Raw genomic sequence first — 57,671 nt, 5'->3', positions numbered from 1 at the left:
AGACGCAGTTGCGAAAAAGAGTGGTACGGAGGTTCACATCTGCTCCTCCAATGCTAACTAAATGAAAAACATAAATAAAACCCCGTATATCGGGTTTTATTTTATCTATTGAACGACACTAAATTACAAAAACGAAAATAAATTTACATAGCCATATCGACACACTTCACACAAACGGTTATTATTGCGACATTGAGCACATAAAACAGTAGGAAATTTACGCCATGAACACCGTTAAAACCCATACTATTGAGTCAAACAGTATCGAGTCCGTAACTAAACTGACAAATGCATTATCTCAATCAATTTCACCCGTTTTGTCTGTGGTAAAAATGACGCTTATTACTACAGCGATCGTCGGCACACTAGCGCTTACTTGGCTACCTCACTAAACGCTTTATCTCAGTTAAGCGAAATGCAAACCGCTAAATAGTGAACGGAGAAAGACGCAAACACTCTAGCTCACTCACTTTGGTTTCATTTAACAGTTGTTGCAGCGATTCAATTAATATCTGTAACGAGATAATCAGCTGATAGCAGTGATCCGCCTGTTGCTGACTCAATGCTAATTGCAGTGGTGAATGAGGCTCAAGTCCGGCAAGGTAATACTGCAAACTCTGCTGTAACTGATTCAACCGAGTGGAATATTGCTTCGCATCGCTTCCAATCATACTGTTATTAAACAGCATCACCATTTGTACTAATTCCCTTTGGATCAAATTGTCGATTGCCGAATTAAAATCATGGGCTTGCCACTGTCGATAGCTGTCGACAAATGCATGGTAATGCAGGCAAATTCGATATAGTTGACTGATAAGCTTCTCGGCTTGTATCCGATCTAATTGCGGAAATGCTGGCCAATTTATCGCCCCAATCGCGGTTTCTGCCATCGCCACTTCCCGAACCGGACGACGACTAATAAAACTTAACCAAGGCAATTTTTGTCCGTGAATTTGATCTTGTAAGCAAGCTTGTAAACTACGACGAAAATGACCGAGTTGACGCAGCAGTACGCGTTCAGGGTTACCCGAAAACACACCGTGATTAACGAAAAAGATCACCAACATTCCGATACTAAATAGTAATAACAACAATAACGCATACTGAATATCGTAAGTCGGTGTTAAACGCATGGCACTGTTGGTCATTAACACCAAATTCATCGTGCCCAACAAGCGGTGAAAAATGTGCTGGGGCTGATTAAACACAGACCAAATTACAAAGGTATTGATAAAGTAAAAAGCGCCGAGCTGCCATGCTTCAGTAAGATGTGGCAACACGAACACATACTGCACCAAAGCGACCAAAGCCCAACCAAGCATATAGAACAACAGCGACCGCGTGCTAGCAAAAGGGATAGATAACACCACTGCCCCAAATGTCCCGCCGAAGATCATGATCATAGGCCCGCCCGGCAATGGCACATACAGCCATAACACTATGGAAATCAATAACATTATTGAAACTTTGAAAGCATTAATGGCTTGTTCAGCATCGATATTGATTAATGGACGTTTTGCCGCCACCACATGACGAGCAGGAGTGAGCGCTAATTCTTGTGCCGCGCCAAAAACATTGTGCAGGCAAATTTGCATATTCTGCTGATGCACATCCATTTGGTTAAGAGTGTTTGCCAACATTCTCAGCGCACCGTGTGATTGATGGGCATAATGCTCTGCATCTATTAGACGAACGGGCTTCGCTTGCACGATGTTGCTTACTTCACTGAATGATGCTTCATCGGGTGATAACTGATTTTCCAACAACATAGCGGCGTCAAGCGCTCGCTGACGTAAGCGTTCCATCAACTCACGTATTTCGTCACATTGCGAATGAGTCAGCGCTTGATTGAATGAACGCGTCGCCTCATACAAATGACCACAAATAAGCGCCCACTGGTTTTGCAACTGTAGCAGTTGCTGCCATTGTTTTGCGGTGCTGCCCAGTTCATAACTGTCGGCCATTGCAGCCTGAATCAAATCATCCAAGCGAGACAGGCGTTTTATACTGTTACCCAATGAGTACTCTTTAGGGAGTTGACCTGTTCGTGCAAGATCATCAATCACCGTGCTAATCAGTTGTGCTTGTTGCTGGTAATAGCTATGTAAGGTTCGCAATAACAACACACGACTAGAGGCTGGCCATAGCAAGCTAAACACCAGCGAAAAACACACCACGCCTAGTATGGTTTCTTGAATTCGAAGCACCGAGATAGTGAAAAGTTGTTCACTGGAGAAGCCCCCCATCACCATCACCAATGTCGCGACCATCATACAAATCGACCATGCGTAGCCGTTTTTCAGGTTGGTTTGTTGATAGACGCACACTGCGCAAAAAAGGCAATAAATCGTGAGCAGTTCAACAGGACTCTGGGCAAATAAACCAACCAGAATAAAAGCGACCAAGATGCCGAAGAACGTACCGATAATACGATGGCGTCCTTTTTTCAGTGAATGACCGCTAGACTCTGTGACGGCCATTACCACCACTGAAAACGCCGCCCAATATGGCTTTTCCCATCCCAGCCAAAGCGCACTCACCACGGCTAAAGTGAGTGCTAACGCCACTTTAAGCGGCAGTTGATAGCGATGTATCATTGCATTTGGCTCGCAAATATGGGGAACATCTCGTGCTCAGCCTTTTTATGGATCACGATAGATGCACTTGAACCGACACGTAGCTGAAGATCATTCGGTAAATGATTAAGTCGAATACGCACTGGAATACGTTGTGCCAAGCGAATCCATTGGAAAGTTGGATTCACATTAGGCAGCAATGACACTCCTGTACTGCCATCTTTATGCGCAATGCCGTAGCCAATACTTTCAACATGCGCTGAAAGGGGCTGCTCAGTATAGGACATCAGTGTCACCGTTGCGGTGTCACCGACTTGTACGTCACTGATGTCTGTTTCTTTAAAAAAGCCCTCAATCCAAAAGCTATTCTTATCCACCAATGCGACCATGGGCTGGTTGGCAACAACTTGGCTACCGATACGCAAATTGAGGTTGGTAATATAGCCATCAACAGGAGCCGTAATATGAGTAAAACTTAAATTGAGTTTGGCTTCTTCTACGGCTGCTTTGGCGACCATCACACCCGCTTTTGCTGATTCGACTGCATTTGCTTGTTGCGTCAAGATGATTTGTGAAATTGCGCCAGGTTGACGACGAGCCAATGTGTGTCCTCGATGAGATTCATCTTTTGCTCGCTGCAACAACGTTTGCGCTTGAACCAAACTCGCATTGGCTTTTTCAAGTGCCGCTTGATAGGTGCGCGGATCCAGCTCAAACAGAAGTTGTCCTGCTTTGACTTCACTATTATCGCTAACATGAATCGCGACTAAAGGACCTGTCACTCTTGGGGTCACTTGCACCACTTGAGCACGAACTTGCCCGTCTCTAGTCCAAGGATTGGTTAGATATTGTTGATACTTCCACGCAACAGCAACCATCGCCAGCGCGACAATTAAACCGGTGGTAAACATTCGCTTTGTCATTTTCATTCTCTCAAATCATTAACTCGGGATCACCAAAGTACCGATCAGTACCGTGTAAATAATGGCTATCGATAGCTCTACCAAAGGAGGGCTGGCGACGTAACGATGCCAACGCAGACGATTGAGTAAGCGGGTCGTCAGCGAAGTGCACACGACGCCAAGAAAGCCTGCGACCAAGAGGGGCGGTAAGTAAATATCACCAATTGCGATTTCGCGAGGAATAGAACTGAGCAATGTAACTCCCGTGAGTGTTGGTTTTTAACCGAGAACCAACGCGATGAACTTTTACGTGATATTAGTCACATTAATTTGCAAGATAAATGCACTGTTAGGGATTACAATAACAACTCATAGTTTCGAATAAAGACAACAAAAACACCTTTTAGGTTACTAATTGGAGGCGCAATGGATCGTATCACTAGCATGGAAATCTTCGTTCGTGCAGTCGAACTCGGCTCATTTTCCGCCGTCGCAGAAGAACGTGGAATCAGTGCACAAATGGTCGGCAAACATGTGCGAGGGTTAGAAAGTAATCTTGGTACCAAACTGCTGGCTAAATCGACACGCTTTCAGAGCGTGACTGCGGCGGGTGAACGCTACTATCAGCGTTGCCAAACCATTTTGGCTGAACTGAAAGCCGCTGAGGAAGACATCTACCGCAATATGAATGAACCGAGTGGCAAGCTAAAAATATCCACTGGCGTTAATGTGGGTATCAAAGTGCTCGCCCCCAGCCTTGCTCAGTTTATGCAGCGCTATCCAAAACTCGAGATTGACCTAGTGGTCGACAACCGCCTACCGGATATCAAACAGGATGGGTTTGAGGTTATTTTCCGCGATAAGCTCGATGGTTATGAAAACCTAATCGCCCATAAACTGCGAAGCTTTGCCATGGTTGTTTGTGCTTCCCCAGAATATCTACAACAGCATGGTACGCCGACTCACCCTAATGAGCTCACTCACCACCAATGTTTGCAATCCAGTATTCATTACCTCAATCACAACTGGAGCTTCTTTGATGGCCAACAACGCTTTCAACCTGAGGTGTCGTCTAAATTAACCATTAATAGCGGGCAAGCCATGATGAGTGCTGCGATTGAAGGTGCTGGCATCACGATGCAACCCATCTTTCAAGTCAAAGAGGCACTTAAAGAAGGACGGCTCATTCAGGTATTGAGCGAGTACCAATTACCTGAAGTCAATTTGTATATGATTTATCTTCCATCCCTGCGTGACACAGCAAGGGTTACTTTACTCAAAGAGCACTTGACCCAAGTGCTCAATAGTGACAAATACAATAAAAACAAGGACTCATAAATGAACTATCAAGTGCTGGATGTGCACAGCTGGTCGCGCGCCGAACACTTTAAGTTTTACCAAGGATTCAGTCACCCTTGGTATAACATCTGTAGCAATCTCGACGTCACTGCACTGCGTAACTATTGCAAACAAAATGGCCATCGATTCTTCCATGCTTACCTCTATTTAACCCAGCAAGCTCTCAACCAATGCCAACCGATGGCAACGCGCCTAGTGGGTGATGAAGTGCGTATTTACGACACGATGCAAGTCAGTGTCGCAGTTCTCGCTGATGACGATACGGTGCGTTTTTGTGATCTTCCATATCAAGCAAACTTTGCTCGCTTTTGTCACAGAGCTAGCGAAACCGAGAGCAAGGTTAAAAATACGCCATTTATTCTTGAGCAATTTATTGGCCAAGAGATGCTGCAAAATACGGTTCACTTAACCGTGTTACCTTGGATTGATTTCACCAGTATGAGCCACGCTCGCGATACCAACTTCCCAGACAGCGTGCCTAAAATGGCGTATGGCAAGTTGACTCAAGAAGGTGATAAATGGCGTATGCCACTGTCACTCGAAGTGCATCATGGTTTGATGGATGGTCTGCATGTGGGGCAATTCATACACGCTCTGCAACTTATGTTTAATCAGCCAGAACAACTCGATCAGCAGAGTGGTTAAGAAGCCTCACTCTGACAATATGAGTTAAATAATCACAATAACGATCCAATTGAGTTTTAGACGCGTACATATTGTTACTTCGATTGTTGTTTTGCTGAGATTATCAAAGTTGTTGTGTCCATGTTAGCAATGACTTGGGACTCCTTCGAGCCTAGTCTGATTATTTACCTCAGCGCCCTTACGGTTAATTTCTCCGCTATCTCCTCGCCGGGATAGCGTTTTTTTACGCGTAATATAGTGACCACGCTTTCGGTCCTGCATGCTGAAGCCCTTTGGGTATCACGGGCAATCAATAAAAAAGGGTCGACATTGTCGACCCTTTGGATTGTTGCGAGCTAAAGATTAATTTGCTTCAGCTTTCGCTAGTTTACTTTGGCGATGCTCTTCGCGCTCACGCTTACTAAACAAGCGTTCAACCACCACGAAGAATAGCGGTACAAAGAAGATGCCAAGGAAAGTAGAACCCACCATGCCACCTAGTACACCGGTACCGATAGCGTTTTGTGCACCAGAACCTACGCCCGAGCTGATCGCTAGTGGCACAACACCAAGACCGAACGCGAGTGATGTCATTAGGATCGGACGCAGACGAACACGTACAGCGTGCAGTGTTGCATCACGTAGGCTTGCGCCTTTCTCGTAGTACTCTTTCGCAAACTCAACGATTAGGATGGCGTTCTTAGTCGCTAGACCAACAGTCGTTAGCAGACCTACTTGGAAGAATACGTCGTTTGGCAGACCACGTGCGTTCATCGCGACGATGGCACCGATTACACCTAGAGGCACAACCAGAATTACCGCGATAGGCACTGACCAGCTCTCGTATAGCGCCGCCAATACTAGGAATACAACTAGGATTGATAGAGCGTAAAGCGCTGGAGCTTGGTTACCTGATAGGCGTTCTTCATAAGATAGACCGTTCCATTCGATACCAAAGCCTGTTGGCAATTTCGCCGCCATATTTTCAATGTCGGTCATCGCCGCACCCGTACTGTAACCCGGAACTGGCGCACCTTGGATGTTCACCGCTGGTAGACCGTTGAAACGCTCTAGACGTGGTGGACCGTATTCCCATGAACCGGTTGCGAATGCAGAGAATGGCACCATCTCACCCATGCTGTTACGTACGAACCATTTATCAAGGTCTTCTGGTTGCATGCGGTATTGATCTTCACCTTGCACCATTACTTTCTTGATACGACCACGGTCGATAAAGTCGTTAACGTAAGAGCCACCCCACGCAGAAGCCAACACAGAGTTTACTTCAGCAATGTTCAGGTTAAGCGCACGCAGTTTAGAATGGTCGATGTACAATTGGTAAATTGGCGCATCTTCTTGACCATTTGGACGTACACCGACAAGGTTCGGATCTTGCGCTGCCATACCTAGCATTTGGTTACGAGCTGCGATTAGCGCTTCGTGACCATGACCACTACGGTCTTGTAGGTAGAAGTCAAAACCACCTGCTGTACCCAGTTCCATTACCGCTGGCGGTACAAACGCAAATACCATCGCTTCTTTGATCTGCATAAACGCAGCCATTGTGCGACCCGCTACAGATTGAACGTCAGTACCTGGCGCAGTACGCTCATCCCATGGTTTAAGGTTGATGAACGCCATACCCATGTTTTGACCCATACCAGCGAAGCTGAAGCCCGCTACGGTAAACACAGATTCTACAGAGTCTGCTTCTTGGGTATTTAGGTAAGTTTCCATCTTATCAAGCACTTTTAGTGTGCTCTCTTGCGATGCGTTCGCAGGTAGAATTGCTTGAGCAAACATTACGCCTTGGTCTTCATCTGGAAGGAAGGCAGTTGGCATGCGCAAGAATAGGTAACCCGTACCGATAGTGATAGCAATGAACACCAAGAACATACGACCAGTACGTTTGATGATGCTCGCTACACCTGATTCGTAGCGGTTAGTACAGCTATCGAACCAACGGTTAAATGCACCAAAGAAACCTTTGTCTGTGTACGCGTGACCTTTCTCAACTTGCTTAAGCATAGTTGCACAAAGTGCTGGAGTCAGAATCATCGCAACCAGTACCGATAGCGCCATCGCAGATACGATGGTGATCGAGAACTGACGGTAGATAACACCGGTCGAACCTGACATAAATGCCATCGGAACGAATACCGCTGATAGCGTTAGACCGATACCAATCAGTGCACCAGTGATCTGGTCCATCGACTTGCGCGTCGCTTCAAGCGGCGTACAACCCTCTTCTGACATGATACGTTCAACGTTCTCTACTACAACGATGGCATCGTCCACCAGAAGACCGATGGCGAGTACCATCGCAAACATCGTCAGCATGTTTACTGAGAAGCCAGCTGCCGCCAAGATACCGAACGTACCTAGTAGCACAACCGGAACCGCGATCATCGGAATCAGCGTTGCACGGAAGTTCTGCAAGAATAGGTACATGATAACGAATACCAGTACGATCGCTTCTAGCAGTGTCTTCACTACACCTTCAATCGAGCTACTAACGAATGGCGTGGTATCAAATGGCACCACCATCTTCAGACCTTGTGGGAAGAACTCTTCCAACTCAGCCATACGCTCCAAAACCGCATCTTTAGTGTCTAGGGCGTTCGCGCCACTTGCTAACTGAATTGCGATACCTGATGCAGGCTTACCATTGTAAAGACCCGTAATCATGTAGCTTTCAGCGCCTTTTCAACTTTGCGACATCGCTTAGCGGTACTTTGCCCGTGGTATCAGACTTCAGCACAATATTGCTGAACTCTTCAGGTGTTTGCAGTAACGATGACGATGAAATCGTTGCGTTTAGCTGTTGACCTTGAACAGAAGGTACCGCACCCAATTGACCCGCAGAAACCTGAGCGTTTTGCTCACGAATTGCATTCATTACGTCATTGGTGGTTAGGTTGTACTGGTTCAGTTTCAGTGGGTCTAGCCAAATACGCATTGCGTATTGCGCACCAAACAATTGAATATCACCCACACCAGCCACACGGCTAATCGGGTCTTGAATATTCGATGCTACGTAGTCCCCGATATCCGCTTCGTCCATCGAACCATCTTCGGAGACGAAACCTAATACCATCAAGAAACCACTACCCGCTTTGTTAACACTTACACCTTGCGCTTGCACCACTTGTGGCAGCAAAGGCATCGCTAACTGCAGTTTGTTCTGAACTTGAACTTGAGCAATATCGATATCTGCTTCAGCGTTAAACGTTAGCGTAATCGTTGCGTTACCAAAACTGTCACTTTGACCAGCAATATAGCGCAGGTGGTCAAGACCAGTCATACGCTGCTCAATAACCTGAGTTACTGAATCTTCTACTGTTTTAGCCGAAGCACCAGGGTAGTTTGCGTTAATTACAACAGTTGGCGGCGCAATCGTTGGGTATTGCGACACCGGCAGAGCGAAAATCGACAACGCACCTGCAAGCATGATGATGATTGCAATCACCCATGCAAAGATCGGTCGATCAATAAAATAACGAGCCATTATGAATCCCTATTAGCTTGCTTTTTCATCACTGATTAGTGACGGAGCAACCGCAGCTCCCGGACGGATTTTCTGCAATCCTTCCACCACGATCTTATCGCCATCTTTCAAGCCAGAAGTAATTAGCCATTGGTTATCAATCGCTTCCGCTGTCGTTACGATGCGAGATTCAACTTTGTTGTTCGCATCCACAACCATAGCGATAGCTTGACCACGAGGGTTACGAGTAATTGATTTTTGTGGCACTAGAATCGCCGCTGGATCGGTACCAACAGTGATGATTGTGCGAACAAACATACCCGGTAGCAAAGTGCCTTCTGGGTTCGGGAATTCCGCACGCAGTGTGACTGCACCCGTAGTTTCGTTAACGGTTACTTCCGCAAATTTCATTGAACCTTGGTGCTGGTATACGCTGCCATCTTCTAGGATCAGACGTACTTGAGCTGATTCAGGTTGTTGTAGCTGACCGCTTGCAATGCGTTGCTTCAGACGCAGCATTTGTGTGCTTGATTGCGCGATATCAACATTGATTGGGTCAAGTTGAGAGATCTTCGCTAGCGCTTGACCTTGGTTAGCGGTAACTAGAGCACCTGGCGTCACGCTAGATTTACCAATTTGACCAGAAATAGGCGCTTGTACTTTTGTGTAAGCTAGGTTGATTTCAGCGTTGTTGATCGCTGCTTTCGCCACTGCCACACTCGCTTTCGCTTCAAGGTATGCCGCTTCTGCTTGATCGAAATCTTGTTGACTGATTGCTTTCGTTTTCAATAGCTCTTTAAAACGCTTAGCAGTCGCACCGGTTGATGCTAGCGCTGCTTCTGCGCGTTTTAGTTCCGCTTTGGTACTGATCAGAGCCGCTGCATAAGTTGCATCATCAATTTGGTACAGAGATTGACCTTGCTCTACATAGCCACCCTCAACAAAGCTACGTGCAAGTACGATTCCGTTAACCTGTGGACGAACTTCAGCTTCCATGTACGCGCGACTGCGACCTGGCAATTCCATCGTAATTGCTTGTGGCTGGCTTTTCAGTTCGATGATATTCACCGGAACTGCCGGTGGTGTTTGGTCTTGAGATGCTGCATGTGACGACATATCACAACCAGACAGCCACAGCGCAAGCGAAATTGCAGAAGCAATCCTAAGTTTATTGTTCATTTAATCTCCATTGAAAACTTTCAACTTAATTGCAGATTTTTGCTCCAGATGGTCGGCAATAAAACGCCAAAAGCCTTTACGAAAAATCAACATAATTTATAAAATAAATATATTATCTTTCGCTAGAGCTCTTTACTATCCAGATGGTAAATATGGTAAGCAAATATGCCACAATTTTGGGATCAATGTAGAGAAAATAACGGATAGGAGCATAAAAATGTTCCGATACGTAACCAAACTTTACAATAAATTCAATTAATCAATTCGATAAAAACATTTAAACAACTGATAGCCGTTTAATTACTTATTTTATTTAACATTTAAAACCATATTTGTTTTCGTCTCCTGTAAAACGCAGAGGCGATACATACACACCAATAAACATCTAAGTTATTGATAAATAAAAATTAGATTAAAGCAGCCTTCTGTTAGCTCTTAACGCAGTTGACACGTTCAAACACATTAAGCAAATAAATCGGACTCGATTACACGCGCGAAAAGTTACTAACGTGTAATTTGCCAATAAGTTTTCATTTGATTTTTTTAGTAGTCGTGCACAAAGAAATGTAAATATTTGTCAATTTTACCTTACAAAACCCTGTAACTAAAATAGCAAATACTTGGATTAAACCTCGGTATATTTATTCACTTTATAAATGCCGATTTGATTAATATAAAGTTAAAAGCCAAATACCTATTTCCTTTATTCAAAAAAGCGGCCGTAGCCGCTTATCTTTGTGATATAGATCCCTATCAACCCACTACATTAACTCCTTAACGCTCGCTCAATCTCACTAATGCTGGTTGGGTCATCAATAGTGGATGGCACGGTGTACGCCTCACCATCGGCAATCTGACGAATGGTGCGACGCAATATTTTACCCGAGCGGGTTTTTGGTAAACGCTCGACCACCAGCGCATGCTTAAAACACGCCACGGCACCGATGGAATCACGAACTTTACTCACTAGCTCACCTTCCAGTGTTAATGAGTCAATGCTTATGCCATCTTTAAGCACCACAAAACCCAGTGGCAACTGACCTTTTAGTTCATCATGAATGCCCACCACTGCACATTCGGCAATGGCTGGGTGCCCACCGACAATTTCTTCCATTTCACCAGTTGAAAGGCGGTGACCAGCGACATTAATCACATCATCAATGCGCCCCATGATAAACAAGTACCCCTCCTCGTCGAGATAACCACCATCGCCTGACACATAATACCCAGGGAATTGGCTTAAATAGCCGCTCTCAAAACGGTCATGGTTGCGCCAGACCGTAGGTAAGCAACTCGGTGGTAAAGGACGTTTTAAAGCAATATAACCTTGTTGATTAGCCGCGGTTGGCTCGCCTAATTCGTCCAGAATCTCAACCTGATAACCCGGAATAGGCTTGGTAGATGAGCCAGCTTTGACCGCCATCATTTCCAATCCGGTTGGGTTACCACAAATTGCCCAGCCCGTTTCAGTTTGCCACCAATGATCAATGACGGGTTTGCAGGTATGTTCTTGCACCCACTCTAAAGTTGGCGGATCTAAGCGTTCACCGGCCATAAAGATGGTTCTGAGCTTTGAAAGATCAAACTGCTTAAGGAACTCCCCTTGTGGGTCTTCTTTCTTAATCGCACGAAATGCCGTAGGTGCCGAGAATAACGCGTCAACGCCATACTCCTCACACACTCGCCAAAATGCACCCGGATCGGGAGTACGTACTGGCTTGCCCTCATAAAGCACCGTAGTACAGCCATGAATGAGCGGTGCGTAGACAATATAAGAATGCCCAACCACCCAACCCACATCGGATGCCGCCCAAAACACCCCGTCTTGTGGCATATCGTAAATGGTATTCATTGAGTACTTCATCGCGACGGCATGACCACCGTTATCACGCACAACGCCTTTTGGCTTTCCGGTCGTACCGGAAGTGTAAAGAATATAAAGTGGATCGGTTGCCAATACAGGGACACACGCATGTGGAAGCGCAAACTGGTAGGCCTGTTGCCAATCAACATCGCGCTCTTGGTTCAGTTCGGCTTCGCATTGAGGACGCTGAAAAACAAACACTTTCTCTGGCTTCCAACGACTGTCCATTATCGCTTTATCCACCATCGGCTTGTATGGAATCACTTTGTTCACTTCAATGCCGCACGATGCCGTCATCACCACTTTCGGCTCGGCATCTTCAATTCGAACGGCAAGCTCATTGGGAGCAAAACCACCAAACACCACCGAATGAATCGCACCTAAACGTGCGCAGGCCAACATTGCCATTGCTGCTTCGGGAATCATTGGCATATAAATCACCACACGGTCGCCTTTGGTAACCCCTTCTCCTGCCAGCATACCTGCAATGGTGGCTACTTGCTCGCGCATCTGTTGATAGCTGTAACGTTGCTTTATGCCTGTCACCGGTGAATCATAAATCAGTGCGGTTTGTTCACCTCGTCCTTGTTCACAGTGATAATCGAGGGCTAACCAGCAAGTATTAAGCACACCATCCGGGAACCAACGCTCAATGCCATTTTCATCATTGGCTAATATTGTTTTGGGAAATTCAAACCAATCAATTTGCTTTGCTTGTTGGTGCCAAAACTGTTCAGGCTGCTCTTGTGCCCATTGGTATTGCTCTTGATATGCAGACATATTGCTTCCTCCAGTATGTCTTGGCATCACGCACGACCACTCATACGCTGCGAAATACCTGAATTTTTATCGTACTTCTTTTGTTCTTAGCGCTGCTTAAGAAAACACATCGAAGGGAACTCGAACGAATCCTTCCATTAAGACTCGTGCACTGCGGCTCATCGACACTTTATTAATTGACCACTCACTGCCATTCACTCTTGCTTCGGCGCCTACTTTCAACGTTCCTGAAGGGTGCCCAAAGATCACGCTCTGCTTTTCTCCGCCACCTGCAGCTAAGTTGACTAACGTTCCGGGTACACTGGCTGCAGAAGCAATCGCCACCGCAGCGGTTCCCATCATCGCGTGGTGCAACTTGCCCATTGATAGCGCTCGCACATGGAGATCAATTTCATCAGCGGTTATGGTTTTGCCACTCGATGAAACCCAAGTTTTCGCTCCCGATACAAAAGCAACTTTTGGCGTATGTTGGCGACTTTTCGCCTCATCAATCTCCTTGATTAAGCCCATTTTGAGCGCACCATAAGCTCGAATGGTCTCAAATCTCACCAGTGCTTCTTCATCGTTATTAATGTCATCCTGTAGCTCAGTACCTTGATAACCCAGAGACTCAGCATCAATAAAAATAGTCGGGATGCCAGCGGTAATTAAAGTGGCGTTAAATGTGCCAACGCCCGGAACTTCGAGATCATCAATTAAATTCCCAGTCGGAAATAGACGACTGTCTATCGCGGCTGGATCGATAAAATCCACTTGAATTTCAGCGGCAGGAAACGTCACGCCATCGAGTGCAAAATCACCGGTTTCTTGCACTCGCCCATCTACCATCGGCACATGTACCACAATGGTTTTATTGATATTGGCTTGCCAAACTCTTACCTCAGCAACACCGTTGCGCGGCAATCGCTCAGCACTGACTAAACCCGCTTGAATCGCAAATGGACCAACTGCGGCGGAAAGATTGCCGCAGTTGCCACTCCAGTCAACAAAGGGATTGTCGATGGATACTTGTCCGAACAGATAGTCCACGTCATGGTCTGGCTTGCTACTGGCGGAAACAATCACCGTTTTACTGGTACTTGAGGTCGCGCCGCCCATACCATCAATTTGTTTGGCGTAAGGATCTGGGCTTCCAATAACACGCATTAGCAACTTATCACGCGCATCACCGGCCACTTGCGCCTCTGGCGGTAGATCATTAAGGCTAAAGAACACACCTTTACTGGTGCCACCTCGAATATAGGTCGCTGGGATACGTAATTGAGGTCTCACTCGATTCATAGTCACCTTCCTACTGAGCAAGAAAATCTTGGGCAAAACGCTGCAACACACCACCCGCTTGGTACACGCTGACTTCATCTGCGGTATCAAGACGGCACGTGACTGGTACATCTAACTTCTCACCGTTCGCACGAGTGATCACTAAAGCCAAATCGGTACCAGGTGCAATCTCCCCGATAACGTCATACAGTTCGGTGCCATCTAATTGCAGCGTGTTGCGATCGATTCCAGACTTAAATTGCAGCGGCAATACCCCCATGCCAACTAAGTTGGTACGGTGAATACGTTCAAACCCTTCGGCCACAATCGCTTCAACTCCGGCCAGGCGCACACCTTTTGCTGCCCAGTCACGGGATGAACCTTGACCATAATCAGCACCCGCCACCACAATTAGCGGCTGCTTGCGATTCATATAAGTTTCAATCGCTTCCCACATGCGGGTGACTTTACCCTCAGGCTCGACACGGGCAAGCGAACCTTGTACGACTTGACCATTTTCTAGCACCATTTCATTAAACAGTTTCGGATTGGCAAAGGTGGCACGTTGCGCGGTTAGATGGTCGCCGCGGTGAGTGGCGTAGGAGTTAAAGTCTTCTTCCGGTAGTCCCATTTTCGCTAGGTATTCACCGGCGGCGCTACTTGGCAAAATCGCATTAGAAGGCGAAAGGTGATCAGTCGTAATGTTATCGCCCAGTATCGCCAGTGGTCGCATACCTGCAAGTGAACGCTCACCTGCCAACGCTCCCTGCCAATAAGGCGGGCGACGTATGTAAGTACTCATTTCACGCCAATCATAGAGTGGGCTTTGACTGCGCTCAGAGTCATCGAGTTTAAACATCTGAATATAGACTTGGTTAAACTGCTCCGGTTTGACGTATTTGCCCACCACCGCATCGATTTCCTCATCACTAGGCCAGAGGTCATTCAGATAAATCGGCTCACCTTGCGCGTTAGTGCCCAGCGCATCACGCTCAATATCAAACCGAATCGTACCCGCTAGCGCATAAGCGACCACCAGCGGCGGTGATGCAAGAAATGCCTGTTTGGCATAAGGGTGAATACGGCCATCAAAGTTACGGTTACCCGATAACACCGCTGTTGAGTAGAGATCACGTTCAATAATCTCTTGCTGAATTTCAGGGTCCAACGCACCACTCATGCCGTTGCAGGTAGTACAGGCATAAGCAACAATCCCAAAGCCAAGTTTTTCCATTTCACTTAGCAAACCCGCTTCTTCAAGATATAGCTTGGCCACTTTAGAGCCCGGAGCAAACGAGGACTTAACCCAAGGCTTGCGCACTAAACCAAGTTGGTTGGCTTTTTTCGCTACCAAACCTGCTGCCACCACGTTGCGCGGGTTACTGGTGTTAGTGCATGAAGTAATCGCCGCAATAATCACAGCCCCATCCGGTAGCTTTCCATCTTCTTGATGCTCTTGCTGGCGAACGGCAATCCCGCGCTGCGCAAGTTCAGAAGTTGGTAAACGGCGATGTGGGTTTGAAGGGCCTGCCATATTGCGCGTCACGCTAGAGAGATCAAACTCAAGCACACGTTCATATTCAGCGCTATCTAACTGATCTGCCCAAAGACCGGTCTGCTTGGCGTAGTTTTCGACAAGTGCCACTTGCTCTTCGTCTCGACCAGTCAGTTTTAAGTAGTTGATGGTCTGCTCATCAATGTAGAACATACCGGCAGTCGCACCATATTCTGGCGTCATATTGGAGATGGTTGCGCGATCGCCAATAGTGAGGTCTCGAGCTCCTTCACCAAAGAACTCAAGGTAGCTTGAAACCACACGCTCATTGCGCAGAAACTCGGTGATCGCCAATACAATATCGGTCGCGGTAATCCCCGGTTGACGTTTACCGGTTAGCTTCACGCCGACGATATCTGGTAAACGCATCATCGATGGTCGGCCGAGCATCACGGTTTCAGCTTCAAGCCCGCCAACGCCAATCGCAATTACACCCAACGCATCAACGTGTGGCGTATGGCTGTCGGTACCCACACACGTATCTGGATAAGCGATACCTTGTTTGGCTTGCACCACGGGTGACATTTTCTCAAGATTGATTTGGTGCATAATGCCGTTGCCTGCGGGGATCACGCTGACGTTTTCAAAGGCGGTTTTACACCATTCAATAAAATGAAAGCGGTCCTCGTTGCGGCGATCTTCAATCGCGCGATTTTTCTCAAATGCGTCTGGGTCAAATCCGCCGTGCTCAACCGCCAAAGAGTGATCCACAATCAACTGTGTTTCAACCACAGGATTCACTTTTGCAGGATCGCCACTTTGTTCCGCAATCGCATCACGCAGACCCGCCAAATCCACCAAAGCTGTTTGGCCAAGAATGTCATGGCAAACGACACGCGCCGGATACCAAGGGAAATCGAGATCGCGTTTGCGCTCAATAAGTTGCTTAAGACTCGCTTCCAACATAGAAGGGTCGCAGCGACGTACTAACTGCTCGGCCAGTACACGCGATGTGTAAGGTAGCTTACTGTAGGCGTTAGGGGAGATAGCATCCACAGCTTCACGAGCATCAAAATAATCTAGCGAAGTGCCTGCAAGTGGTTTTCGGTATTGAGTATTTATTGTCATGGGCTTACTTCCAAGTAATTTCACTCTTCCCCACATAGCTCTGTGGGGAAGAGTCACTCCAATCTTTAAAATCGTGCTGGTCACACAAACTAATCGGTATGGTTAGCGTTGCTCGATTGGCATCCATTCTTGATATTCTGGGCCGGTGTAATCGGCACTTGGGCGAATGATGCGGTTGTTCTCACGCTGTTCATAAACATGCGCAGCCCAACCGGTAAGTCGGCTCATAACAAAAATAGGGGTGAACAATTTGGTTGGAATATCCATAAAATGGTAAGCCGAAGCATGGAAGAAGTCCGCATTGCAGAACAGGCCTTTCTCACGTTTCATCACAGCTTCTACTCGCTCTGACACCGCGTATAAATGCGTATCACCTACCGCTTCTGACAGCGCTTTTGACCAACACTTGATAAGGGCATTACGCGGATCGCTTTCACGATAGATAGCATGACCAAAGCCCATGATTTTGTCTTTATTTTCTAGCATGCGCAGAATGTTTTGCTCTGCTTCATCTGGCGTTTGCCAGTTCTCTATCATCTCCATTGCCGCTTCATTAGCACCGCCATGTAAAGGTCCACGCAATGTACCAATCGCACCAGTAATGCAAGAATGCAGATCAGACAGCGTTGAGGCACAAACACGTGCAGCAAACGTCGAAGCATTAAACTCATGCTCGGCATAGAGGATCAATGAACAGTGCATCACTTGTTTATGCAGTGCACTCGGTTCTTTATCGGTCAACAGTTTTAGGAAGTAGCCGCCAATCGAGTCTTGCGATTGATCTTCTGTATCGATACGCACGCAATCATGACTATAACGATACCAATAACAAATAATGGCCGGAAATAGCGCTAACATACGCTCTGTCGCATGCAACTGCTGTGAAAAGTCTTGTTCTTGTTCAAGGTTACCCAACATAGAGCAACCTGTGCGCATCACATCCATCGGATGAGCATCCGCAGGAATCAGCTCCAATGCTTCTTTCAATGCTTGGGGTAAACCACGCAGATTGATGAGGTGAGTTTTGTAGGTATCTAACTCTTGTTGATCCGGCAAGTGACCGCGTAACAAAAGATGAGCCACCTCTTCAAACTGAGCGTTATTTGCAAGGTCAGTAATATCGTAACCACGATAAGTTAGACCCGTCCCCGATTTGCCGACAGTGCACAATGCAGTGCTACCTGCGCTTTGACCACGTAGGCCCGCGCCACCTATTTCTTTCGTAGGCATGTTGAACTCCTTTTCTGACTGATTCAGTGCTGTTCTATGCAGCGATTTTTAGAATCGGTCGGTTTCACGTTATTGGATTATTCTGTATTTGTTCATCACTCTGATGATGACCTAAGCCCACTTGGATCTGCAGGCTTTAAGGCGCCTCTTTTATAGACGCAACGTCAAGTTGAACCGGTGACGTTATTTGCCCTCAGAAAACAGCTGATCAAGCTTATCTTCATAGGTGTGGTAATTGAGATGGGCGTACAGTTCTTTACGCGTTTGCATTGAGCTAATCAACGCTTCCTGATTGCCCTCTTGCAGCAAATGCTGATAGACGTTTTCTGCGGCTTTGTTCATGGCACGAAAAGCGCTAAGTGGATACAGAACCATATCAACATTCGATTGAGCTAATTCTTCACAACCGTAAAGGGGCGTTTGACCAAATTCAGTGATATTGGCAAGAATTGGAACATGTTTACCCGTCGCATCGCGCAGTGCATTAGAAAATTGCTGATACTGACCAAGTTCACTCATTGCTTCAGGGAAAATCATATCCGCACCTGCTTCAACACAAGCAATCGCACGTTCAATCGCACTTTCCATACCCTCAACGGCCAATGCATCGGTGCGCGCCATAATCACAAAGTTTTCATCGCGGCGTGCATCTACTGCCGCTTTTACTCGGTCAACCATCTCTTGCTGAGTCACAATGGCTTTATTGGGACGATGACCGCAACGTTTCTGAGCTACTTGATCCTCGATGTGCACCGCTGCCGCGCCTGCTTTTTCCATCGCTCTAATGGTACGTGCGATGTTAAATGCGCCGCCAAAACCAGTATCAATGTCGACAAGCAGAGGTAAATCGCAGGCATTTGTAATGCGCTCAACATCCACGAGCACATCGTTGAGTGTTGTAATACCCAAATCAGGAAGACCATAAGAGGCGTTGGCGATACCACCACCCGATAGATAGATCGCTTGATGCCCCACATTCTTCGCCATCATGGCGCAATATGGGTTCACGGTTCCGACGATTTGTAGGGGATTATTATTTTTTACCGCGAGTCGAAACTTCGCGCCAGGAGATAAGCTCATCTGTTGTTATCCTTATCAGTTCTGTGGTCCTAATTGTTTTCAGCAAGAGAAATCTGTTGTTCTATCAATTTGCGACTGCCCGAGATGTGGCGACGCATCAGCATTTCTGCCAACTCTTCATCGCGATTCACAATCGCTTGAAGAATAAATTTGTGTTCATTTAACGCCTCTTCTGGGCGTGATTGAGAGCGTGGTGATTGATAACGATACATGCGCAGCAAGTGGTACAACTCATCGCAAAGCAACGCGATTAACTTTTGATTGCGGCTGGCTTTAATGATGCGGTAATGAAAGTCGAAGTCCCCTTCTTGATGGAAGTAAGATGCACCCTCTACCTGATCGATATGAGCTGAATGCTTTGCCAGAAGCATCTCTAAACTCAGAATCTCTTCTTGGCTCATATAACGGGCAGCCAAACGAGCGGCCATCCCTTCTAATGCTTCTCGTACTGCATACAGTTCAACCAACTTATCTGGCGACAACGTAATGACTCTGGCCCCTACATGAGCTTCACGTTCTATCAGTCCCAAGCCTTCAAGTCGCATGATCGCCTCGCGCAACGGACCACGACTCACTTGATAACGTTTCGCTAGCTCCGGCTCTGAAATCTTGCTGCCAGGAGGTAACTCTCCGTTAACAATTACTTCAATCAACGCCTCGGTCAGAGTGACAGATTTGGTATGTTCCTTATCTGTTAGCCTGTTTCGTAACTCAGAATTTAATTCAACATTCATCTCTAGTGCCTGTAGCAACGGGTCTTAATCACCAATTCGAAATGCTCAAAAGCACTCAAAAACAGCAACCACAATAATGAAACAAATAATTAACTTAAACACAAAATAGAACAAGCCAGTGTCGACAATCAAGTAAATTGTCGACAATTTAGACTAAGGTATAGTGTCGAAAGAATGAGTCCCCATCAGACAAATGATGATTGCCTCTTACCATCCAATGTCATGCACCATACAAGCATCGTGAAGGTCTAACGGCGAAAGAAAAAGCATTGGAAAATCGAACAAACATGACGGTTAAACATTGATTAATATGGGTTTGTTTCTAAAAATCTTTTATGCACAGTAAAGAAACCGATAAATAGGTCAGCGCAATTTCCCTATGTCACGACAGTTAAATTAACGGTGATAAAACGAATGTTTAAGATAAGATAAAAGCGTGGCTTATTAATTTAAGCCAACGGAGACTGTCGACAATAAAACCATCTTTTCAATAGGGCTTTTCCGCAACAATTAGGCTTGCTGTTTAGAATAAAGAGCAGAACCAAGGCATGGCGATAAGATGAACGATGAGGTGATTAAGCACTAAAGTGCCTTATCACCTCAGTAGATAGCATTATTTATCAATCATTGAATGTTTTTCTTAGTTGCATCGCGTTGATGACACTTAAAAGCGTGAAAAATGCCGGGTCGCTCCAGCCAAACCCCACAAAAATTCCCGTTAAACCAGCATATGTAGTGATCACCACGCCAAGCAAATTACCAAAAAGTAACGCTTTTAATAGTTGAGTCATCGCCACGCCCGCCTCAATATTACGCATGAATAGGCTGATTGCCGCCACACTCCCGAGGAAAATCGACGTATGCTGAGAGAGAAAGTACGCATATTGATCATTAATCTCTACACCATACATTGGCCACAAGAAACTTGGCACAAAAAACAAAGCAAGAGCAAATGAGGTATAGATAGCGCCATGAAGCGTTAGGAAAGTTTTATTGGTCATAATTTACAGTGTTAATTGGTGTACCCAAACGACATCAAGATGCAAGTTTCACAACGTGATTGTTTGGGTATCGTCATGCTTTAAAGCAGAAGAAAAATAGGGTTAGTTATATCTCAAGTGGCGCGTGGTTGATCAGGCTTAATGACTGATTAATATCAAAAATCACACCTCGAATATTCGTAATGCCCATTTGAGTTAAGCGCTCAGTGTGCATGGCTAGATAAGCCTTAGCAGAGCTTTCGTCCGCGAACAAATACACACCCCCACCAAGTTGGTCTTTTTCACTTTGCGTCCAAATTTTCCAGATTACGCCTGGTTCTTGGTTAATTGATTCGGCTAAGCCCGTCATCGCTTGTGTCATCTCTGCGCCAAATGGGCCGTGAAAATCAAAATCAACTTGTAGCAATTTCATGGTTATCATTCCTTATATAGTGGCAAACCACATGGGATTGCGCTGTGAATGAACGAATTATTGCCTTTATATTTTCGACATTAAAGTTCATAATTTTGCCATTATTTGTCTAAATAATTGACACAATGAAACTAAGAACGACCCTAGATCAATGGCAAGCACTCCATCACATCGAACAAGCAGGAAGTATTCAGGCAGCGGCAGAGCAGTTGAATAAAAGTCACACCACACTGATCTATGCGATAAACAAACTCGAGCAACAATTAGGTGTTAAGTTACTGACCGTAAAATCTCGCCGAGCCGTGCTGACTGATCATGGTAAGATGTTGTTGCGTCGTGCTGACTCAATGCTAGAGCAGGCTCATGAATTAGAGATGATTAGCAGCCAATTAAGCCGCGGCATTGAATCGCAGATCACGGTATCGATAGACCACTTGTGTGATCCCTTTTGGCTCTATCACCCAATGCAAGAGTTTCTTGTTAGCAACAGTGCGACGTCCATTCAAGTGGTTGAAACATCATTGAGTAAAACCACCGAAATGGTCGTCAATGAGCTGAGCGATATTGCGATTATCAACTTGCCCATCACCAACTACCCTGCCGAAGCATTTGGTACCACCACCATGGTGCCAGTCGTCGCTAAAACACACCTATTAGCTGAGAAAAGCGTGTTGCAAATGAACGACTTCGCGACCGCCTGCCAAATTGTCGTGAGAGATTTAGGTGAATCGAACGCCAGCAAACGCGATGTCGGTTGGCTCAAATCAAGACAGCGTATAACGGTGGATAATTTTGACCATGCGATTCGCGCCGTCGAACAAGGTGTAGGATATTGCCGCCTACCTCTGCACATGATCGACGAAAACAAGCAGCCCAATATCAAGATTGTCGACATCGACCAAGCGCAGCGCTATCAAGTCGCACTCCATATCACGCTACCCAAAGGGGCAAAAACAGGTCCTGCTGCAATGGCGTTTTATCAATTGCTGCTTAATAAGGCCAATCAACGAATATAACTACGGTGCTTTTCGAGCAACAAAAAAGGCGCTAACCGCGCCTTTTTTATGTGCTGATTTAGTTTTAACTGATCACTTTAAGCCTAGTGCCAATTCTAGACCACGACCATACGCTTCATCAGCTTGATACGCATGCTCAACATGACGAACTTTGATAAACTCCGGTACGCCATCCATTGAACGAGCCGTGTTTTCAAACAATTGCGTGCGTTGTTCTTCGCTCATTAAGCGGAATAAATCTCCCGCCTGACTGAAATAATCTTGGTCAGAACGATGATCAAAGTTATCTGCATTACCGTTGATACGCAGTGGCGGCTCTGCATAATCTGGTTGTTCAGCCCACTCTTGTTTGTAGTTTGGCTCATAACCAATCGTTGAACCAAAGTTACTGTCAGTGCGCATAGCGCCATCACGATGGTAACTATGTACCGGACAACGAGGTGCGTTAACTGGAATTTGATGGTGGTTAACACCCAAGCGGTAACGCTGAGCATCACCATAAGCAAATAGGCGGCCTTGCAACATCTTATCTGGCGAGAAGCCGATACCCGGTACAACGGCTGCAGGGTTAAATGCTGACTGCTCAACCTCAACAAAGAAGTTTTCAGGGTTACGATTTAACTCAAACTCACCAACTTGAATCAGTGGGTAATCTTTTTGTGACCACACTTTAGTTAAATCAAATGGATTGAAGTTTACTTCATCCGCTTCTAGTTCAGGCATGATTTGAACGTACATAGTCCATTTAGGAAACTCTTGACGCTCAATGGCTTCATACAAATCGCGTTGATGGCTTTCACGATCTTTACCGATGATTTGCTCCGCTTCTTGGTCGGTAAGGTTTTTAATACCCTGCTGAGTTTTCATGTGGAATTTAACCCAAAAACGCTCATTGTCCGCATTGATAAAACTGAAGGTATGACTACCGAAACCATGCATGTGACGGTACGAAGCTGGGATACCGCGATCACTCATTACGATCGTCACTTGATGGAATGCTTCTGGTAATGATGTCCAAAAATCCCAGTTATTAACTGCGCTGCGCATATTCGTGCGAGGGTCGCGTTTTACCGCGTGGTTAAGATCAGGGAATTTTAGCGGATCACGCAAAAAGAATACTGGTGTGTTGTTACCAACAAGATCCCAGTTACCCTCTTCGGTATAAAATTTCAGTGCAAAGCCTCGAATATCACGCTCAGCGTCTGCCGCGCCCCGTTCACCAGCTACGGTCGTGAAACGGGCAAATAGTTCAGTTTGCTTACCAACTTCTGAAAAAATCTTTGCTCGCGAGTATTGGGTAATATCATGAGTCACGGTGAACGTACCGTATGCACCAGAGCCTTTTGCATGCATTCGACGCTCTGGGATTACTTCACGGTCAAAGTGTGCCAATTTCTCTAAAAACCAAACATCTTGCAGTAGTTGAGGTCCACGAGGGCCCGCTGTCATCACGTTTTGGTTATGTGCAACTGGGCAGCCTGCCGCTGTGGTGAGTTTCTTACTCATCGTCTTCTTCCTTCCAGAAATGTTTTTATTAGTTTTTGGCATTTGCCAATTATCTTAAAGAAGAGTACGCCTGATTGTTGCAGAGATAAAAGAAATTTTACTTGTTGACACTGTCATTAATAACTATCAACTTCCGACAACATAAATAACAAATAAACCATCAAAAATAATTGTTATATATCTGAAAGTAATAAAATTTTAACATTTCGCTGTACTGCTCATTAAGCACATAAATCGCTCATATTTCCAGCTAAATTTTTCGATTCACTGCAAAATACAGGTCAAAAAGCAGTCAAAGGTCCTCGTTCCCCCCGACTGCCACCTTCGCACTCCATCACGCTAAGCTACCGATTTATCTACTCTTTCATCAAAACAGCCCGTTAAATATCTTTATCATTAGAAAAACTATTCCAATAGATAAAAATATTTTATGCGGAATTTAAAGAGTTATTTGCTAGAGTTGGCAAATAAATTTTACACGTTGTTCTGAAATTATTTTCAGTAAGGGTCTTTTCTTTTGAACATGAAGTTGTTTGGTAGTTCCCTGATTCTCGCGGGAACCGCATTAGGTGCTGGTATGTTGGCCATTCCGATGGTGTTAGCTCAGTTTGGTTTTTTGGTAAGTGCCGGCTTAATGTTCGTGATTTTCCTAGGTACCACTTACGCAGCGTTGTTGCTGGCGGAAGCTTGTACAAAATCGCAAGAAAGCACTGGCATGAGCAGCGTAGCGTTCTTCACTTTAGGCCGTAAAGGCATGCACTTTATCAACGTCCTGTTCTACCTATTGCTTGCGTGTCTGATGATCGCTTACATCATCGGTATCGGTGATTTGCTGCACACCATGCTGGGGCAAGTGGGTATCAACCTATCACCAGTGGTGGGCTACACACTATTTAGCTTAGTAATGGGCTTAATTGTCGTAGCAGGCAAGAACTACGTTGACCAACTGAACCGCGGCCTCTTTATCCTAATGGTGGTGATGCTGTTTGTGGTGATCTTCTCACTGATGGGCAATATCAACCTGTCATACTTAAGCCAAGAAAGCAGCTTCTCTTTCAGTGACGTAGTGCAATACAGTGCGGTTATCTTCACCAGCTTTGCTTCAATGGTGGTGATCCCTTCGCTAGTTAGCTACAACCACGAAGCAAACGAAAAGCAGATCCGCAATATGGTGTTGCTTGGCTCAGTGATCCCACTAGTGTGTTACCTCACTTGGTTATTCGCCGTTATCGGTAACCTTGGTGTCGACAAAGTAAGTCAATTTGAAAATATCTCACAGTTGATTGCAGCCTTTGGCGGTGAAGCAACCACGATTAAGACTGTTGTAGCGATCTTCTCTGCGCTGGCATTAATCACGTCATACCTTGGTGTGTCGATGGCGCTGTATGACCAAAACCGTGATGCTATCACTAGCAACCCAATGAAAGCATACGGCCTAACATTCATTTTGCCTTTAATTCTAGCAACCTTGTTCTCAAGCCAATTCGTTAGCATGCTTGATTACGCTGGCATGGTATTAGTCTTCCTTGCGATTTGGGGCCCACTGGCGATGGTTGTGAAAGTGCGCAAACCTGACTTTGAGCAAGTGAAATTTGAAAACACCTACACGGTAGGTGGTGGGCAAGCGGCTCTGGGCGGTACCTTTGTCTTCGGTGCACTCATCTTCGTTTCTTGGTTTATGGGTTAATCAATTCAAAAACCTAAACTTTAAAAAGCAAAAAGGGTGAGAATGTCTCACCCTTTTTTTGTTCTCATCGAACGAATATTATTGATCTAATCCGCCCATCAACATGTATTTCATCTCTAAGAATTCATCCATTCCATGATGAGAACCTTCTCGGCCAAGACCCGACTCTTTGATACCGCCAAAAGGAGCCGCAGCGGTTGAAATTAACCCTTCATTAATCCCAACCATGCCAACCTCTAAAGCATCAGCAACACGCCATGCTCGGCCTAATGAGCGGGTATAGATATAGGCAGCTAAACCTGACTCAGTGTTATTAGCTCGCTCTAAGACTTCAGTTTCATCATAAAAACGAAACAGCGGAGCAACAGGACCAAACGTCTCCTCATTCGCCGCCAGCATCTCATCATCCATCTCAGTGAGAACAAAAGGCTCTACAAATAGCTGACCTTTATCTGCCAATCGGCCACATAGTGCCTTTGCACCTTTTTCCAATGCATCGCTCACGTGTGCTTGCACCTTGGCAACCGCTCCTGCATTAATCAAAGGACCTATCACTACCTGATCAGCAAAACCGTCACCGACTTTTAGCGCTGACACTTTTTTCGCTAATTTATTGGCAAATTCATCGTAAACCGCATCATGAACAAAGATACGATTTGCACATACACAGGTTTGTCCCGCATTACGGAATTTGGCGATCATCGCCCCTTCAACTGCAGCATCAATGTCCGCGTCATCAAACACAATAAAAGGCGCATTGCCTCCTAGCTCCAATGCCATCTTTTTAATCGTTGAGGCAGATTGATTCATTAAAATCTTGCCCACATGAGTTGAGCCAGTGAAAGAGACTTTGCGCACTCGCTTGTCGGTAGTAAACACACTACCAATAGCAATAGCATCCCCAGTAATGACATTAAACAGACCTTTGGGCATTCCTGCATCTTCTGCCAATTTTGCTAATGCCAGAGCAGTAAATGGCGTCTCCGGGGCAGGCTTTAATACCATCGCACACCCCGCCGCAATTGCCGGAGCGGCTTTGCGCGTGATCATCGCCGCTGGAAAATTCCAAGGCGTAATAGCGGCAACAACGCCAATCGGCTGCTTAGTCACCACGATTTTACTGTGCGGGCGATGGCTTGGCATAATTTCACCGTAAGCACGGCGGGCCTCTTCGCTGTACCACTGAACAAAGCTTGCTGCATAAGCGATTTCACCTTTTGCCTCAGCAAATGGCTTACCTTGCTCTAAAGTCAAAATGGTCGCGAGATCATCACTATGCTCGACCATTAACTCATACCACTTGCGCAATATGTCAGCTCGATGATTCGCTGTAGTTTGTCGCCATTGTTCAAATGCTTGATGTGCAGCATCCACACACTGTGTTGCGGCATTGGCTCCCATTACAGGCACATGTCCAATAACTTCGCCATTAGACGGATTGGTAATGACTTCCTTTTCTCCGCCTATCGATAACCACTCTCCATTGATGAAGCATTGTTGTTGAAACAACGCCGAATATTTAAGCTGCATACTTTACTCCGTCACTTCAGAGACTTATTTAAGATCTTTGACTCTTGTTGTTAATCGAAGTCTAGCGAAATTTACTTCACTTTGAGTGATGCATTCTTATTTTTACCTCGATAGTTGTCTTTACCTTGGAAGCATGATCAAGAGAATGACGTTCATCAAATACCAAACCAAGCGCCTCGAACAAAACTTACTTTTCGTTATTTATCAACTGCAAAAAATTTCTAATTTTCAATAATCTCCATTAATTTCAAATCTAGATAAAAAATTCCCTTGTTTATCAGTTATAAGCTAAATCTGTATCATTTTGATTATTCTATAAATAAAATTTAACTCATTGAGCGAGTGGAAATAATTAAGCTTGTGGACTAATTAAAAGGAGGGCCAGATAAAAAAGGGACGAAAAAATGGCAAAACCTCTCTTATACGCTTTACCACTAGTTTTGTTCGCATCTCCACTCTATGCAGAAACAGAAGAACAAACAGCAGAAGAAGCCTCGCAACCAAGACGAGCTCAAACCGTTTCTGATGTTATTGATCGACCTGGGGTACTAACCCCAAAAGGAAAGTTCGGTATCGAGGCATCTCTAAACTACTCGCAAAACTCATCCAACACGGTCAACGTGATTGGCTATACGGTGCTACCTGCGTTGTTGGTTGGTCGAATTGAAGTCGCCGACGCCGACCGTACCACCATGACACTTGGTTTAACCGGTCGTTACGGTATCACTAACGCTACAGAGATCGAGGTTCGCGTTCCGTTCGTTTACCGAGATGATCAGGTATCCGGTCGTGAATTAGGTACAGGTAATAATAGAGATTTTAACCGTGATGTCAGTGGTGGAGGGATTGGTGACGTTGAATTCGCAATAAGACATCAATTCAACTTTGATACCGCACCTTATTGGGTAGGTAGCTTGAGAGTCAAATCAGATACCGGTAAATCCCCATACGAAATTGCCAGTGACGAATTGACGAATGTTCTAGAAGAAGCACCCACTGGTTCAGGTTTTTGGAGTGTTGAACCCGGGATTTCAATGATTTACCCGACAGATCCTGCCGTACTCTATGCAAGTCTGTCTTATATCTACAACTTTGAGAATGATTTTGATATCAGTGATACTAACCAAGAGATCGATCTTGGTGATACTATCTCTCTTGGTGGTGGTATGGGCTTTGCGATCAACCGCGATTTATCGCTCTCGATTGGTTTTAGCCATCAAACCATTTTGAAGAGTAAAATCAATGGTGTTACCGATAGCGATGCAAAAATGCTGCAGCTTGATTCATTGAATTTTGGGATTAACTACGCGCTATCACCAACAACAGCCATTAACATTAGTGCTCAAGCAGGCCTCACTGAAGATACGCCAGATTTCCAACTCAATGTGCGCATACCAGTTTCACTATAAATATCTCTGCACAATCAAACCAAAACCGCCTCAAGTAGGCGGTTTTTGCCATTTGGTAATCTTCATGCACTGACACACACGCTATCGCTATCATCGGTAGTGAACATCGATAACGAATGTCAATAACGGAAGAAAGCCAGCATGAATTGCTGGCTTGTTTTTAAATTGATGTCCACTAATTAAAATTAAATTGCAAAGCTTGCTGTACTCTATTTCTGCTTTCTAAGCGTTTTAAAGCACCGTTCACTTGCGCATCAATATTAACTACGGTTTCAAAGTTAATGACTGTGTTGTTTAAAGAGTTTTGGATGACTCGGTTAATCGAAGACTGGTTTACACCAGATACAGGGCCTGTCACTTGAGTGACGGTTATCACCGGTTGTTCGGCTGGTATAGATTCTTCAACAGAGGTTTCCGAGTTCGCCGCTCCTGAAGCAACGGGTTGAGTCTCGACACTTGGTTGCGCCATAACAACAGCAGGAGGCGCAGAACCATTCGGTGATACTACAATCGTTGGTGCAGCCGTAGTATCAACTGTCGTTGGTGACCGAGTTACTACCGGATTTACCTGCTGTGCTGCTGGTAGATCAACGGAATTGTTGCTCCCAACTTGCACCACAGTCGTTACCGGTATCACTTCAGGCTGAGATGCGATGAGTTGTCCGTTCTGGAAGAACAGATTGGCAATCCTATTGTTGAATAAGGTTTCGCCGTTAATCGAAGTCGCAATATCTAACCCGATGTTGACCATAAAGTCATCACCTAAGAAACCCGCTCGAAGTGAAGAAAGCTCTCCATCATCGAGTGGCTCAAGACTATCTAGTTGGTAAGATGCACTAGCAGTGGGCGCAGCTAGACACGCGCAAACTGCGCTTACCAACCATATTTGTCTAAACATTTTAAAACTCCCCACGTTCGGGTAGCGTAATACTAAATACCCCCAGTGAGTTTCGAGATACGCCCGAATCTACAGGAGCGGGGGCATAAAGTGTATAGTTGTCGTCTGAGATGTAACTATTTCTGGCAATGTTGGCGTGAGTGCGAATCAACAGCACGATGCCTGAATAGTAGCGCTCAAACTCTGCGAACTTCATTTGGATAGTACCTCGTGAAGGATCGCCTAGAATGACCGAGTGACTATTCATACCCTTAATCACCACAAAGTGCATGTAACCGTCAAAGTTCACCAACGTGATACCTGGAACACCTAACTCTTGGAGCTTTGTGAGTGGCATTCTAAATCCATCAGCGTCGTAACCTTTCATCTCCAAATAGTTCTTCATATCGAGCAGCGAAAAACCGCTTTTTTTGATCGTCTCTTGATCACCTCGATCGAACATTGTTTGAAAAATCACGTCTTCTTCGGATGGGTAGTCGTAGTGATAAGTTAACAGTGACGCTAGAGCAGCAGAGCCGCAACTAAAGTCATACTGCTGACGAACTACGTCGCCAAACAGCATTTCTTTGTAACTCTTCACCGGAACATTAAAGGACCCACGATGAGGCATGTAAGTTAAAGCATGAGAAGATGCTGATAAAATCAGCATCCCCGAAGCAAAGATTCGCCAAAAAACCATATCATTTCAGTGTCAGGTTAACGACCGTTGAGTTTTGAATCAGTACGTTATTACCCGTATTTTGAATTACATTGTTCACACCAGTTGCAGAGCTAAAAGCGCCAGAGCCGATACGATTATTACCGTTAACGGTATTGATCGCTCGATTCCCAAAACTTGCGCCATTAATCTCTGAGCTGGCACTGATACTGTCAATATCAACATTGTATTCATCAACATCTAATACGTACTGTCCACCTCGCGAGCTATCCATACTATCTATGGATAGCTCGTAGTCGTCTGCCAGCACCAAATCTTCAGCATAAGCGTTGACAACCAATACGCTGCTTATTGCCAATAGTGCTAAGCGCATGACATTCTCCAGAATTAGTTAGTTTTAACCGTTGCGTTGGTGACAACAGACTGTTGAATTAAAGAGTTTGCACCCGCAGATTGGCTCACTGTGGTAATACCCGAAGTATTGTTAAAGCCAGTCATGTTGTTGGTATTTCTAACACTCACACCAGCACCTTGACATGTATTGCAGCCACCTTTACCACGAGGCCCACGCATACCGCTACCTGCAGACTCACCGTACTCAACATCTGAGCTTGAGATGTATCCTTTCAGATCTGAGCTCGCAACCACCATATCTACTTCAAAGTTTAGAGTGTGGCTTTGGTCAATTTTGTTGTTGCTGTTTTTCCAAGATCTTGAATTGTCAGTGTTTGCACTGTCTTTCCATGATTTAGAGTTGTCAGTATTCGCGCTGTCTTTCCATGAATTGCCATCATTACCGTTATCGGTATTATTGCTGCCCTTCATAGTTAGACGGTTGTTGTCGTCGCCGTCGTTAGTACGAATGCGGTTGTTGTCATCACCGTTGTTTGTTTTGGTGTAGGTCTTGTTGTGATCATCACCATTGTTGCTTAGGTTGTACGATTTGTTGTTATCGTTACCATCATTGGTGCGGATTCGGTTGTTATCATCACCATTGTTGGTGTTGTTGCTGTTCTTGATGGTGTTGCCATCATCACCGTTATTTGTTTTGCTGTACGATTTATTGTGATCGTTACCGCCGCCAGACGTATAAGACAATGAGTTGTTGTCGTGGCCATCGTTTGAGCGGTTGTTATCATTACCAGCGCCGGTGTTCGTAATCATATTGCCATCGTTGCCGTCGTTTGAACGATTGTTGTCGTTACCACCGCCCGATGTTGTCACAACATGATTGTTGTCGTTGCCTGGCCCGTTACCATTATGACTTAAGTAATCAGCGCCGCCGCCACCACCATGACCACCGGCTAGTGCTGCGCCACTAAACATCATCGCTGCCATTGCGATTGCTACACCCGTTTTTTTAAGATTCATAACCTTCACTCCGTTGTGTATCCATGTCTGATTTGGTTGTTTATGCCCTTGAGCAACTCGAGTATAGGTAGGCAGCCAAAAGCGCACGTCTCACTTGTGAGACGAGTTTTGAGGATCAGGTTGATATGCAGGAATGGCGCATACCCTCTAATAATCCATCGTTTTATTAAACAGCAATTTACGAGCATCAGATTGGAATTGGATGAGCAAAGTATGAAGATTGAGTGCAGATTCGTAGGATAAATCGCGTCATACTTTTAAGAATGAGTTCAGCCTAAGGAAATGATAGAAGTCCGACCACATAGTGAATAAACATACAATATCCATCAAAACTCAGTCAGTTAACGCCGTAGCGTTTAAAACATATTGAGAATGATTTGCCTGAGACTAAACCAATGGATGAATCTTTATTGATAAAGAAGTAAGTAAATATCATGAAATGCCCTACCGACTTAGATTTCTTGAATATACTTAGTGCTAACTAAAACCTAGTCAGCACGGGGACTAGGCAAAGAAAACAGCAATAGGGGCAGTGGATAATGTTAAATAAGTACGTCATCATCTTGTCGGACAAAACATTGCAAACCAGTTTGATGGAACAGCAACTCACCGAAAAATTAGACATCAGTATTGATGTCACGGCACCTTCCCAACTCACGCCAACTTCATCTCTTTCTTGTGTCGATTTAGTACTGATCGACTTTGAGCAGCTTGAAACCTTAGCGCTAAACCAAGCCATTCCAAATTTCGACTTGCTCAAATTAGACGTTTTTATTTACAACATGCCGCCAGAGTCTATGCAGTGTGAATATGTCTATTGGCCATCTCTCAAAGGTGTTTTACTGAACAACGCACCGATAGAGCATCTGTATAAGAGTGTCGAGTACGTATTAAACGGTGGCTTGTGGCTACCACGTAAATGCTTAGAAGGCCTGGTGATGCTGAGACGCAATCCAAATTTGGAACGCTGTCAGTTGTACCGCAGCTTAACATCACGAGAAAGACAAATACTCGATCATGTGGCTTCCGGTAAATCCAACAAGCAAATCGCGAACTCACTTTTCTTATCAGAAAGTACGGTCAAATCACACGTATATAAAATCTTTAAGAAGTTGGATGTGCACAAACGCAAGGATGCCATGCATATTACTAATGCTATGCACAACAATTATTCGCACAGTATGAACAATAGTAAGGGTAATAATGGAAGTATGGGATGGACTGATGGCAAAACGATAGTTCTATCGTTTGCCCTGCGAATTCAAAAAATCGAACTCGCTATTAGAATTTTTAGGCGCAAACCTGTCATTACTTCTAAGCGAAGTTGTTTACCCATTTTAGTCATCGGGTGAACAAGCACCAAACCGCGAACTGATTTCTTAAGTTTGCCCAAATCTGCTTGCTCTTCTTTGGTGATTTCACGCGAGAATGGCATATCAAGTAGGCTCTTACGCTCTTTATTCAGATTGTAATCTTGCTTACCACGTAATGAGTTAATCTTCTTTGAAAACTCTTCCACTTGATCGGTAAATTTAGAGATCAGCTCTTGATCGCCACGTGTTTTTGCCCCATCCAGTTTACGCTGGGCAGTATCAAGACGATTGTGAAGTTGTTGAAGTTCCTGCTTTAGGCTCATAGCGATCTATCTCTGTTAATCATAAAGGGCGGCGAGTGTACCACAGACATATGTGACTCACTAACTATTATCAGTGGCAAGCTTTTGATGTCTAGTCTCAAACTGGATCATACTCGTCTCACTGTTTATATTTTAGTAAGTAATGAAATTTAGTCAGTGTCAGTCGTCTATGAGGTCGGTGTTTATGGTAAAAACAGCAACGCAGTTGTTCATTGTATTATCACTCCTATTTATTTCTTCCCTCACCCATGCCTCAAACGTTATTTTTAACTACCTAGATGCGAATTCTGAGCAAGAGCAAGTAGCGAAACAGGCGATAATCGACAGCGAAATAACTCAACTCTTCGCAGCACTATCACAAAATCACTTTCCATTTAAAACACCGCTCACCGTCGAATTTGGCAGTGACGATGGGCCCCTGTTTGATCCTGAGATTAACACGGTTCAAATCCCCTATTCCTTTTACAATCAAACGCTCGAATATTTTACACAGCACAAATACCAAGAAAAGTATGCCCTTTCGGCGGAACTCGCCGCCATTGATACACTTCTGCATACCTTATTGCATGAGGGAGGCCACGCCTATATTGCCGACCAAAACATCCCAATTCTTGGTAAGGAAGAGGATGCCGTCGATAACTTCGCAGCGATTATCATGATTGAATATGTCGAAAATGGAGCCAAAGCAACCATCAGCGCAGCCGATATGTTTGGCTTTGAGTCAGAGGATCGCCCTGATTACTATCAAGCCGATGAATACATCGACGAACACAGCTTCGATCTGCAGCGCTACTTTTCAACCTTATGCTTAGTATACGGCAGCGACCCAGAGACATTTAGCGGCCTGCTTGATGAAATCGAAGACGAATATCGCGATGAACGCAAAGAAAGCTGTATCGAGCAATATCAAGTATTGAGCAACAATTGGCATCACTACTTAAGCAAACACCAAAACAGCTATTTTTAGCCTCGCCTCTAAAACTTCACGATAAAGGACTAGGTCCACATAGTTCTTTCGTATCAATAATTAAACGGAAAGTCTTTAGGTTCACAGTTATCCGAAAACAAATTTGTTAACATATTGCGTGTTTTTGCAAAACATTTATTGCAACCAGTTAACAATAACGAGAAAAGTGCAGGATATTTTATGAATCTATCTATCAGAGCAAGACTCTATTTGATGTCGTTCATTCCGCTCCTTTTGATCACGCTTGGCGTTATGGGTGTCGCCTACGTCAAAACGTCGAGTCTCACAGCGCAGCAAATTGAGTCCACCAGCGAAACCATGATGGAGCAAAAGAAAAGCGAACTCAGAACCTATTTGCAGCTTGCTAAGTCCGCCGTACAACCATTTTTAGCTCGCGGAGCCTCATTAGAAGAAGCACTACCGACGCTAAAAGAGCTCGAATATGGAGACAACGGTTATATCTTCGGTTACGACTCTACTGGAGTACGTGTCTTTAACGGTAAACATGAAAAAGGCATTGGGGATAATTTTATTGGGTTGCAAGATCAGCAAGGTAACTATCTCATTCGTGATTTGATTAATCATGCCAAAACGGGCGAATTTACCACTTACTATTTCCCTAAGTTAGGAGAAACCGAGGCTCTCCCCAAGCTAAGCTACTCTATCTTCATTCCTGAATGGGATTTAATGTTAGGCACGGGTTTCTACACTGATGATATTGATGCCGTGATTGCAGACATGACTGCAACCTCTACCAAATCATTGGAAAATACACTGTTTGTGATTGCCACTTTGTGTTCTGGTATTGCTCTTTTAGTGATTATCGCGGCCATCGCTATTAACCGCTCAATCATGCAACCGTTAGAGCAATTCGACTCTTCCATTCAATCTTTTGCCAATGGTGATGCAGACCTTACGGCTCGCATGCAAGCATTTAAAGCACCGGAATATGCCAAGCTAAGCCACAACTTCAACGCGTTTGTTGAAAGCCTACAAAACATCATTCGCAATGTCAGCGAGGTCGGTCAGCAGGTGGTTTCAGAGACGAGCGGCATGTCTCAACGCGCAGCGAAAGTCGATGACCTGACCACCGGACAACAAGAAGAAACCGAGCAAGTGGCTGCAGCAATGACAGAGATGACCACCACCGCTCAAGAGATTTCTAACAATGCCAGTCAAGCGGCAGAATCAGCGAGAGAAGCCGACAACAATGCGCAAGAGGCGCAGCAAATTGTGAATACGGCGGCTAACTCTGTGATCGCATTAGCTGATGAAGTGCAAAAAGCGACGGATGTGATTTCTCGCCTTGAGGGAAATGTGCAGAATATTTCCTCGTCATTAGAGGTCATTCAAGACATCGCTGAGCAAACCAACTTATTAGCCTTAAATGCGGCCATCGAAGCCGCTCGAGCGGGTGAGCAAGGTCGAGGCTTTGCAGTGGTGGCAGACGAAGTTCGTAAGCTGGCTAGCCGCACTCAAGAGAGTACCGGTGATATTCACAATATGATTGAACAGCTAAAAGCCGCTTCAGACGATGCGGTAAAAGCGATGCAAACCAGTAAAAGCCGAAGCAATGATACGGTCAATGAGGCAAGCGAAGCGACTAAAGCTTTGGTGAAAATTCAGCAATCTATCGCAACGATCATGGACATGAATGCACTAATCGCAACAGCGACAGAACAGCAGAGTTTAGTTGGCCAAGAGATCTCCGAACGTATCGTGAGCATTTCTGATAAGAGCCACCAGTCCTCGCAACTGGCCAATGAAAACCACACCGGTAGTGAAAACCTCAATGGTCGCGCCAACGAACTGTATGGGTTGGTTAAGCGTTTTACAGTGTAAAACTGAACAATTATTAAACATCAATAATAAAAAGTGACCTTAAAGGTCACTTTTTATTTCTCATCAAGCTTATTCTTGCAGTACTAATGTATAGGCATTCGCTAGTGGGCCTTCCACTTTATTGCCATCTTGATCAAGCATCATCAAGGCATTTTTAGCCACAAAGAACTGTTGTGAATCATCCTTTTCAGACAACGTAATCGTGTCACCTTTAGCATTCCATACAAATTCACCCGTCGAGTTATACTCTTCACCGTTCTTCGCACCTACGTAAACTTGCTGGTATTTGTAAGTACCATCAAAATTCAACGTCAATGTGGTTGCGATGCCAGTACAATCTGCACAAGGCAGTGTGCCAAAGTATGGGCCTTCCCAATCAAGCGAATTACGTGCAGTTTGCGCACGAGGCTCTTCTGTTTTTTGCTCTGCTTCAGGACGAATCACATCGGCCGCCGCTGAAATCGTATCAGTCGCTGCTGATTGAATGGTTTGAATACCATCAGTCACATCAACCGATACATTTTCTGTCACTTGCTCAGGTGGTGCTTCTGCCAATGGTTTATCTGGCGCTTCTTCTGTACAACCTGCTAAAACAAACACTGCACTCATTAATATCAATAAAGATTTTTTCATTGTCATTCCTTATTCGACCGCTTCGACCTTACTTAAGTACATTAAGCATAGAATCGAATTTACTAATTACGTCAGGATAAATACAAGTTACTGATCTGCAAATGTAAAAAAACTGCGATTTTGTCAAACTAACATCATGATTTTATTATATTGCTCAATTATTGCTAATGGTGTTTTTTTTCTGCGCACATCACGTCAAAAAAGGTATGTTGACCAAAATAACTGAGTGATAAAAAAACAGGGCGCAGAATGCGCCCTGTTGCTTGCGTACTTTGTCGTACTTATACCGGTTCTGGTTGTAATACTTCAACTCTTACCGCGGCGACTTTAAATTCTGGAATTTTCGCATGCGGATCCGTTTCTGCCGTAGTCAAACGGTTAACTGGCGATTCAACAAAGTGGAACGGTATAAAGACCACACCCGCTTGAATGCGCTTAGTGACAAACGCGTCAATCTCAATCGAGCCACGACGTGTGGTCACTCTTAAACGCTGCCCATTACCGATGCCCAGCGCTTCAGCATCTTGCACGCTAATCATCGCTCTTGGCCCTGCAAGATTGTCTAATCCCTTGGTTTTGCGTGTCATGGTACCGGTATGGAACTGCTCCAAAATGCGCCCTGTGGTCAACACCAATGGGTACTCTTCATCCGGCAGTTCTGCCGCATAACGGAACGGCACCCCAACCATCTGCCCTTTACCTCGAGTAAACTGAGTTTGGTGCATAATACGCGTGCCTTGTGGGTTATTTTTACAACTTGGCCATTGCACGCCATCCGCAGTGATATTTTCCCACGCAAGTCCGGCATATTGAGGCGTAACACGAGCAATCTCAGCGGTAATATCGGAAACACGTTGATAGTGCCAATCTGAGCCCATCGCATTGGCGATCTCTTGAATGATCCACCAATCTTCTTTCGCTTCACCTGGCGCACTCACCGCCGCATTTAAACGCTGAACACGGCGCTCAGTATTAGTAAAGTGGCCGGATTTTTCAGCAAATGAATACGCAGGCAATACTACATCAGCATACTGAGCGGTTTCGGTTAAGAAGATATCTTGCACCACTAGGAAATCGAGCGCTTCAAGGCCTTCAATCACGTGTGCTTGGTTAGGATCGCTCAGCACTGGGTTCTCACCCATCACATACAAACCACGCACTTCACGATGGCAAGCCGCTTCAATAATTTCCGTTAAGGTTAAACCCGGTTCTAACGGCAGATTTGGCGCATTCCATTCCATCGCAAATTTGTCACGCACCATTGGGTTATACACTTTTTGATAACCTGGATAGTTATTAGGTAGTGCTCCCATGTCACACGCACCTTGCACATTGGATTGACCGCGCAATGGGTTGATGCCACCGCCTTCGATACCAATGTTTCCGCACAATAATTGTAAGTTGGCAATCGATCGCACATTGTCATGGCCGGTAGTGTGCTGAGTAATCCCCATTGAGTAGTAAACCGCGGTGCGTTTCGCCGTACCAATCATTCGCGCCATCGCAAAGATATCGCCTGCGCTCACGCCCGTGACCAACTCAACTTTGTCCAACGCATAGGCCGGTGACATGACTTCTTGCAAGAAGGTATCAAAACCGTCCACACGCTCTTCTATGTACTCTTGATCGTACCAGCCATTTTTGATGATCTGTTGCATGACACCATTAAGCAGCATTACGTCAGTACCTGGACGATGCGCAAGATATAGCTCAGCATGATCCGCCATATCAATGCGTTTTGGATCGGCCACCACCAAGCGTGCGCCGTGATGACGAATAGCTTGTTTAATATGTGAAGCGATAATTGGGTGCGCTGAGGTAGTATCCGAACCAATGATAAAAATCACATCCGAATGCTGAATACTCGGAATATCGTTGGTCATTGCCCCGCTACCTAGCGATGCTTCTAAACCAGTAACAGTGGAGGCGTGACACAAACGAGCGCAATGGTCGACGTTATTGGTGCCGAGCTCACGACGAATGAATTTTTGGAATGCGTAGTTATCTTCATTGGTGGTTTTCGCCGATGAGAAACCCGCTAACGCATTGCTGCCAAAACTATGTTTGATGGTACTGAACTTATTGGCAATCAAATTGATCGCTTCTTGCCACGTCGCTGGTTGCAATACGCCATCCTTACGGATCAGCGGCGTGGTCAAACGTGCGTTGTCGATAATAAAATCAAAACCAAATCGACCTTTCACGCACAGCATGCCTTGGTTGACCGGAGAGTGACCGCCCGTAACGTATTGAATGCGATTTTTGGCTTCATCAACGTGCATGGTGAGCTTACAACCCACACCACAGTAGGTACAGATGGTATCAACTTGTTTGAACTGCTCCACACGCCCTTGCGAGCGATCGCGCTTATCAACCATCGCACCGGTTGGGCAAGCTTGGACACACGCACCACATTGCACGCAGTTAGAATCACCCATCAAGAGTTTGCCATCACACATGGTGCCAAAATGTGGGCGATCGTCCGGACGTACTGCTGGTTGACCATTTTGATCGTGAACAAAATTGAGTACGCCATGCACCGCTTGTTCACTACAAGCTTGAATACACTGACCACAACTAATACAGCGGTTAGCATCAAATTCGATAAATTCCGAGCTGCGATCAACACTGAACTTGTGGCGTGGATCTTTCGCTCGCAAATTTAACCAATCACTATGTGACTGCACATTCAGTGAATGGCTAAATGTCTGCTCAGCTTGGTACTCCGTCGAGTAATCTCGCAAATCGCAGTTGCTGTTCGCCTGACAACCACACTCTAAACAGCGAGCCGCTTCTTTGATGGCCTCATCGTTATCAAAACCCAGTTCAACCTCAGCAAAGCTCTGCTCACGCTGCGCCGGGGTTAACTCCGGCATAATGCTGCGGGCGACTTTCTCAAACTGTTCAAACTGCAGCGGATCCACTTGTTTGAGTTTTTGTTCTTTGCGTGAGTTAAACGCTGGCTTTGGCATCTCCGCCATATCGCCATTGAGGAACAAATCGATCGCTTTTGCCGCCACACGACCATCGCCAACTGCTTCAACGGCCGTTGCTGGACCGCGACGAAAATCTCCGATACTGAAAATATTGCCGCTGCCCGTATGCATAGTCAGCGGATCAGATTCAGAAGTATTCCAACGAGTTAATGGGATTTGTAATGTGTCGTTATCCAAAAAACTCAGATCAGGTTTTTGTGAAACCGCAGCAATCACGGTATCAAACTCTTGAGTAAAAAACTCTCCTGTTGCTTTAGGAGAGCGACGACCAGAAGCATCAGCAGCACCAAGCGCCATGCGCTCTAAACGTACCGTTTGTACTCGCCCATTTTCATCCGCGATATTTTCAACTGGATTGGTCAGGAATAAGAACTTAACGCCTTCATGCTCAGCTTCCATAATCTCATAATCTTCTGCTGGCATCTCTTCTCGAGTGCGGCGATAGATGATAGTGGTGTCAGCGCCAGCTCGACGCGCAGTACGTGCGCAATCAATCGCAGTATTGCCGCCGCCAATTACCGCGACTTTTTGCCCGGTGGTGTAGTTACGCTCGGTGACATAATCTTTAAGATAATCCACACCTAAGTAGCAACCATCGAGATCGCTGCCTGTGTAGTTCATCTCAACGGCAAGTGAAGCGCCAACCGCTAAACATACCGCAGAATATTTTTCGCTCAGTTCAGACAGCGTGAAATCTTGTCCCAGCTTTTGTCCGGTTTGAATTTGCATACCATTGCGGCACATTAATTCGATTTCTTTGTCGAGAATGGCTTTCGGTAGTCGGTATTCAGGAATGCCGTAACGCAGCCAACCACCAGCTTTTGGCATCGATTCAAACACGGTGACATCATAACCTTCATTTGAAAGATAATAGCCCGCTGTTAAGCCGCCAGGGCCGCCACCAACGATGGCAATAGATTGGTTTTTGTCTGCTTTCTTCTCAGGTACATATGCCTCTTGCATCGCAAGATCCGCATCTGCAGCATGGCGTTTTAATTGGCGAATCGCGATAGACTCATCAACCAATGAGCGGCGACACTCACTTTCACAAAACGCAGGACAAACACGACCAATCGAAAGTGGCATCGGTAAAGTGCGCTTGATAACTTCAATCGCTTTTTGATGATCGTTTTGCGCAATAAAGTACAAGTAAGATTGAATATCTACACCAGCAGGACAGGCCGTTTTGCATGGCGCCTCACAGTCCGCATAGTGATCTTGCATGATGCGGTTAAGTGCTTTGCGGCGATGCTCAGCCAACTGCTCAGATTGAGTAATCACTTTCAGGCCAGGGTAAACCTGAGTTTCACAAGCACGAACTGTGCTGCCGTCATCCAGTTCTACGACACATAAATCACAAGGTACTTTATCTTTTGATTTATTGAGTCCACACAGAGAGGGAATTTCTACCCCACATACTTTGGCTGCTTCAAGCAAAGTCTTACCTTGCTCGACAATTCGGTACTTGCCGTTAATTACGATTTCTATCATTGGGTTCCTGTCGCGAGAGGGGAATAACCTTACTAGCGCTAAGGATACCGTCTAAAACAGCAAATTCGACAATACATGTCACACAAACTTATTTTGCGATGCATGTTTTTTCGAGAAAATAGCCAAATCTATCGCAATTTATTTAGGTAAACGTTTTCGTGCTCAAAGCGTACAAACGGCGGTAAAAATGAAACGAAGTGTACTAAGGTTGTGATTGGATTTTTTTCACGCCCTCGAGTAGCGCCTCAATAAATAACGACAACGCTTTGGGCTGATAACGACGCTGTTTGTACACCAGATACGCTTTACGTTTACTGCGGCTGTATTGCGGTAATACATGCACTACATTGTGTTTCGCCTCTGGTGTGATATGACGCAAAGGGAGTGAGGCAATGCCAATCCCCTTCTCGACGGCTTTGATCACCGCCATAATATCGTTAACCACCAATTTAGGTTTAATCGACATCACTTCCACTAGCTTTGAATCCCGGTAGATAGGCAAATCAACAATATTGTCGACCGAGACCCAAGCTTGATCTCGCAGTTGATCAAGTTCCGCAATTTCATCAACGCGAGCTAGATACTCTGGGCTGGCAAAAAATCCATGTCTCGCCTCAAATAGAGGACGAGCAATCATTCCTTCCATCTCACGCAGATCAAACGTCATCAGTAAATCGCGATCGGTTTGCGGAACGATCTGCTCTTGGCTGAGCACCAAGTCCAACTGCACTTTTGGGTAACGCTCAAGAAAGTCGTCAACGACCTCTTCAGCAAAGCCGCGATAAAAGTTATACGGCAACGCCAGTTTAATTTTACCTTCGACGTCTTGGCGATCTTCACTTAGCTGCTCAAACGCCGTTTCAATGCTTTCCATACCGCTTTTTAGTAAATTAAACGCTCGTAACCCCGACTCCGTGGCAACCAGCTCACGTCCTTTTTTTTCCAATAACCGCACGTTAAGCCGCTCTTCAAGCGCATTAATACGACGTGACATCGTAGAGACAGGCAAACGTAAATGCCGAGCTGCCGCTTGCAGCGAACCAAACTCCACCACGTTACAAAACAAATAAAGATCGTCAATATTTCCAAATATGGAATTCACACTTCTTATCCTGCTTATTTTTCCCATTAATGGACAGTTATATAGTGTCTATATGACAAAGCCAAGGAATACTGAAACAAGGAAGTAAATATCACAGCAAATATTGAGATGTTTATGACAGAAAAATTCTACCAATACCTTCTTTATGCAGTGCTTGGCACCACCATCCTTTTTTCGCTGTTCTTGGTAGCAGCCGATAATATCGCACCCTTTACTACCCAAGCCTCAATGCATCGCACTATTGCGACTATTGCACCTGAAACTTCTGGCGTGATTGAAAAAGTATTAGTGACTAATGGGCAGCGCGTGCACGCTGGTGAAACACTTTTTACCCTTGATGATCAAAGCTACCGCCTCAAAGTTCAGCAAGCAAAAGCGGAATTAGCTCAAGCAGAGCAAACATTCCTCGCGAATCAACAACAATTAAGCGCCAGCAAGCAAACTCTATTGCAACGCCAAGAACAACTTGCTAATGCCGAGGCAAAGCTAAAACGCAACCGTGCGCTGTACCAAAAAGGGTTAACCACAACACAAACCGTGGAAGATAGCCAACTTAACGTCAACGTGGCCAAAAGTGCGCAGCTCGCTGCCCAAGCTGAAGTCTTGCGTATTCAAGCGCAACTTGCCGATAACGACAGCAATGCAGCGATTCAACTCGCAAAAGCCAAACTTGCAGGTGCAGAGCTTGATGAACAGCATACTCACATCATTGCGCAAACCGATGGCGTGGTCACCAACTTACAACTACAAAGCGGCAGCTATATCAGCCAAGGCACTACGGCGCTGCTACTGGTTAACGAATCTGACGCTTGGCTGAGTGCTGATTTTAATGAAAAAGGCATTCGTCATCTCACTGATGGTAATCCGGTATATATCGCCTTTGACGCGATTCCTGGAGAAGTGTTTCGTGGCCATATCGCTAGCCAAGAACGAGCCATACGCGATACTGACAACAGCAATGGCCAGTTAGTTGATGTGGTTAACGATACCCGCTGGGTGCGTGAACAACAAAAGATCCGTGTGCGCATTCAACTCGATAATCAAGACTCACACTCGGTTGATCAATTAATTTCGGGAGCTCGCGCTTCTGTATCGGTCCAAAATGGCTCAACCATCATAGATACCATCAGCCTTGTTTGGATGCATGTCGTCGCGCTATTTCGTTATATCTACTAACCGATCTTAGGTAATGAGTATGACACGACTCTCACTAAACTTGTTCGATGATGCCTCGCAGCGCAATGAAGCGCTGCGCATCACACTTGCGATTACTGTCTGCATGTTACTCGGTAAGCTGCTCAACCTTGCCTCTCCGGTGTATTTGGCACTCTATCCAACCATCATCATGACAAAGGGAAAAGATTACTCATGGCAAGGTTTAGCGCGTACCTTTGCCCCGACACTGGCGGCGGCCAGTTGTGCGCTGGTAGTGAGCAATACCTTCTCTCAACATCCTTTTATCATCTGGACGATCAGCTTACTGTTCTTTGATTGGATGCGCCGACGAGCCAATACTCCAGCCAAAATGGGCGCCATGCTGATGCCGACCTTTAACTGGATTTTGGTGATCGTTTTTGCCCAACATACGACCGCTGATATGACGACCCGCATTCACGAAATATTGATCGCCATGGTCATCACGACCTGTGTGTGTAAAGCTGCTGTGGCGCTATTTCCAGTAGTCAGCAAGGGCAAGCCACCGCAATTTAAGCCCACACCTGTGAGTGCGCAGCAGAGACTATTGTCACTGGCACTGATTGGCTCTGGCGTGGCCTTTTTGCTCCAAGTGAATATGTTATCCGCCACCTTCTGTATGGTTCCAGTCATTGCCGCAGCCACCCAAAGTCAAGCGGATGCCTTTCGCCAAGTGGTTGAGCGACGTTTTATCACTCAAGTAGGCGGTTGTGCACTGGCGTTTATTTTTACCTTGGTGCTTTCTGGTCACCAGGCCAATATTGGTGTTTATACCCTGTTGCTAGGAGGCTTAATCTTTATGCTTGCCAGCATGATGGCGAAGGCAGATTTCAAGCTACGCGACCTTCATGGGGACGCATTATTGGCAACCATGCTGCCAATTCAGCTCTATATTGGTGCAAATGAGATGGGTTTAGAACGTACCTTCCTGCGCGGCTGGCAACTGGCGGTCACGCTGGGGATTTTATTTACACTCTACACGCTGGTGACACGCTCACGTAAACCTGCATAACCATAGTGCTCTAGGCATAAAAAAGGCTTCGCAATCGCGAAGCCTTTTCGTTTTTCAAACGCTAAAATTAGATTTCAGCGTTGTGGTAAACTTGTTGTACGTCATCACAATCTTCTAGAAGATCTAGGAACTTCTGGAATTTCTCTTGATCGTCAGCACCAATTACATGGTAAGACTGAGGAACGAAAGTGATCTCTTCAACGTCAAGAGTTAGTTCTGGGTACTCAGAGTTTAGAGCCGTCTTCACTTTGAAAAACTCAGTGTTTGGCGCATAAACAGTGATAATGCCGTCTTCAAGCTCGATGTCTGTCACGTCACAGTCAGCCATCATTAGCGCTTCTAGTACTGACTCTTCGTCTTCACCTTTGAACTGGAATACAGCTTGGTGAGCGAACATGTGAGAAACAGTACCTTCAACACCGATCTTCGCACCTGTTTTCACGAAACATTGGCGTACGTCTTGGAAAGTACGGTTACCGTTGTCTGTTAGACAGTCAACAATTACGCTAGCGCCGCCTGGAGAGAAACCTTCGTAGCGTGCTGGTACGTAATCTTCACCGCCGCCGCCGTTAGCTTTGTCTAGTGCTTTTTCGATAACGTGTGCTGGTACTTGGTCTTTCTTCGCCTTCGCGATTAGGTGACGAAGTGATAGGTTCATATCTGGATCTGAACCACCGTTTTTCGCACACATGTAAATTTCTTTACCGTATTTGGAATAAACTTTAATTTTTGCGCCTGCAGTTTTCGCCATAGAGGCTTTGCGCACTTCAAAACTTCTTCCCATCGGGACGATCTCTCTTAATTTAAATTTAACGCGAAGGATTTTAGCAAAAATTCGAGGCTTTTCAATTTCGCCTCTCATACCTTGTTATAGGTAGAGCTTGGGCTTACGCAACACCCATAAGTCGTTTGTATTTCACCACGCACTCAGTAAACCAAGTACGTTCAGCATCATCGATGATCTTACCTGCTTGTTGATCAATCTCATCAGGTCCTGCTTTAGCTTCTCTGAGCTTCCACACGAGGAACGCAGCCTGCTTATCCAGCTCAACTTTGTTCTTCTCATCTGCGGGTAACAACGACAAATTTACCGACATAGTTAGATCTCGAAAAAAATACGAGGCGGAAATATATCACATCAAACGCGAATGTAGAGAGTAGAAAGCGTGAATAGCTCTAAAAAACACAAAGGGTGGCTTATGAAATAGCCACCCTACGGAATGTTAGTACAAGTTGCAGTTTAGTGAAGCAATCCTAGTTCGCGAGCTTCTTCAATCGTTAAACCACTTTCACGAATCTCGCGCAACGCTTCAATGCGACGACGAGCTTCAGCAGATTTAACCATTGATGCAGGCTTATGTGATTCTACTTCTTCCGTGAAATCCCACTTGTTTGCAATGCTTGTCATTTCATCATGGTCTAATGAATTAATGGACATAAAAACCTCCGATAAAACCATGCTTTGGACGAGCTCATTCTTAACAAACCCACCCTAGTGTTGTTAAGCGTATTAAATCGAGATTGTGATTTTGGTAATAGTTCAAATATCAAAAAATAAAATCGCTATTATTTGCTTTGCACCCACCGAAATTGCGCAGTACATTTAAAAGATTCCCCCAAACAAATCCGACCTGAGCTAGATCACGTAAAGCTCAATAAAACACCAGCCTTAGCCGCATTAATCCTGTTATAACGGTGCTTTTTTCAACAATATTTTTCGATCAGGTTCACTCTTTTTCGCCCTGCTTCTTTTCCGATTGAAATCAAGAGTTAATGATAATCATTCTCTTTATCAATCGAGAATCGTTATGAGCCAACATTTTTTACAGCATGCATTTCATGCTGACCCGATTATTCAAATTCGCGATTTGTGCGTCGACTACATTACAGATCATGGTGATTTTAACGCCGTAAAAACAGTGAGTTTTGATATTGGGAAAGGTGAGATTTTTGGTCTCGCCGGAGAGTCCGGCTGTGGCAAAAGTACCATCGCCTTTGCCATTAACCGCCTACATAAGCCACCAGCGATCATTTCCGGAGGACAAATCCAGTTTGAAGGTCGCAACATTCTCAAACTACCAGAGAACGAGTTCAACAACATTCGTTGGAGTGAAATCGCGATGGTATTTCAAAGTGCGATGAACTCACTAAACCCTGTTCTATCAGTACAAGAACAATTTGCTGATGTATTGCGTCACCATCAAGGAATGAGCGAAGCCCAAGCGAAACATCGCGCTGAACAACTGCTTGATTTGGTGAACATTCCTCGAGAACGTTTGAGCGAATACCCACATCAATTCAGTGGCGGTATGCGTCAACGCCTCGTGATTGCTATTGCACTGTCACTCAATCCAAAAATGATCATTATGGATGAGCCAACTACAGCACTTGATGTGGTGGTGCAAAGAGAGATCTTGCAGCAAATTTACCAACTGCGTGAAGAGTTTGGTTTCTCAATTCTATTTATCACCCACGATTTAGCGTTAATGACTCAGCTCTGCGATCGCATCGCCATTATGCGCCATGGAGAAATAGTTGAAGTCAACACATCACGAGAAATTCGCCAGAATCCTAAACACGCCTACACACAAAAGCTATGGGCATCCTTTCCCAATATTCACCAGGGTAAACACCAAACAGAAGGAGCGCTGGTATGATGGAACCTATCATTCAAGTCAATAACATCGTTAAAGAGTTCACCATTGGCGGGGGCTTTTCTTCGGTCGAGCGCTTCAAAGCACTGCAGGGCGTCAGCTTTAACCTTTATGCAGGGCGAACCCTAGCTCTCGTTGGAGAGTCAGGCTGTGGTAAAAGTACCTGTGCACGATTGATCACGAAAGTCTATCCAGCAACCAGTGGTGAAATCCTATTTAATGGGCAAAATATTGATGATATTCATGGCCGCAAAGCGGTTCTCGATTATCGCAGTAAAGTACAAATGGTGTTTCAAGACCCATTTGGCTCGCTGAACCCAACCCATACCATCGAACACCACCTCACTCGCCCACTCAAAATTCACAAACAGATCAAAAGTGACAAAGACATTCCTGAGCGCTTACAACAACTTCTTGAACAAGTAGAGCTCGCACCCGATACACTAAAAAAATATCCACATGAACTGAGTGGCGGTCAACGTCAACGCGTGAACTTAGCGCGAGCACTAGCGGTGGGTGCGCAAGTGATTCTGGCTGATGAACCAACCTCAATGCTGGATGTGTCCATCCGTTTAGGCGTACTCAATCTCATGCAGCGAATGAAGCAAGAGCTGGGCATTGGATTTTTATACATTACCCATGATCTTGCGACTGCCCATTACATCGCAGAGGAAACGGCAGTGATGTACAAAGGGCAAATAGTAGAATGGGGAGACACCCAAGCGATCCTTAGCAATCCACAACACCCGTATACCAAGTTATTGATTTCTGCAGTGCCGGATCCTGATCTTCCATTTGGTCATTTAGTCAAAACTGAGCCAGACTATTCAATAGCAGCGGATCAAATTCGTGCCACCAGCGCAGTAATGCAAGAGGGTATAGAACAAGTTGGTCCTAATCACTTTGTTAAACAATGGGATAATGCAGCATGATCCAATTAGAATCCTGGGTAGACGCGATAAGCGACTGGTATCAACACCGAAAGCATGATCAAGATAAATCACTGCAATCATTGATCCACTCTGCTCCGGATTCTGTTTGGGGGCCGAGCGTAAGTGAATTACAAAGCAAAGCCATCGCCTGTTGGTTAGATGGCTGCTTACGAATCTTTCAAGGTCTACGTTATTCAGACCCCACCACGGCCTATCAGTACCTGCAGTTCGCCAGCAGCAAGCTGCAAGCTTGCGTTAGCCAACCGACGGCAGATCTCGAACTCAAAGATTGGGCAATGAAACGCTTACAACACCTGACCGTGCTGGCGTTAGAGTTTTGCAATCAGCAACCACAACTCAAATGGCAACAAGAGTCAGACTGTGTGATCGAATCTCACGTGCAGTTTATGGCCGCACAAGGTTGGAATGAAACTCGAAAGCATGATCAAGGGGCTCGCACTCTTCATTGATCCGGATCGCACTTTATCATCAATTAGCCTTGATCATCTTTCCGTAAACGGCTTCATGCTTCCGATATTTTAAAGGGCTTCCAGCCCTTTTTGTTTTGGTGTCTTTTGCTATCACGCAGAATACATAGCAATCCATAATTCAATTGTGATCGCTCTGGGCATACTGATGTCAGACAAACGCGTAGACTAACAATATCGCGAGCTGTTATGATCAGCTCAACATAGTCGGGGGGCCAAAGCGCAAAAGCGCAGCGGCTGAGATCGAATTTCGAGACCCGTTGAACCTGATTCAGTTAGCACTGGCGTAGGGAACTATCATCACTTTGCTCTTGGTCTCATTTGTCGAGCCCTATTGAAAGCTCAGCCTTAGCTGCACTTATCAAATTAGCCAAAGTTGGTTCCTTTACGTGCAGTTAAAGGAGCGACCATGGCGACATTAGCCAACACCACCCATTCTTTCTCTCATACACCGATTGTACTGACCATTGCAGGTTCGGATAGCGGCGGCGGCGCAGGTATTCAAGCCGATATTAAGGCCATCTCAGCCACTGGTAGCTTTGCCTGTTCTGTCATCACAGCCATCACCTCACAAAATACCTTAGGTGTCTCTGCTATTTTTCCGATACCACTTGAGCATGTTGAAAGCCAATTAGATGCCGTGTTTAGCGATCTCAATATTGTCGCAGTCAAAGTGGGTATGTTAGCCGACGCGAACATCATCAAAGTGGTTGCCAACAAGATAAAACAATACCAACCGAAACATTTGGTCATTGACCCTGTCATGGTCGCCACCAGCGGCGATTTATTGCTTGAACAATCAGCAATTAGCACTCTAAAAACAGAGCTAATTCCACTGGCAGACATCATCACCCCTAACTTACCGGAAGGTGCCGCTTTAACTGGGCTTGCAGTGCCACACAATCAAGATCAAATGACAGCAATGATCGAAGATCTTCGTGCCCTAGGAGCGAAAGCGGTGCTATTAAAAGGTGGACACCTGGAACAAGATGAAAATAGTAACGATCTTTTGATCCAGACTGAATCAGTCCATTTGATCAGCGCCAAACGCTGCGCGACCAAAAACACCCACGGTACGGGCTGTACGCTATCTTCCGCCCTCGCCTCTTACCTTGCGCAAGGCAATGAGATGCAAACCGCAGTAGAATTGGCAAAGCAATATATCTCACAAGCAATAGCTCATGCGGATGAATTGCAGATTGGTCACGGCCACGGCCCGGTACATCACTTCTTCGCTGGCCCAGATTTTGGTAAACGTGACAACGGAACCCAAACTGATGTTTGAGGCTCCTTTAGGCATCACACTCAAGCATTTTGCCCTGCAATATCAAGATAACGCCCAACCAACACTATCGGGGATTGATATGACTATCCCCGCAGGGCAATGGACGGTGTTACTCGGCCGTAGTGGTAGTGGAAAAACCACCCTACTACGCTACCTAGCCGGCCTACCGAGTGACAACGTCACAACAAGAGGTGTGTTACTCACATCTGACGAGCGGCCAGTGAGTCACCACGTCGCCTATATGGCACAACAAGACCTGTTGCTACCTTGGCTTAGCGTGCTTGATAACGTCTGTTTAAGTATGCGCTTTGCCACTAACCAACAGAGTAAACCTCACCCACAAGAGCAAGCTTTGAAGCTTTTAGAGCAGGTAGGGCTAGCTGACTATGCTGACGCTAAACCGGCTCAGCTCTCAGGAGGAATGCGCCAACGGGTAGCATTGGCTCGAACCCTGATGCAAAACAAGCCTATCGTATTAATGGATGAGCCATTCTCAGCACTGGATGCCGTGACGAGGCACAAACTGCAAGGTTTAGCTGCCAAGCTATTAGCTGGAAAAACCGTGGTACTGATTACCCATGATCCACAAGAGGCGGTGCGCCTTGCCGAACAACTTTATGTACTGCGCGGCACACCGGCCAAAGTGCAATCTTTGAATGTGCCAAAAAGCTTGCCACCGCGAACTCTCGATACAGAATGCACCTCGCTGCAACAAGCGATTTTAGATCAATTGGAGCAGGACTATGCATGATCTCAGCCAGTTAAATCCCACCAAGATCGACCGCAGCGCCAGATCCTCTCATGCTTTCGCTCGTGCCTTGATCAGCGTTGCGGTCATTTTGGGTTTCTGGCAATTGATCGTTATGGCATTTGCGATGCCAAGCTTCATTCTTCCAGCCCCACTTGAGGTATTTAATAAACTTATAACCCGTCATGACGTACTGCTCAAACACACTTGGATCACCGCCCAAGAAATCTTGCTCGGGCTGCTGCTTGGCCTTTCTATGGGGCTTGTGTTTGCACTGCAAATGCTACTGTTTGAACCGCTAAAGCGCTGGTTGCTACCCATTCTGATTGCCAGCCAAGCCATTCCTGTATTTGCCATTGCGCCAGTGCTGATGTTGTGGCTGGGCTATGGCATGGCATCCAAAGTGGTGATGGCGGCAATCATCATTTTTTTCCCAGTGACCACCTGCTGCTATGACGGCTTACGTAACACCCCAACGGGTTATCTTGATCTCGCTAAAACCATGGGCGCGACAAAATGGCAGTTGCTGCGACATATCCAATTGCCCGCCGCTCTACCAACACTCGCTTCAGGCATTCGAGTTGCCGTGGTGATTGCACCCATTGGTGCTGTTGTTGGTGAATGGGTAGGTTCGAGTGCCGGACTTGGCTATCTGATGTTACAAGCCAACGCACGCATGATCATCGATGAAATGTTTGCAGCGCTGTTTATTCTCGCCGCATTTTCTATCGCACTCTATTTCATCACCGACAAGTTACTTAAAACCGCCATACCCTGGGAAAACAACTAATAGCAGCCATAAGAGTTGCCAACAAAAGGAATCAAACACATGAATAAAAGCAAATTTATCCAAGCATCTGCGCTACTCAGTACGATGCTTGCTAGCCATGCATTTGCCGCCGATAAAGAGCTAACGCTAATGCTCGATTGGTTCGTCAACCCCAATCATGGCCCGATCGTGATCGCTCAAGAGCGAGGTTACTTTGAGCAGCAAGGGCTTAAAGTTAACATTCAAGAGCCTGCAGACCCAAGTACGCCTCCTAAAATGGTCGCCGCAGGCAAAGTCGATCTTGCCATTAGCTACCAACCTAACCTGACGATTGATGTGGCAGCAGGCCTCCCTCTGATCCGCTCGGCAACTTTAATCGCGACTCCGCTAAACACGCTTATGGTGCTTGATAATGGCAACAATGACTCACTTGCCGATCTCAAAGGCAAGAAGATTGGTATCGCAATCGCGGGCAATGAAGAGGCCACCATCGGCACGATGCTTGCGCAGCAACATGTAAAGTATTCAGACGTTGAAATCATTAACGTCGGTTGGGCGCTGTCTTCGTCTCTTGCTTCAGGCAAAGTCGATGCAATTTGGGGTGGTCTACGTAACTTTGAAACCAACCAGTTAGCACTGGAGGGCTACCAAGCAAAAGCGTTTTATCCTGAAGAAAATGGCGTACCGACCTATGACGAATTGGTGTTTGTCGCCAACGCGAACCACTATGATAAACAAGCGTTGCAAGCGTTTAATACAGCGCTAGAGCAAGCCACAACCTACATCGTTAATCATCCTCAAAAATCGTGGCAGGAGTTTGTCGCTTACTCCCCTGACACGCTCAACAATGAACTCAACCACCGCGCTTGGAATGACACTCTCACTCGCTTTGCACTACGCCCATCAGCAGTCGATCTTAAACGCTACGACGACTACGCCAAATTTATGTATTTACACAAGATCATTAGCACTCTACCCAGAGCACAAGATTACGTGCCAAACCTAAACCAATAACCAAGGACTTTTCACGTGCAATACCAAGATTTGATCAATGCATGCCAATCTGACTGGCAACAATACACTCAGCATCAATTTGTTCAGCAACTTGCGAGCGGAGAATTGGCTCAGCCTTGCTTCCTGCACTATCTCAAGCAGGATTTTCTGTTTCTTAAGCAATACGCTCGTGCCTACGCTTTAGCGATTTATAAAGCTCGTACCTTAGAAGATATGCGTCGTGCACTACCAAGTGTTCATGCCCTACTCGACTCTGAGATTGCACACCACGTAAGTTACTGTCAGCAGTGGGGATTGACAGAAAGTGACCTTGAAAATGAAGCGGAAGATTTTGGCACTGTTGCCTACACCCGCTACGTACTCGATGCAGGCATGACTGGTGATTTAGTCGAGCTCTATGCCGCCCTTGCCCCATGTTCCATCGGCTATGCCACGATTGGCAAAATGCTGATTGAAGACAGTAATACGCGCATTGAGGGCAACCCTTACGCCAGTTGGATTCAACTTTATGGCGGTGAAGAGTTTCAAACTGGTGTGGCCAAAGGAGCAGAACATTTTAACCAACTGTTGGCTGAAATCGACATTCACAGCCAGTGTGGGCAAAACCTAATTCAAGTATTTAAAACCGCAACCCGAATGGAAGTTGCATTCTGGCAACAAGGATTAAATGCGCGTTAAGCGCTGCAGGAGTAATCAAATGTTAGTGGATAAAATCATTCAAGCACTCAGTGCCGTGCGTGAACAAAAACCGCTGGTGGTCAACATTACTAACTATGTGGTAATGAACAATACCGCCAATGCCTTACTGGCCGTCGGCGCATCCCCAATCATGGCCCACTCAAAGCAAGAAATGGCCGAAATGATGTCGTTTACTGGAGCGTTAGTGATCAACATTGGCACTCTAGACAGCGTTTGGACACCACGAATGGAATTTGCGGTTGAGCAAGCCAATCTCAATAGCAAGATTGTGGTATTGGATCCGGTGGGTTGCGGTGCAAGTAAACTGCGTACAGAAACCTCTCGTCAAATCGCACGCTTAGCCGATAAGTTGATCATTCGTGGTAACGCTTCAGAAATCATTGCATTAGCCGGTGAACAGGCACAAACCAAAGGCGTAGATGCCCAAGACAGCAGTGAAGCGGCGCTCGGCGCTGCGCACCTCCTCGTGGCGGAATACGGCGCCAATGTCGTGATCTCTGGCGAGACTGATTACATTGTTACGCAAAATCAAACTGTAAGCCTCTCTAACGGCGATCAAATGATGCCGTACGTCACTGGCATGGGTTGCTCTTTAACCGCGCTTACAGGCGCATTTGCAGCGATTGGCGAGGATACTGGTTTAGCGGCCGCTGCCATATTTGGCGTTGCCGGTGAAATTGCTGCTGAACGTGCCCAAGGTCCTGGCAGCTTGCAGGTCGCGCTATTAGATACTCTGTATCAACTTGATGAAGCTACGCTGCGTCAGCGCCTAAAACTACACATCCACTAAAAATTATGGCTCGCCCGTTACGGCGTGGCGAGCCATTAGGAACCAATATGAATCCTTATCGTTTATACCTCGTTACCGATGATCAACAAGACCTAAGAACGCTCACCCATGTGGTAGAACAAGCGGTAAAAGGCGGCGTTACTATGGTACAAATACGTGAAAAGCATGGCGATGTACGCGCTTTTATCGAACGAGCTCAAGCGGTTAAAAATGTACTCGCCGGTACTGGCGTACCTTTGATCGTCAATGACCGAGTCGATGTCGCACTGGCGGTCGATGCCGATGGTGTCCACCTCGGTCAAACCGATATGCCAGCAGAGATAGCACGGCGCTTGATCGGCCCAAATAAGATTCTCGGTTTATCGATCGAAAATCACGATCAACTGCTTCAAGCCGATGACTTGCCGATCGATTACATTGGATTAAGCGCGATTTTTGCCACGCCAACCAAAGCCAATACGCAAAAACATTGGGGGATCGAGGGCTTGATCGAGGCACTAAACACGACACAACTGCCGGTAGTGGCAATTGGTGGTATCAATCAAGCCAATATTCCCCAGTTGTGTGCTACCGGAGTGCATGGCATAGCGTTGGTGTCTGCTATTTGTCATGCAGACGATCCATGTCAAACAACCCAACAACTGTTGCAATTAATTGATTGAGCGGATTCATCAACGATAACGAAACCAGTCAAGTTGGCTGGTTTCAACGTTTTTAAGGCAAAAAAAAAGCGAGCTCAACTCGAACTCGCTATCAATGCATAATGTGACAACATACATCTATTGGCCCCAAAACTACTTGGTTTTGCTGAGTTTTACCGCAACTCAACAATGCAGCTTTAGCCCCAAGCAGACGAGGGGAAAGGACAAAAGGTGAAAGTACCCAAGTAACTTCTAGGAGGAGGCGGCTTGAGTACTATCAGGAAAATCCTAACGCCAAATAAATTCATACTGTCAGTATTAAGTCAGAGTCCGGTAGTAAAACTGTTTAATTTACATACAGTCTTACACAGCTACTTCATCTAATGCACGGAACACTGTTTCATCAAGATGACCATCCATTACCTGCTTGCACACCTTGCGTCGCACCGCGAGGCCTGCGATCAGACGCTCAATCGACAGATGCTTATTGTCACTTTGGCTGTTGTACAGCTCAACCATTTTACTCAGTGTTTCGTATGGTATTTTATCTTCACCCACACGCAACCAATCAAGCTTATCAATCAACTCAATACACTCCTCGCGGATTGAGCCTTGAGAGTGTCCTGTCATTGCAGCCAATGCTGCGATACTGCGCTCTAGGGCCTCTTCAGAGGTGTATTTCGATAAAGTAATAGTGATTTCATCAGCGTTGATTTCCACCAAGTGCTTACGCTGTTTCACTCGACGCCCTAAGTGGCCTTTAGGAGAACGTTCTTTGCGTTGAATAGGTTCAAATTCACCATCAATGATTTGTGATAGCTCATCCAACTGCTGGCGACTCACCATTTCGTTTCGCAACGGATTAGGCAGGGTTGGTGCCATGTTACGTTTGCCTGCATTGGTGGTACGAGCGCGTGAATAACGGAGGACTTCTTCCACATCACACTTAATATCGACTTGATAATCTTTGATCTTATCTTTCTCACTGATCGCCGAAATCGTCAGATGGTAACCCCACAGATTCACCACGAAAAGATCGTCAGACCCTTTGCCATCCGATAATCGTTTTAATTCACGGATCAGATCCATTGAGAAGCGACGCCAATCGATATTACGCGCAAGTTTTTGGTTGAGTTCGCTGAGCAACATGACGTCAGTATGGCGACGAGACATACGGCTACGGAAATAGCTGTATAGCTGGAACACCAACGTATGTTGCTTCAGAATTTCCGGTGGAAACAAGAAGAAATAATCGCGAGTTAACAGCTCTTCATAGAACGACGGTTCCCAAACCAGGATGTATAGGTTCGGTTTAATGCGAATTTCGCCGTCAGAGCCCTCTGTAGGCGCTTCTTCGGACGCAGTAATGGTTCGGGCTAGGAAACGGAAACGATCGCTCTTAAAGCCTTCTGGCATGTTTTCGCTTAACCAGCGTCCGGTGAGCTCATGCAACTGGAAATCAGTGAATTCAATTCGATCAATACTGTCACGGATAGAATCGCGTGCAGGGCCACTGTCTTTCTTACCACGCAGGGACAAAATATCCGTGATGTAGAGTGGCGTTTTGTTCGGTACATGCTTGGCATCCAGTTGATACTGGTACTGATGATGATCATGGTATTGCACCGTTAAAGTAAACAGGGCAAACAAGGTCATCAGATCGTCAACTGTCATGATATTTTTTGATGATCGTGTTTCGATCACTGCGCGAGTGCCAGAGATCGATACCATCGATTTTTGATAGTTTTTACGGGTGCGTGGTGGAGCAAGTGCTTGGTCGATAATCCCGGCCCAGTTGGTTGGTGAAACGACAAATTGGTCCGCTTCATCTTTCATCGCTGGTGGCGTATTCAAGCCATATTCATTCAATAAACGCTTATTCACTTGTGTCTGAGCAAGTGCTTTAGAACGTTTCTTTTTCTCACTCTGTTTAACACTTTCGGTCACTAAACTCGTTGCGCCTAATGCAGAAATCAGTTTGCTAGGATTCACAAACGTATGCAGCATTGTTTTACCAGCAAGCCCTTCTTCAAATCGCACAGGAATTTGCTCAAAGAGTCCGACTGTTACCGCTGCACGTAAACGCTGTTGAATTGCCGCTCGCGTAATTTGACCGTCTGTTGCTTCGATTAGCTCAGTTGTGGATACCAAACCATCTTTACTACTAAAACCACGTAGTGAAATTAAATTCAGAAGCTCAACTATGCTTTTAGTCACGCCTTTGAAGTGCTGGTATTGTTCTATCCAATCAACTGCGGTTTCTGACACTTCAAATAAATGTCCATCCTTGTGACTGCGAGGCGCTTTGATCAGTATTTTTTCTTCTGAACTCATTTTAGATCCGGATCACATAAGCCGTAATATCGTTATAGTTCCCGAAGAATAAAGAAAATCAGATCATAAATAAAGAAAAACTTATTGTTCTTTTAAACTGATCTTTATGATTATTCTGATCTTATTTGATTATATGATTCTATTGATCTGATGAAGTTTTACGTCTAATTAATTGATATTAAACACTAAAAAATCAGCACTGGAAAGCATGATCATGTAAATATCGAAAACATGATCATAGAACAACAGAAAGCATGATCAAATTGACATGAAACCATGATCATCATGATTGCGAATCAATGATCAATATCTTTTTGAAAGCATGATCATCGTTGCTACACATCTTATCCACAGGGCGATCTGCTTAGATTTGTATGATCATACACTGAATGCGATTCATTGGGGCATTTTTCTCCGTAACGATGATCAAGGAAAACGCATTTTTTCGTTTAATTCGGTAGATACAGCTTAACCTAGTCAGTCGAAATACAGTCGCATGCTCAGTTATCAACAGCGAAATAATACACAGATATTGTCGTAAGCATGATCAAGGTTGATGGCATTGAGCGCAGAACGTACAACGATTTGTGATTTCGTTATTCCATTTGCCCCTAATCGTCTATCAAGTCAATGTTCATCAGCATTTGGCCGTAATTTGGTAATGTTTTTTCATGCTTCCGATGGTGTGGATTACCTTGATCATTGATCCTATAGATGATCTCTTTTTCTTGTCGCTATCATCATCAATGTAAATGTGTTTTTCTTCTTGATCATGCTTCCTTAACTATCAAATTTACCCGTAAGCATGATCAAGTGGATTGCCTTGATCATGCTTTCGTATTCCGTCAATCTTATTTGTTGCAAGATTCGAATAATCACTTTGCGATGCAAATTCTAATTTCAGGGTGAATGTTATGGGCGTGTATGTTGAAATTGAAATTCTAATAAATTGATTTAACACCTACCGTAATTTGACGTAGAAAATGTATCGTTCCGGTAAATTCACCAATGTTGGCTATTTTTTAGCTGTTTACATTGTAAATAAGTGACGTGGTAACACTTTTAAAGTTGGACGTTATCAGCATCATTATGAGTTAAATAATTGGTTATTTTTGACTGTTTTTTCTAATCTTTCATTTAAATGGTACTTTTATCTCATTTTAATGTGATATTCATCAAATGCACTCGTTCACCTTTTATTGTATAAGTTATTAATTGCTGTACAATAATTTACGTCTACTAATAACGGAATTTGGCG

At 45.4% G+C, this 57,671-nt stretch carries 47 protein-coding genes, 2 pseudogenes and 1 riboswitch (1 of these 50 running past the window's edge); of the genes and pseudogenes, 22 read left to right on the top strand and 27 right to left on the bottom strand.

Translation table 11 applies throughout. The features are described 5' to 3' along the window. Together Vt282_RS14035 and Vt282_RS14030 are read left to right on the top strand one after the other, a co-directional pair. On the top strand, positions 1-61 hold the 3' end of the coding sequence (locus tag Vt282_RS14035; RefSeq protein ID WP_162063783.1) for a DeoR/GlpR family DNA-binding transcription regulator. It extends 710 nt beyond the left edge of the window; only the last 61 of its 771 coding nucleotides appear in the window; its start codon lies beyond the left edge, outside the window; its stop codon occupies positions 59-61. Positions 62-224: 163 nt separating this feature from the next. Next, positions 225-392 carry a hypothetical protein gene (locus Vt282_RS14030; protein WP_162047675.1) on the top strand — a complete coding sequence of 56 codons (168 nt, stop codon included), beginning with the start codon at positions 225-227 and terminating at the stop codon, positions 390-392. Positions 393-425: 33 nt separating this feature from the next. Here the strand turns inward: Vt282_RS14030 and Vt282_RS14025 are convergent, their stop codons facing one another. From Vt282_RS14025 to Vt282_RS14015, 3 genes are read right to left on the bottom strand one after another with little or no spacing between them, the layout of a single operon-like run. Next, positions 426-2,597: an FUSC family protein gene (locus Vt282_RS14025; RefSeq protein ID WP_162063782.1), complete on the bottom strand. Its 2,172-nt coding sequence runs from the start codon at positions 2,595-2,597 to the stop codon at positions 426-428. Beyond that, positions 2,594-3,499: an HlyD family secretion protein gene (locus Vt282_RS14020; protein WP_162064515.1), complete on the bottom strand. Its 906-nt coding sequence runs from the start codon at positions 3,497-3,499 to the stop codon at positions 2,594-2,596. The genes Vt282_RS14025 and Vt282_RS14020 overlap by 4 nt, the downstream gene beginning before the upstream one ends. A gap of 18 nt (positions 3,500-3,517) precedes the next feature. Next, the gene (locus tag Vt282_RS14015; protein ID WP_162047673.1) at positions 3,518-3,733 is read right to left on the bottom strand and encodes a DUF1656 domain-containing protein; all 216 of its coding nucleotides are present in this window, start codon (positions 3,731-3,733) and stop codon (positions 3,518-3,520) included. Between the two features lie 171 nt (positions 3,734-3,904). Between Vt282_RS14015 and Vt282_RS14010 the strand changes: the two genes are divergently transcribed. Both Vt282_RS14010 and Vt282_RS14005 read left to right on the top strand, forming a co-directional pair. Further along, positions 3,905-4,816 carry a LysR family transcriptional regulator gene (locus Vt282_RS14010; protein ID WP_162047672.1) on the top strand — a complete coding sequence of 304 codons (912 nt, stop codon included), beginning with the start codon at positions 3,905-3,907 and terminating at the stop codon, positions 4,814-4,816. After that, entirely contained in the window at positions 4,817-5,482 is a 666-nt protein-coding gene (locus tag Vt282_RS14005; RefSeq protein ID WP_162063781.1) for a CatA-like O-acetyltransferase, read from the top strand. It begins immediately after the preceding gene. A gap of 342 nt (positions 5,483-5,824) precedes the next feature. Here the strand turns inward: Vt282_RS14005 and Vt282_RS14000 are convergent. The 10 genes and pseudogenes from Vt282_RS14000 to Vt282_RS13955 form a co-directional block, all read right to left on the bottom strand. After that, positions 5,825-8,969, bottom strand: a pseudogene (locus Vt282_RS14000) (efflux RND transporter permease subunit). 12 nt (positions 8,970-8,981) lie between these two features. After that, positions 8,982-10,127: an efflux RND transporter periplasmic adaptor subunit gene (locus Vt282_RS13995; RefSeq protein WP_162063780.1), complete on the bottom strand. Its 1,146-nt coding sequence runs from the start codon at positions 10,125-10,127 to the stop codon at positions 8,982-8,984. Positions 10,128-10,893: 766 nt separating this feature from the next. Then, positions 10,894-12,771, bottom strand: coding sequence for a propionyl-CoA synthetase (locus tag Vt282_RS13990; RefSeq protein ID WP_162063779.1), 1,878 nt, complete (start codon positions 12,769-12,771; stop codon positions 10,894-10,896). A gap of 96 nt (positions 12,772-12,867) precedes the next feature. Continuing rightward, complete coding sequence (gene prpF, locus Vt282_RS13985) at positions 12,868-14,052, bottom strand: 2-methylaconitate cis-trans isomerase PrpF (RefSeq protein ID WP_162063778.1); 1,185 nt, start codon at positions 14,050-14,052, stop codon at positions 12,868-12,870. A 10-nt stretch (positions 14,053-14,062) separates the two neighbouring features. Further along, positions 14,063-16,654, bottom strand: a complete 2,592-nt coding sequence (gene acnD / locus Vt282_RS13980) for a Fe/S-dependent 2-methylisocitrate dehydratase AcnD (RefSeq protein WP_162063777.1) — start codon at positions 16,652-16,654, stop codon at positions 14,063-14,065. Positions 16,655-16,756: 102 nt separating this feature from the next. Continuing rightward, a complete protein-coding gene (gene prpC, locus Vt282_RS13975) occupies positions 16,757-17,884 on the bottom strand; it encodes a bifunctional 2-methylcitrate synthase/citrate synthase (protein WP_162063776.1) in 1,128 nt (375 codons plus the stop codon). Between the two features lie 183 nt (positions 17,885-18,067). Beyond that, positions 18,068-18,964, bottom strand: coding sequence for a methylisocitrate lyase (prpB, locus tag Vt282_RS13970; RefSeq protein ID WP_162063775.1), 897 nt, complete (start codon positions 18,962-18,964; stop codon positions 18,068-18,070). 29 nt (positions 18,965-18,993) lie between these two features. Further along, positions 18,994-19,698 carry a GntR family transcriptional regulator gene (locus Vt282_RS13965; RefSeq protein ID WP_162063774.1) on the bottom strand — a complete coding sequence of 235 codons (705 nt, stop codon included), beginning with the start codon at positions 19,696-19,698 and terminating at the stop codon, positions 18,994-18,996. Between the two features lie 620 nt (positions 19,699-20,318). Beyond that, positions 20,319-20,699: a hypothetical protein gene (locus Vt282_RS13960; RefSeq protein ID WP_162063773.1), complete on the bottom strand. Its 381-nt coding sequence runs from the start codon at positions 20,697-20,699 to the stop codon at positions 20,319-20,321. 106 nt (positions 20,700-20,805) lie between these two features. Beyond that, the gene (locus Vt282_RS13955) at positions 20,806-21,111 is read right to left on the bottom strand and encodes a monooxygenase (RefSeq protein WP_162063772.1); all 306 of its coding nucleotides are present in this window, start codon (positions 21,109-21,111) and stop codon (positions 20,806-20,808) included. Positions 21,112-21,236: 125 nt separating this feature from the next. Here Vt282_RS13955 and Vt282_RS13950 point away from each other — a divergent pair, with 125 nt between their 5' ends. Continuing rightward, entirely contained in the window at positions 21,237-22,127 is an 891-nt protein-coding gene (locus Vt282_RS13950; protein WP_162063771.1) for a LysR family transcriptional regulator, read from the top strand. Between the two features lie 72 nt (positions 22,128-22,199). Here the strand turns inward: Vt282_RS13950 and katE2 are convergent, their stop codons facing one another. Next, on the bottom strand, positions 22,200-23,633 hold the full coding sequence (katE2, locus tag Vt282_RS13945) for a catalase KatE2 (protein WP_162063770.1): 1,434 nt from the start codon (positions 23,631-23,633) through the stop codon (positions 22,200-22,202). Positions 23,634-24,156: 523 nt separating this feature from the next. Between katE2 and Vt282_RS13940 the strand changes: the two genes are divergently transcribed. Continuing rightward, entirely contained in the window at positions 24,157-25,320 is a 1,164-nt protein-coding gene (locus Vt282_RS13940) for an amino acid permease (RefSeq protein ID WP_162048619.1), read from the top strand. 78 nt (positions 25,321-25,398) lie between these two features. Here Vt282_RS13940 and Vt282_RS13935 read toward each other — a convergent pair whose 3' ends face one another. Then, positions 25,399-26,850, bottom strand: coding sequence for an NAD-dependent succinate-semialdehyde dehydrogenase (locus tag Vt282_RS13935; protein WP_162063769.1), 1,452 nt, complete (start codon positions 26,848-26,850; stop codon positions 25,399-25,401). A gap of 404 nt (positions 26,851-27,254) precedes the next feature. Between Vt282_RS13935 and Vt282_RS13930 the strand changes: the two genes are divergently transcribed. Continuing rightward, complete coding sequence (locus Vt282_RS13930) at positions 27,255-28,259, top strand: transporter (RefSeq protein ID WP_162063768.1); 1,005 nt, start codon at positions 27,255-27,257, stop codon at positions 28,257-28,259. Between the two features lie 175 nt (positions 28,260-28,434). Here Vt282_RS13930 and Vt282_RS13925 read toward each other — a convergent pair whose 3' ends face one another. From Vt282_RS13925 to Vt282_RS13910, 4 genes are read right to left on the bottom strand one after another with little or no spacing between them, the layout of a single operon-like run. After that, entirely contained in the window at positions 28,435-29,157 is a 723-nt protein-coding gene (locus Vt282_RS13925) for a hypothetical protein (protein WP_162063767.1), read from the bottom strand. Between the two features lies 1 nt (position 29,158). Then, complete coding sequence (locus tag Vt282_RS13920) at positions 29,159-29,836, bottom strand: C39 family peptidase (protein ID WP_232055250.1); 678 nt, start codon at positions 29,834-29,836, stop codon at positions 29,159-29,161. A gap of 1 nt (position 29,837) precedes the next feature. After that, positions 29,838-30,188, bottom strand: coding sequence for a carbon storage regulator (locus Vt282_RS13915; RefSeq protein WP_162047655.1), 351 nt, complete (start codon positions 30,186-30,188; stop codon positions 29,838-29,840). Between the two features lie 14 nt (positions 30,189-30,202). Continuing rightward, on the bottom strand, positions 30,203-31,186 hold the full coding sequence (locus Vt282_RS13910) for a hypothetical protein (protein ID WP_162047654.1): 984 nt from the start codon (positions 31,184-31,186) through the stop codon (positions 30,203-30,205). A gap of 539 nt (positions 31,187-31,725) precedes the next feature. Here Vt282_RS13910 and Vt282_RS13905 point away from each other — a divergent pair. Further along, entirely contained in the window at positions 31,726-32,538 is an 813-nt protein-coding gene (locus Vt282_RS13905; RefSeq protein ID WP_162063766.1) for a helix-turn-helix transcriptional regulator, read from the top strand. Here the strand turns inward: Vt282_RS13905 and Vt282_RS13900 are convergent. After that, complete coding sequence (locus Vt282_RS13900) at positions 32,448-32,822, bottom strand: YibL family ribosome-associated protein (protein WP_162063765.1); 375 nt, start codon at positions 32,820-32,822, stop codon at positions 32,448-32,450. The genes Vt282_RS13905 and Vt282_RS13900 overlap by 91 nt on opposite strands. Before the next feature lie 184 nt (positions 32,823-33,006). On the opposite strand from Vt282_RS13900, the gene Vt282_RS13895 reads away from it, so the two are divergent. Together Vt282_RS13895 and Vt282_RS13890 are read left to right on the top strand one after the other, a co-directional pair. Further along, positions 33,007-33,789 carry a DUF4344 domain-containing metallopeptidase gene (locus Vt282_RS13895; RefSeq protein ID WP_162063764.1) on the top strand — a complete coding sequence of 261 codons (783 nt, stop codon included), beginning with the start codon at positions 33,007-33,009 and terminating at the stop codon, positions 33,787-33,789. A 180-nt stretch (positions 33,790-33,969) separates the two neighbouring features. Next, positions 33,970-35,631: a methyl-accepting chemotaxis protein gene (locus tag Vt282_RS13890; protein ID WP_162063763.1), complete on the top strand. Its 1,662-nt coding sequence runs from the start codon at positions 33,970-33,972 to the stop codon at positions 35,629-35,631. Between the two features lie 69 nt (positions 35,632-35,700). Here Vt282_RS13890 and Vt282_RS13885 read toward each other — a convergent pair whose 3' ends face one another. The 3 genes from Vt282_RS13885 to Vt282_RS13875 form a co-directional block, all read right to left on the bottom strand. Then, the gene (locus Vt282_RS13885; protein WP_162047649.1) at positions 35,701-36,264 is read right to left on the bottom strand and encodes a copper resistance protein NlpE; all 564 of its coding nucleotides are present in this window, start codon (positions 36,262-36,264) and stop codon (positions 35,701-35,703) included. A 281-nt stretch (positions 36,265-36,545) separates the two neighbouring features. Beyond that, complete coding sequence (gene fdhF, locus Vt282_RS13880; protein ID WP_162063762.1) at positions 36,546-40,751, bottom strand: formate dehydrogenase subunit alpha; 4,206 nt, start codon at positions 40,749-40,751, stop codon at positions 36,546-36,548. Between the two features lie 202 nt (positions 40,752-40,953). Then, positions 40,954-41,880 carry a LysR family transcriptional regulator gene (locus Vt282_RS13875; protein ID WP_162063761.1) on the bottom strand — a complete coding sequence of 309 codons (927 nt, stop codon included), beginning with the start codon at positions 41,878-41,880 and terminating at the stop codon, positions 40,954-40,956. An 87-nt stretch (positions 41,881-41,967) separates the two neighbouring features. Between Vt282_RS13875 and Vt282_RS13870 the strand changes: the two genes are divergently transcribed. Both Vt282_RS13870 and Vt282_RS13865 read left to right on the top strand, forming a co-directional pair. After that, a complete protein-coding gene (locus Vt282_RS13870; protein WP_162063760.1) occupies positions 41,968-43,029 on the top strand; it encodes an HlyD family secretion protein in 1,062 nt (353 codons plus the stop codon). A 19-nt stretch (positions 43,030-43,048) separates the two neighbouring features. Next, on the top strand, positions 43,049-44,059 hold the full coding sequence (locus Vt282_RS13865) for a DUF2955 domain-containing protein (protein ID WP_162063759.1): 1,011 nt from the start codon (positions 43,049-43,051) through the stop codon (positions 44,057-44,059). A gap of 67 nt (positions 44,060-44,126) precedes the next feature. On the opposite strand, the gene Vt282_RS13860 is transcribed toward Vt282_RS13865, so the two are convergent. From Vt282_RS13860 to Vt282_RS13850, 3 genes are all read right to left on the bottom strand, one after another. Then, positions 44,127-44,843, bottom strand: coding sequence for a YebC/PmpR family DNA-binding transcriptional regulator (locus Vt282_RS13860; RefSeq protein WP_162047644.1), 717 nt, complete (start codon positions 44,841-44,843; stop codon positions 44,127-44,129). Positions 44,844-44,946: 103 nt separating this feature from the next. Next, positions 44,947-45,156 (bottom strand): DUF3283 family protein, encoded by a 210-nt coding sequence (locus tag Vt282_RS13855; protein ID WP_162063758.1) that lies wholly within the window; start codon positions 45,154-45,156, stop codon positions 44,947-44,949. Between the two features lie 143 nt (positions 45,157-45,299). After that, positions 45,300-45,497 carry a PA3496 family putative envelope integrity protein gene (locus Vt282_RS13850; protein ID WP_162047642.1) on the bottom strand — a complete coding sequence of 66 codons (198 nt, stop codon included), beginning with the start codon at positions 45,495-45,497 and terminating at the stop codon, positions 45,300-45,302. Positions 45,498-45,867: 370 nt separating this feature from the next. Here Vt282_RS13850 and Vt282_RS13845 point away from each other — a divergent pair, with 370 nt between their 5' ends. The 10 genes and pseudogenes from Vt282_RS13845 to thiE all read left to right on the top strand — a co-directional run bounded on the left by Vt282_RS13845 (position 45,868) and on the right by thiE (position 54,100). Beyond that, on the top strand, positions 45,868-46,716 hold the full coding sequence (locus Vt282_RS13845) for an ABC transporter ATP-binding protein (protein WP_162063757.1): 849 nt from the start codon (positions 45,868-45,870) through the stop codon (positions 46,714-46,716). After that, positions 46,713-47,645 (top strand): ATP-binding cassette domain-containing protein, encoded by a 933-nt coding sequence (locus Vt282_RS13840; protein WP_162047640.1) that lies wholly within the window; start codon positions 46,713-46,715, stop codon positions 47,643-47,645. Before Vt282_RS13845 ends, Vt282_RS13840 begins: the two co-directional genes overlap by 4 nt. Continuing rightward, the gene (locus tag Vt282_RS13835) at positions 47,642-48,115 is read left to right on the top strand and encodes a transcriptional regulator (protein ID WP_162063756.1); all 474 of its coding nucleotides are present in this window, start codon (positions 47,642-47,644) and stop codon (positions 48,113-48,115) included. Before Vt282_RS13840 ends, Vt282_RS13835 begins: the two co-directional genes overlap by 4 nt. Positions 48,116-48,331: 216 nt before the next feature. Further along, positions 48,332-48,443: riboswitch (TPP riboswitch) on the top strand. Positions 48,444-48,542: 99 nt separating this feature from the next. Beyond that, on the top strand, positions 48,543-49,418 hold the full coding sequence (gene thiD, locus Vt282_RS13830; RefSeq protein ID WP_162063755.1) for a bifunctional hydroxymethylpyrimidine kinase/phosphomethylpyrimidine kinase: 876 nt from the start codon (positions 48,543-48,545) through the stop codon (positions 49,416-49,418). Next, a complete protein-coding gene (locus Vt282_RS13825; protein WP_162063754.1) occupies positions 49,411-50,169 on the top strand; it encodes an ABC transporter ATP-binding protein in 759 nt (252 codons plus the stop codon). The genes thiD and Vt282_RS13825 overlap by 8 nt, the downstream gene beginning before the upstream one ends. Before the next feature lie 61 nt (positions 50,170-50,230). Then, positions 50,231-50,956 (top strand): annotated as a pseudogene (locus Vt282_RS13820) (ABC transporter permease); the annotation flags it as partial. A gap of 39 nt (positions 50,957-50,995) precedes the next feature. Continuing rightward, positions 50,996-51,949: an ABC transporter substrate-binding protein gene (locus Vt282_RS13815; RefSeq protein ID WP_162063752.1), complete on the top strand. Its 954-nt coding sequence runs from the start codon at positions 50,996-50,998 to the stop codon at positions 51,947-51,949. 15 nt (positions 51,950-51,964) lie between these two features. Further along, on the top strand, positions 51,965-52,627 hold the full coding sequence (gene tenA / locus Vt282_RS13810) for a thiaminase II (protein ID WP_162063751.1): 663 nt from the start codon (positions 51,965-51,967) through the stop codon (positions 52,625-52,627). A 19-nt stretch (positions 52,628-52,646) separates the two neighbouring features. Further along, entirely contained in the window at positions 52,647-53,438 is a 792-nt protein-coding gene (thiM, locus tag Vt282_RS13805; protein ID WP_162063750.1) for a hydroxyethylthiazole kinase, read from the top strand. A gap of 47 nt (positions 53,439-53,485) precedes the next feature. Continuing rightward, positions 53,486-54,100, top strand: coding sequence for a thiamine phosphate synthase (gene thiE, locus Vt282_RS13800; RefSeq protein WP_162063749.1), 615 nt, complete (start codon positions 53,486-53,488; stop codon positions 54,098-54,100). Between the two features lie 342 nt (positions 54,101-54,442). Here thiE and Vt282_RS13795 read toward each other — a convergent pair whose 3' ends face one another. Further along, positions 54,443-56,413: a replication initiator protein RctB domain-containing protein gene (locus Vt282_RS13795; RefSeq protein WP_162063748.1), complete on the bottom strand. Its 1,971-nt coding sequence runs from the start codon at positions 56,411-56,413 to the stop codon at positions 54,443-54,445. Positions 56,414-57,671: the final 1,258 nt, after the last annotated feature.

It is taken from the genome of Vibrio taketomensis (assembly GCF_009938165.1).
GTDB classification, from domain to species: domain Bacteria; phylum Pseudomonadota; class Gammaproteobacteria; order Enterobacterales; family Vibrionaceae; genus Vibrio; species Vibrio taketomensis.
The sequence above is the reverse complement of the archived record's forward strand: the minus strand, read 5'-3'. Positions and strand labels throughout refer to the sequence as shown.

Bases quoted from the DNA above. Each gene is read 5' to 3' on its own strand.
- Vt282_RS14030 (WP_162047675.1), top strand. From the start codon at position 225: ATGAACACCGTTAAAACCCATACTATTGAGTCAAACAGTATCGAGTCC.
- Vt282_RS14025 (WP_162063782.1), bottom strand. From the start codon at position 2,597: ATGATACATCGCTATCAACTGCCGCTTAAAGTGGCGTTAGCACTCACT.
- Vt282_RS14020 (WP_162064515.1), bottom strand. From the start codon at position 3,499: ATGACAAAGCGAATGTTTACCACCGGTTTAATTGTCGCGCTGGCGATG.
- Vt282_RS14010 (WP_162047672.1), top strand. From the start codon at position 3,905: ATGGATCGTATCACTAGCATGGAAATCTTCGTTCGTGCAGTCGAACTC.
- Vt282_RS14005 (WP_162063781.1), top strand. From the start codon at position 4,817: ATGAACTATCAAGTGCTGGATGTGCACAGCTGGTCGCGCGCCGAACAC.
- Vt282_RS13995 (WP_162063780.1), bottom strand. From the start codon at position 10,127: ATGAACAATAAACTTAGGATTGCTTCTGCAATTTCGCTTGCGCTGTGG.
- Vt282_RS13990 (WP_162063779.1), bottom strand. From the start codon at position 12,771: ATGTCTGCATATCAAGAGCAATACCAATGGGCACAAGAGCAGCCTGAA.
- prpF (WP_162063778.1), bottom strand. From the start codon at position 14,052: ATGAATCGAGTGAGACCTCAATTACGTATCCCAGCGACCTATATTCGA.
- acnD (WP_162063777.1), bottom strand. From the start codon at position 16,654: ATGACAATAAATACTCAATACCGAAAACCACTTGCAGGCACTTCGCTA.
- prpC (WP_162063776.1), bottom strand. From the start codon at position 17,884: ATGCCTACGAAAGAAATAGGTGGCGCGGGCCTACGTGGTCAAAGCGCA.
- prpB (WP_162063775.1), bottom strand. From the start codon at position 18,964: ATGAGCTTATCTCCTGGCGCGAAGTTTCGACTCGCGGTAAAAAATAAT.
- Vt282_RS13965 (WP_162063774.1), bottom strand. From the start codon at position 19,698: ATGAATGTTGAATTAAATTCTGAGTTACGAAACAGGCTAACAGATAAG.
- Vt282_RS13960 (WP_162063773.1), bottom strand. From the start codon at position 20,699: ATGACCAATAAAACTTTCCTAACGCTTCATGGCGCTATCTATACCTCA.
- Vt282_RS13955 (WP_162063772.1), bottom strand. From the start codon at position 21,111: ATGAAATTGCTACAAGTTGATTTTGATTTTCACGGCCCATTTGGCGCA.
- Vt282_RS13950 (WP_162063771.1), top strand. From the start codon at position 21,237: ATGAAACTAAGAACGACCCTAGATCAATGGCAAGCACTCCATCACATC.
- katE2 (WP_162063770.1), bottom strand. From the start codon at position 23,633: ATGAGTAAGAAACTCACCACAGCGGCAGGCTGCCCAGTTGCACATAAC.
- Vt282_RS13940 (WP_162048619.1), top strand. From the start codon at position 24,157: ATGAAGTTGTTTGGTAGTTCCCTGATTCTCGCGGGAACCGCATTAGGT.
- Vt282_RS13935 (WP_162063769.1), bottom strand. From the start codon at position 26,850: ATGCAGCTTAAATATTCGGCGTTGTTTCAACAACAATGCTTCATCAAT.
- Vt282_RS13930 (WP_162063768.1), top strand. From the start codon at position 27,255: ATGGCAAAACCTCTCTTATACGCTTTACCACTAGTTTTGTTCGCATCT.
- Vt282_RS13925 (WP_162063767.1), bottom strand. From the start codon at position 29,157: ATGTTTAGACAAATATGGTTGGTAAGCGCAGTTTGCGCGTGTCTAGCT.
- Vt282_RS13920 (WP_232055250.1), bottom strand. From the start codon at position 29,836: ATGGTTTTTTGGCGAATCTTTGCTTCGGGGATGCTGATTTTATCAGCA.
- Vt282_RS13915 (WP_162047655.1), bottom strand. From the start codon at position 30,188: ATGCGCTTAGCACTATTGGCAATAAGCAGCGTATTGGTTGTCAACGCT.
- Vt282_RS13910 (WP_162047654.1), bottom strand. From the start codon at position 31,186: ATGAATCTTAAAAAAACGGGTGTAGCAATCGCAATGGCAGCGATGATG.
- Vt282_RS13905 (WP_162063766.1), top strand. From the start codon at position 31,726: ATGTTAAATAAGTACGTCATCATCTTGTCGGACAAAACATTGCAAACC.
- Vt282_RS13900 (WP_162063765.1), bottom strand. From the start codon at position 32,822: ATGAGCCTAAAGCAGGAACTTCAACAACTTCACAATCGTCTTGATACT.
- Vt282_RS13895 (WP_162063764.1), top strand. From the start codon at position 33,007: ATGGTAAAAACAGCAACGCAGTTGTTCATTGTATTATCACTCCTATTT.
- Vt282_RS13890 (WP_162063763.1), top strand. From the start codon at position 33,970: ATGAATCTATCTATCAGAGCAAGACTCTATTTGATGTCGTTCATTCCG.
- Vt282_RS13885 (WP_162047649.1), bottom strand. From the start codon at position 36,264: ATGAAAAAATCTTTATTGATATTAATGAGTGCAGTGTTTGTTTTAGCA.
- fdhF (WP_162063762.1), bottom strand. From the start codon at position 40,751: ATGATAGAAATCGTAATTAACGGCAAGTACCGAATTGTCGAGCAAGGT.
- Vt282_RS13875 (WP_162063761.1), bottom strand. From the start codon at position 41,880: ATGGGAAAAATAAGCAGGATAAGAAGTGTGAATTCCATATTTGGAAAT.
- Vt282_RS13870 (WP_162063760.1), top strand. From the start codon at position 41,968: ATGACAGAAAAATTCTACCAATACCTTCTTTATGCAGTGCTTGGCACC.
- Vt282_RS13865 (WP_162063759.1), top strand. From the start codon at position 43,049: ATGACACGACTCTCACTAAACTTGTTCGATGATGCCTCGCAGCGCAAT.
- Vt282_RS13860 (WP_162047644.1), bottom strand. From the start codon at position 44,843: ATGGGAAGAAGTTTTGAAGTGCGCAAAGCCTCTATGGCGAAAACTGCA.
- Vt282_RS13855 (WP_162063758.1), bottom strand. From the start codon at position 45,156: ATGTCGGTAAATTTGTCGTTGTTACCCGCAGATGAGAAGAACAAAGTT.
- Vt282_RS13850 (WP_162047642.1), bottom strand. From the start codon at position 45,497: ATGTCCATTAATTCATTAGACCATGATGAAATGACAAGCATTGCAAAC.
- Vt282_RS13845 (WP_162063757.1), top strand. From the start codon at position 45,868: ATGAGCCAACATTTTTTACAGCATGCATTTCATGCTGACCCGATTATT.
- Vt282_RS13840 (WP_162047640.1), top strand. From the start codon at position 46,713: ATGATGGAACCTATCATTCAAGTCAATAACATCGTTAAAGAGTTCACC.
- Vt282_RS13835 (WP_162063756.1), top strand. From the start codon at position 47,642: ATGATCCAATTAGAATCCTGGGTAGACGCGATAAGCGACTGGTATCAA.
- thiD (WP_162063755.1), top strand. From the start codon at position 48,543: ATGGCGACATTAGCCAACACCACCCATTCTTTCTCTCATACACCGATT.
- Vt282_RS13825 (WP_162063754.1), top strand. From the start codon at position 49,411: ATGTTTGAGGCTCCTTTAGGCATCACACTCAAGCATTTTGCCCTGCAA.
- Vt282_RS13815 (WP_162063752.1), top strand. From the start codon at position 50,996: ATGAATAAAAGCAAATTTATCCAAGCATCTGCGCTACTCAGTACGATG.
- thiM (WP_162063750.1), top strand. From the start codon at position 52,647: ATGTTAGTGGATAAAATCATTCAAGCACTCAGTGCCGTGCGTGAACAA.
- thiE (WP_162063749.1), top strand. From the start codon at position 53,486: ATGAATCCTTATCGTTTATACCTCGTTACCGATGATCAACAAGACCTA.
- Vt282_RS13795 (WP_162063748.1), bottom strand. From the start codon at position 56,413: ATGAGTTCAGAAGAAAAAATACTGATCAAAGCGCCTCGCAGTCACAAG.